49 protein-coding genes, 3 tRNA genes, 3 rRNA genes and 1 pseudogene (1 of these 56 cut by a window edge) are annotated in these 56,746 nt (G+C 64.3%); 25 read left to right on the top strand and 31 right to left on the bottom strand.

All coding sequences use genetic code 11. From position 1 onward, the window contains the following. Positions 1-958, top strand: the 3' portion of a protein-coding gene (locus U5914_RS15490) for a matrixin family metalloprotease (RefSeq protein WP_336136647.1). It extends 107 nt beyond the left edge of the window; 958 of the gene's 1,065 nt are visible here — the last part of the coding sequence; its start codon lies off the left edge, out of view; it ends in the stop codon at positions 956-958. A 36-nt stretch (positions 959-994) separates the two neighbouring features. On the opposite strand, the gene gdhB is transcribed toward U5914_RS15490, so the two are convergent. From gdhB to U5914_RS15470, 4 genes are all read right to left on the bottom strand, one after another. Next, on the bottom strand, positions 995-2,290 hold the full coding sequence (gene gdhB / locus U5914_RS15485; RefSeq protein ID WP_336136646.1) for a glutamate dehydrogenase GdhB: 1,296 nt from the start codon (positions 2,288-2,290) through the stop codon (positions 995-997). 1 nt (position 2,291) lies between these two features. After that, the gene (locus U5914_RS15480) at positions 2,292-2,435 is read right to left on the bottom strand and encodes a rubrerythrin-like domain-containing protein (protein WP_332312446.1); all 144 of its coding nucleotides are present in this window, start codon (positions 2,433-2,435) and stop codon (positions 2,292-2,294) included. A gap of 121 nt (positions 2,436-2,556) precedes the next feature. Further along, positions 2,557-5,421: a bacterio-opsin activator domain-containing protein gene (locus U5914_RS15475; RefSeq protein ID WP_336136645.1), complete on the bottom strand. Its 2,865-nt coding sequence runs from the start codon at positions 5,419-5,421 to the stop codon at positions 2,557-2,559. Between the two features lie 130 nt (positions 5,422-5,551). Further along, positions 5,552-5,624 (bottom strand) — tRNA-Asn (locus U5914_RS15470). Positions 5,625-5,718: 94 nt separating this feature from the next. Here U5914_RS15470 and cca point away from each other — a divergent pair. Further along, entirely contained in the window at positions 5,719-7,065 is a 1,347-nt protein-coding gene (cca, locus tag U5914_RS15465; protein WP_336136644.1) for a CCA tRNA nucleotidyltransferase, read from the top strand. Positions 7,066-7,688: 623 nt separating this feature from the next. Here cca and U5914_RS15460 read toward each other — a convergent pair. Then, positions 7,689-8,693 carry a histone deacetylase family protein gene (locus U5914_RS15460; protein WP_336136643.1) on the bottom strand — a complete coding sequence of 335 codons (1,005 nt, stop codon included), beginning with the start codon at positions 8,691-8,693 and terminating at the stop codon, positions 7,689-7,691. Next, positions 8,690-9,127 carry a histone family protein gene (locus U5914_RS15455; RefSeq protein ID WP_336136642.1) on the bottom strand — a complete coding sequence of 146 codons (438 nt, stop codon included), beginning with the start codon at positions 9,125-9,127 and terminating at the stop codon, positions 8,690-8,692. The genes U5914_RS15460 and U5914_RS15455 overlap by 4 nt, the downstream gene beginning before the upstream one ends. A 173-nt stretch (positions 9,128-9,300) precedes the next feature. Here U5914_RS15455 and U5914_RS15450 point away from each other — a divergent pair, with 173 nt between their 5' ends. After that, positions 9,301-10,290, top strand: coding sequence for a 5,10-methylenetetrahydromethanopterin reductase (locus U5914_RS15450; protein ID WP_336136641.1), 990 nt, complete (start codon positions 9,301-9,303; stop codon positions 10,288-10,290). Here the strand turns inward: U5914_RS15450 and U5914_RS15445 are convergent. After that, positions 10,241-10,468, bottom strand: a complete 228-nt coding sequence (locus U5914_RS15445; RefSeq protein WP_336136640.1) for a DUF8024 family protein — start codon at positions 10,466-10,468, stop codon at positions 10,241-10,243. The two genes, U5914_RS15450 and U5914_RS15445, sit on opposite strands and share 50 nt — an antisense overlap. Positions 10,469-10,547: 79 nt before the next feature. Here U5914_RS15445 and U5914_RS15440 point away from each other — a divergent pair, with 79 nt between their 5' ends. From U5914_RS15440 to U5914_RS15430, 3 genes are all read left to right on the top strand, one after another. Next, entirely contained in the window at positions 10,548-10,784 is a 237-nt protein-coding gene (locus tag U5914_RS15440) for a DUF7573 domain-containing protein (protein ID WP_336136639.1), read from the top strand. 57 nt (positions 10,785-10,841) lie between these two features. After that, complete coding sequence (locus tag U5914_RS15435) at positions 10,842-11,036, top strand: cold-shock protein (RefSeq protein ID WP_178289926.1); 195 nt, start codon at positions 10,842-10,844, stop codon at positions 11,034-11,036. 211 nt (positions 11,037-11,247) lie between these two features. After that, the gene (locus U5914_RS15430) at positions 11,248-11,442 is read left to right on the top strand and encodes a cold-shock protein (RefSeq protein WP_332323188.1); all 195 of its coding nucleotides are present in this window, start codon (positions 11,248-11,250) and stop codon (positions 11,440-11,442) included. 197 nt (positions 11,443-11,639) lie between these two features. Here the strand turns inward: U5914_RS15430 and U5914_RS15425 are convergent, their stop codons facing one another. From U5914_RS15425 to U5914_RS15415, 3 genes are all read right to left on the bottom strand, one after another. Further along, a complete protein-coding gene (locus U5914_RS15425) occupies positions 11,640-11,828 on the bottom strand; it encodes a DUF433 domain-containing protein (RefSeq protein ID WP_336136638.1) in 189 nt (62 codons plus the stop codon). A gap of 178 nt (positions 11,829-12,006) precedes the next feature. Beyond that, positions 12,007-12,687, bottom strand: a complete 681-nt coding sequence (locus U5914_RS15420; RefSeq protein ID WP_336136637.1) for an SLC5/6 family protein — start codon at positions 12,685-12,687, stop codon at positions 12,007-12,009. Position 12,688: 1 nt separating this feature from the next. After that, positions 12,689-16,879, bottom strand: a complete 4,191-nt coding sequence (locus U5914_RS15415; RefSeq protein WP_418766781.1) for an Eco57I restriction-modification methylase domain-containing protein — start codon at positions 16,877-16,879, stop codon at positions 12,689-12,691. Between the two features lie 170 nt (positions 16,880-17,049). Between U5914_RS15415 and U5914_RS15405 the strand changes: the two genes are divergently transcribed. From U5914_RS15405 to yciH, 4 genes are all read left to right on the top strand, one after another. Beyond that, positions 17,050-18,021 (top strand): AAA family ATPase, encoded by a 972-nt coding sequence (locus U5914_RS15405; RefSeq protein WP_336136634.1) that lies wholly within the window; start codon positions 17,050-17,052, stop codon positions 18,019-18,021. A gap of 1 nt (position 18,022) precedes the next feature. Beyond that, positions 18,023-19,018 (top strand): DUF58 domain-containing protein, encoded by a 996-nt coding sequence (locus U5914_RS15400; protein ID WP_336136633.1) that lies wholly within the window; start codon positions 18,023-18,025, stop codon positions 19,016-19,018. Then, the gene (locus tag U5914_RS15395; protein WP_336136632.1) at positions 19,015-21,222 is read left to right on the top strand and encodes a transglutaminase TgpA family protein; all 2,208 of its coding nucleotides are present in this window, start codon (positions 19,015-19,017) and stop codon (positions 21,220-21,222) included. The genes U5914_RS15400 and U5914_RS15395 overlap by 4 nt, the downstream gene beginning before the upstream one ends. A 259-nt stretch (positions 21,223-21,481) precedes the next feature. Continuing rightward, on the top strand, positions 21,482-21,775 hold the full coding sequence (yciH, locus tag U5914_RS15390) for a stress response translation initiation inhibitor YciH (protein WP_336136631.1): 294 nt from the start codon (positions 21,482-21,484) through the stop codon (positions 21,773-21,775). Positions 21,776-21,943: 168 nt separating this feature from the next. Here the strand turns inward: yciH and U5914_RS15385 are convergent, their stop codons facing one another. From U5914_RS15385 to U5914_RS15350, 8 genes are all read right to left on the bottom strand, one after another. Then, positions 21,944-22,318: a rhodanese-like domain-containing protein gene (locus U5914_RS15385; RefSeq protein ID WP_336136630.1), complete on the bottom strand. Its 375-nt coding sequence runs from the start codon at positions 22,316-22,318 to the stop codon at positions 21,944-21,946. Between the two features lie 53 nt (positions 22,319-22,371). Continuing rightward, positions 22,372-22,986 (bottom strand): NUDIX hydrolase, encoded by a 615-nt coding sequence (locus U5914_RS15380; RefSeq protein ID WP_336136629.1) that lies wholly within the window; start codon positions 22,984-22,986, stop codon positions 22,372-22,374. Next, a complete protein-coding gene (locus U5914_RS15375) occupies positions 22,983-23,423 on the bottom strand; it encodes a hypothetical protein (RefSeq protein ID WP_336136628.1) in 441 nt (146 codons plus the stop codon). The genes U5914_RS15380 and U5914_RS15375 overlap by 4 nt, the downstream gene beginning before the upstream one ends. Further along, positions 23,411-23,833 carry a DUF5809 family protein gene (locus U5914_RS15370; protein ID WP_336136627.1) on the bottom strand — a complete coding sequence of 141 codons (423 nt, stop codon included), beginning with the start codon at positions 23,831-23,833 and terminating at the stop codon, positions 23,411-23,413. Before U5914_RS15370 ends, U5914_RS15375 begins: the two co-directional genes overlap by 13 nt. A 17-nt stretch (positions 23,834-23,850) precedes the next feature. Then, positions 23,851-24,333, bottom strand: a complete 483-nt coding sequence (locus U5914_RS15365) for a DUF5810 domain-containing protein (RefSeq protein WP_336136626.1) — start codon at positions 24,331-24,333, stop codon at positions 23,851-23,853. A gap of 64 nt (positions 24,334-24,397) precedes the next feature. Beyond that, positions 24,398-24,862: a ribosomal protein S18-alanine N-acetyltransferase gene (gene rimI / locus U5914_RS15360; protein ID WP_336136625.1), complete on the bottom strand. Its 465-nt coding sequence runs from the start codon at positions 24,860-24,862 to the stop codon at positions 24,398-24,400. Positions 24,863-25,367: 505 nt separating this feature from the next. Continuing rightward, positions 25,368-27,353: an aconitate hydratase gene (locus tag U5914_RS15355; RefSeq protein ID WP_336136624.1), complete on the bottom strand. Its 1,986-nt coding sequence runs from the start codon at positions 27,351-27,353 to the stop codon at positions 25,368-25,370. A 234-nt stretch (positions 27,354-27,587) separates the two neighbouring features. Continuing rightward, positions 27,588-28,199, bottom strand: a complete 612-nt coding sequence (locus U5914_RS15350) for a translation initiation factor IF-2 subunit beta (protein WP_336136623.1) — start codon at positions 28,197-28,199, stop codon at positions 27,588-27,590. Positions 28,200-28,277: 78 nt separating this feature from the next. Here U5914_RS15350 and U5914_RS15345 point away from each other — a divergent pair, with 78 nt between their 5' ends. Together U5914_RS15345 and U5914_RS15340 are read left to right on the top strand one after the other, a co-directional pair. After that, the gene (locus U5914_RS15345) at positions 28,278-28,628 is read left to right on the top strand and encodes a dihydroneopterin aldolase family protein (RefSeq protein ID WP_336136622.1); all 351 of its coding nucleotides are present in this window, start codon (positions 28,278-28,280) and stop codon (positions 28,626-28,628) included. A gap of 99 nt (positions 28,629-28,727) precedes the next feature. Further along, the gene (locus U5914_RS15340) at positions 28,728-29,147 is read left to right on the top strand and encodes a DUF5790 family protein (protein ID WP_336136621.1); all 420 of its coding nucleotides are present in this window, start codon (positions 28,728-28,730) and stop codon (positions 29,145-29,147) included. Here U5914_RS15340 and U5914_RS15335 read toward each other — a convergent pair whose 3' ends face one another. From U5914_RS15335 to U5914_RS15325, 3 genes are all read right to left on the bottom strand, one after another. Then, on the bottom strand, positions 29,148-29,873 hold the full coding sequence (locus U5914_RS15335) for a creatininase family protein (protein WP_336136620.1): 726 nt from the start codon (positions 29,871-29,873) through the stop codon (positions 29,148-29,150). An 83-nt stretch (positions 29,874-29,956) separates the two neighbouring features. Next, positions 29,957-30,490, bottom strand: a complete 534-nt coding sequence (locus U5914_RS15330; RefSeq protein ID WP_336136619.1) for a 50S ribosomal protein L16 — start codon at positions 30,488-30,490, stop codon at positions 29,957-29,959. A 150-nt stretch (positions 30,491-30,640) separates the two neighbouring features. After that, positions 30,641-31,441, bottom strand: a complete 801-nt coding sequence (locus U5914_RS15325; RefSeq protein WP_336136618.1) for a hypothetical protein — start codon at positions 31,439-31,441, stop codon at positions 30,641-30,643. A 197-nt stretch (positions 31,442-31,638) separates the two neighbouring features. Here U5914_RS15325 and U5914_RS15320 point away from each other — a divergent pair, with 197 nt between their 5' ends. The 9 genes from U5914_RS15320 to U5914_RS15280 all read left to right on the top strand — a co-directional run bounded on the left by U5914_RS15320 (position 31,639) and on the right by U5914_RS15280 (position 41,288). Beyond that, positions 31,639-32,730, top strand: a complete 1,092-nt coding sequence (locus tag U5914_RS15320) for a PGF-CTERM sorting domain-containing protein (RefSeq protein ID WP_336136617.1) — start codon at positions 31,639-31,641, stop codon at positions 32,728-32,730. Positions 32,731-32,860: 130 nt separating this feature from the next. Continuing rightward, complete coding sequence (locus U5914_RS15315; protein ID WP_336136616.1) at positions 32,861-33,856, top strand: PGF-CTERM sorting domain-containing protein; 996 nt, start codon at positions 32,861-32,863, stop codon at positions 33,854-33,856. Between the two features lie 86 nt (positions 33,857-33,942). Beyond that, on the top strand, positions 33,943-35,001 hold the full coding sequence (locus U5914_RS15310; RefSeq protein ID WP_336136615.1) for a PGF-CTERM sorting domain-containing protein: 1,059 nt from the start codon (positions 33,943-33,945) through the stop codon (positions 34,999-35,001). Positions 35,002-35,145: 144 nt separating this feature from the next. After that, positions 35,146-36,585, top strand: coding sequence for an ABC transporter substrate-binding protein (locus U5914_RS15305; protein ID WP_336136614.1), 1,440 nt, complete (start codon positions 35,146-35,148; stop codon positions 36,583-36,585). Between the two features lie 3 nt (positions 36,586-36,588). Next, positions 36,589-37,500: a branched-chain amino acid ABC transporter permease gene (locus U5914_RS15300; protein ID WP_336136613.1), complete on the top strand. Its 912-nt coding sequence runs from the start codon at positions 36,589-36,591 to the stop codon at positions 37,498-37,500. Position 37,501: 1 nt separating this feature from the next. Beyond that, the gene (locus tag U5914_RS15295; protein ID WP_336136612.1) at positions 37,502-38,725 is read left to right on the top strand and encodes a branched-chain amino acid ABC transporter permease; all 1,224 of its coding nucleotides are present in this window, start codon (positions 37,502-37,504) and stop codon (positions 38,723-38,725) included. Further along, positions 38,722-39,513 (top strand): ABC transporter ATP-binding protein, encoded by a 792-nt coding sequence (locus U5914_RS15290; protein ID WP_336136611.1) that lies wholly within the window; start codon positions 38,722-38,724, stop codon positions 39,511-39,513. The genes U5914_RS15295 and U5914_RS15290 overlap by 4 nt, the downstream gene beginning before the upstream one ends. Beyond that, a complete protein-coding gene (locus U5914_RS15285; RefSeq protein WP_336136610.1) occupies positions 39,510-40,289 on the top strand; it encodes an ABC transporter ATP-binding protein in 780 nt (259 codons plus the stop codon). Before U5914_RS15290 ends, U5914_RS15285 begins: the two co-directional genes overlap by 4 nt. A 57-nt stretch (positions 40,290-40,346) precedes the next feature. Continuing rightward, on the top strand, positions 40,347-41,288 hold the full coding sequence (locus U5914_RS15280) for a hypothetical protein (RefSeq protein ID WP_336136609.1): 942 nt from the start codon (positions 40,347-40,349) through the stop codon (positions 41,286-41,288). 267 nt (positions 41,289-41,555) lie between these two features. Here U5914_RS15280 and U5914_RS15275 read toward each other — a convergent pair. The 7 genes from U5914_RS15275 to U5914_RS15245 all read right to left on the bottom strand — a co-directional run bounded on the left by U5914_RS15275 (position 41,556) and on the right by U5914_RS15245 (position 49,291). Then, a tRNA-Cys gene (locus U5914_RS15275) sits at positions 41,556-41,631 on the bottom strand. Positions 41,632-41,681: 50 nt separating this feature from the next. Continuing rightward, positions 41,682-42,866, bottom strand: coding sequence for an acyl-CoA dehydrogenase family protein (locus U5914_RS15270; RefSeq protein WP_336136608.1), 1,185 nt, complete (start codon positions 42,864-42,866; stop codon positions 41,682-41,684). A 165-nt stretch (positions 42,867-43,031) separates the two neighbouring features. Then, positions 43,032-43,153: ribosomal RNA gene (rrf, locus tag U5914_RS15265) — 5S ribosomal RNA — on the bottom strand. 109 nt (positions 43,154-43,262) lie between these two features. Then, positions 43,263-46,180 (bottom strand): 23S ribosomal RNA (locus tag U5914_RS15260). A 200-nt stretch (positions 46,181-46,380) separates the two neighbouring features. Continuing rightward, positions 46,381-46,452: transfer RNA gene (locus U5914_RS15255), tRNA-Ala, on the bottom strand. Between the two features lie 104 nt (positions 46,453-46,556). Next, positions 46,557-48,022: ribosomal RNA gene (locus U5914_RS15250) — 16S ribosomal RNA — on the bottom strand. Together the 16S, 23S and 5S rRNA genes with 1 tRNA gene alongside form the textbook arrangement of a ribosomal RNA operon. 948 nt (positions 48,023-48,970) lie before the next feature. Next, positions 48,971-49,291, bottom strand: a complete 321-nt coding sequence (locus tag U5914_RS15245; RefSeq protein ID WP_336136607.1) for a non-histone chromosomal MC1 family protein — start codon at positions 49,289-49,291, stop codon at positions 48,971-48,973. A 239-nt stretch (positions 49,292-49,530) separates the two neighbouring features. Here U5914_RS15245 and U5914_RS15240 point away from each other — a divergent pair, with 239 nt between their 5' ends. Both U5914_RS15240 and U5914_RS15235 read left to right on the top strand, forming a co-directional pair. Continuing rightward, positions 49,531-49,728, top strand: coding sequence for a hypothetical protein (locus U5914_RS15240; protein WP_178291632.1), 198 nt, complete (start codon positions 49,531-49,533; stop codon positions 49,726-49,728). Positions 49,729-49,776: 48 nt separating this feature from the next. Beyond that, positions 49,777-50,829, top strand: a complete 1,053-nt coding sequence (locus U5914_RS15235; protein ID WP_336136606.1) for a quinone-dependent dihydroorotate dehydrogenase — start codon at positions 49,777-49,779, stop codon at positions 50,827-50,829. Between the two features lie 146 nt (positions 50,830-50,975). Here the strand turns inward: U5914_RS15235 and gnd are convergent, their stop codons facing one another. Beyond that, positions 50,976-51,872, bottom strand: coding sequence for a phosphogluconate dehydrogenase (NAD(+)-dependent, decarboxylating) (gene gnd, locus U5914_RS15230; RefSeq protein WP_336136605.1), 897 nt, complete (start codon positions 51,870-51,872; stop codon positions 50,976-50,978). 321 nt (positions 51,873-52,193) lie between these two features. Here gnd and U5914_RS15225 point away from each other — a divergent pair, with 321 nt between their 5' ends. Continuing rightward, the gene (locus U5914_RS15225) at positions 52,194-54,812 is read left to right on the top strand and encodes a valine--tRNA ligase (RefSeq protein ID WP_336136604.1); all 2,619 of its coding nucleotides are present in this window, start codon (positions 52,194-52,196) and stop codon (positions 54,810-54,812) included. Between the two features lie 5 nt (positions 54,813-54,817). Here the strand turns inward: U5914_RS15225 and radA are convergent, their stop codons facing one another. After that, on the bottom strand, positions 54,818-55,849 hold the full coding sequence (gene radA / locus U5914_RS15220) for a DNA repair and recombination protein RadA (RefSeq protein ID WP_336136603.1): 1,032 nt from the start codon (positions 55,847-55,849) through the stop codon (positions 54,818-54,820). Between the two features lie 116 nt (positions 55,850-55,965). Next, complete coding sequence (pspAB, locus tag U5914_RS15215) at positions 55,966-56,568, bottom strand: PspA-associated protein PspAB (RefSeq protein ID WP_336136602.1); 603 nt, start codon at positions 56,566-56,568, stop codon at positions 55,966-55,968. Between the two features lie 97 nt (positions 56,569-56,665). Here pspAB and U5914_RS16920 point away from each other — a divergent pair. Further along, a pseudogene (locus tag U5914_RS16920) lies at positions 56,666-56,746 on the top strand (IS6 family transposase); the annotation flags it as partial.

The following is a 56,746-nucleotide window of genomic DNA, read 5'->3' as shown; positions in this document are numbered from 1 at the left end:
GGATGCGGACCCGCGTGGTCACCCGCTCGCGGGGACGACGACGGTCGCCATCGTCGACCGCAGCGACAGCAGCCACGACCTCGAAGCGCTCACCGACGCGTCGCTTTCCTTCTGGACCGAGAACGCCAACGAGTACGCCGGCTTCGAAGTCGAGTTCCGGCGCGTCGAGGGCGGGAGCGGCGACGCGGACCCCGACGTCGAAATCGAGTTCCTGGACGGTCGCGAGGAACTCGACGGGTGTCAGGACCACAGCACCGACAACGTCCTCGGCTGTGCGCCGCTCGTCCGGGAGACCAACCGCATCGACCGGCCCGTCGTCGCCGAGGTCGTCGCCACCGGCCGGCCATCCGGGGAGGTCGAAATCACGACCAAACACGAACTCGGCCACCTCCTCGGCTTGGGCCACGACGACGAACCGGCCTACATCATGTCGAACCGCATCGAGGACCGCCTGCCGGAGTACGAGGCCCGCGTCGACGTCCTCGATGCCTTCCGGGCGGGCTGGGCGGCGCGAAACGACGGGACGCGCGCCTACAACGAAGGTATCGGCTACTGGAACGACGAGGCCTACGAGCAGGCCACCGAGCCCTTCTCGCGCGCTCGCGAGCACTATCGGACGATATACGACCACATCGCGACCGCCGAGAACGCCGCGGCCGCCTTCGAGGGGATGCAGCGACCGGAGACGGTCGACCGCGAGCGCCTCCAGCGACACTTCGAGACGACGCACACGGTGGCCGACCTGTTGGTCGAGGCCGCCGAGAACATGCGGGCCGCGGCCGAAGCCATGGCGGACGGCGACCGAAACCGGGCGCGGGACCGACGGCAGGCCGCCACCGACGCGCTGGAGGAGTTCGACAGCATCGACGACCCGACGCCGGCCGACATCGGCCGGGCGCTCGGGCTGGTTCAGGGAGAAGAACTCGACGACGAAAGTGGGGACCCGAGCGGGAGTTGACCGGCGTCGAAGACCGCTCGATGCCGGCGTCGGCCGTCAGGGCCAGAGGCCCCGGGACTGGTGGGCCTCGGCGAGTCGCGAGAGGGCGACGATGTAGGCGGCGTTCCGCCACGTCACGTCTCTGGCTTCGTACTCCTCGCGGACGTCGTTCCACGCGTCGACCATCTCGGTTTCGAGTTCGTCGTTGACGCGTTCGAGCGACCACGGCCGGCGGTTGATGTCCTGGAGCCACTCGAAGTAGGAGACGGTGACGCCCCCGGCGTTGGCGAGAATGTCCGGAATCACGGGGAGATTCCGGTCGGCGAATATCTCGTCGGCGACGCTCGTCGTCGGGCCGTTGGCACCCTCGATTACCATGTCGGCCTCGATGTCGTGGGCGTTCGATTCGGTGAGGACGTTCCCGACGGCGGCGGGAATCAACACGTCGACGTCGAGTTCGAGCAGTCCCTCGTTGGTGACGGTCTCGGGGGCGTCGTGGCGCATGACGGCCTCCGGTTCCTCGTGGTGTGACGGGATGGAGTAGGTATCGAGGCCGTTGGGGTCGTAGATGCCGCCGTTGACGTCGCTGACGGCGACGACGTTCGCGCCCCAGTCGTCCAGCAGGCGGGCAGCGTTGGACCCGACGCTGCCGTAGCCCTGAATCGCGATGTCCGTCTCCCGGAGGTTCCACCCGTAGTAGTCGACGGCCTCGCGGGTGATGATGGCGACGCTGCGTCCCGGCGCGGCGTCCCGACCCTCGCTGCCGCCGATGACCGGGGGTTTACCGGTGACGACGCCGGGAGTGGTCTCGCCTTCCTGCATCGAATAGGCGTCCATCAGCCACGCCATCGTCTGGGGGTTCGTCCCCATGTCCGGCGCCGGGATGTCCCGGTTCGGGCCGATGATGTCGCGTATCTCCTCGGCGAAGCGGCGGGTGAGCCGTTCGGTCTCCTCGTCGCTGAGTTCCTTCGGGTTGACGGCGATACCGCCCTTCGCGCCGCCGAACGGGAGGTCCATGACCGCGCACTTCCAGGTCATCCACATTCCGAGGCCGACACACTCGTCGCGGGTGACCTCGGGGTGATAGCGCAGGCCGCCCTTATAGGGGCCGCGGACGCTGTCGTGTTGGGCGCGGTAGCCGGTGAACACCTCGACGGTCCCGTCGTCGCGCTTGATGGGGACGGTCACCTCCTGGACCTTCGCCGGGTGTTTGAGCCGCTCGACGGTGTTCGGGTCGATATCGAGGTACGCCGCGGCCAGTTGGAGCTGTCGACGAGCGGTCTCGACGGCCGATTCCGGTTCCGAGTCCGGCCCTGCCGCTGCCGCGTCGTCGTTCTGAGAAGGCGGCGACATGTTATTCGATGGGTGTCTGCCGGTTCCGCATCGCACCTCCGCATTCGGGGCAGGTTTCGGGGTTGCTCTCCGCGATAACGATGTTACCGCATTCGAAGCATTCGTAGGCGCTCTCCTCGCCGGGGATTTGCTCGATGTCTCTCATTGGATGTCACGAGTGGCCGCCGCCGTCAGGCAGCACTCAACTAAGGTCTACTATGTGTATAAGGTAATGCATAGCCGTTCGAGAACGAAGGGGTGCCGAATGGAGGGGTTCGTTATTGAACCTACTCGGGTGAGGCGAGCGGCACGTCGTTCTCCTCGAACAGCGTGGCGAAGACGTGGCGCTGGACCGCCCGGATGTGCTGATAGACGGCCGTCGGGGAGATTCCGAGCGTCTCGGCGACGTCCTCGCCGGTCGACTCCCGGGGGGTCTCGAAGAAGCCGCTGTAGTAGGCCGTCTGGAGGACCTCCAGTTGGCGGTCGGTGAGGTCGTCGAGGAACCGCGAGTAGAGGTCGCGGTCGGCGGTTCGGTCCAGCGTCTGCTTGCTGCGGAGTTCGACGCCCGCGAACGTCTCCCCGATCAGTCGCGTGATGTTCCGCACGTCGATGCGCTCGGGGATGTCGATGACGAGCGTCGTCTCGGTCGGCGAAGCCGTCGCCTCGCGGACGATGGCGCCGTGGTCGGCCAGTTCGGAGGCGAGGAACGGCCGGGTGAGCCGCAATCGGAGGACGCCGCCGTCGGCGTCGGCGCTTATGCGTCGAATCTCGTCGATGCCGACCAGTTCCGAGGCGGCCGCCTCGACGGCGTCCACGTCCGCCCCCTCGACGGTGACGAAGAGGTAGCTCCCCTCCGTCGTCCGCTGTAACACCCCCTGATAGGAGAGGGTACACGCCACGGTTTCGGCGAGTTGCGAGAGGACGAAGGTCGGGTCGTCGATCTCGAACTCGACGCGGGTCATCGACGTCGTGAGCAACGCGTTGGTCCGCTCGATGGCGCTGAGGGCCGCGGCGATGGTCTCGCCGAGTTCGGCCAGCACGGCCCGCGTCGTCTCGTCGAAGGCGTCCCGCGAGTCCGTATAGACCGTCAGGACGCCGTACGTGAGGTCGTTGTACACCAGCGGGAGGCTCAGTACCGACAGGAAATCCCGCGTGAGGGCATCCGAGCGCCACGACTCGTCCCGGAGGCCGTCGGCGACGTTCGGCACCAGCGTCAGTTCGCCCGTCGCCGCGGTGCGACCGGCCGGTTCCGCATCCGCCGGACCGACGGCGAAGGAGCGGCTATCGAGGTACCCCTGCTCGTCGCCGGCCCACGCCCGCGGTTCGAGCGTCTCCGTCGTCGAATCGACCGTCCCGATCCACGCGAACCGGAACCGGTCGTCGTCGGTCAGCAACTCACAGACGGCGTGGTCGATCTCCTCGCGGGTCTCGGCCCGCACGACCGCCTGGTCTATCTCCCGTATCGTCTCGTTGATGCGATTCAGGGCCGTGAGTTCCTCGTTTTTCCGCTGGAGCGTGAGGTCCTGCTCGCGGAGCCGCGATTCCCGTGCCACCCGGTCGAGGGCCGCCTCGGCGGTCGCCGCCAGCAGGTCGGCCAGTTCCCGCGTCACCTCGTCGAAGGCGCCGACCGAATCCGACCCGGCGACGAAGACGCCGTGGTCCCCCAGCGGGATGAAGGTCGTCCGCCTGAGCCGGGTCGCCCGGTTGTCGAGGCGGTCGGCCTCGTGGACGTCCTCGAAGAACAGCGACTCGTTGTCGACGAAACTCCGGCCGACGAGCGTCTCGCCGTCGGCGTGAACCGTCGGCAACGGCCCGTGAAACTCCGCCATCGCCGACGAGTGGGCCGCGGCCGCCAGTTCGTTTTCGTCCGCATCGAACAGGTAGACCGCACTCGCCTCCAAGTCGAGGACGCTGGCGGCATCCTCGACGACCTGCTGGGCGATTTCGCTGTGGGTTTCGGCGTAGAGGAACGCCCGCGCGGTCTCCTGGAGGGTCGCCAGCGCCTCCTCGCGCTGTTTGCGCTTCGTGATGTCCCGGCAGCTATACAAGAGCGTCCCGCCCTGAATCGAGACTTCCCGGACGTTGACCAGCAGGGTGTGCTCGCGGCCCGCCTTGTCGGTCGCCGTGCATTCGATGTTCTTGAGAACGCCCTTCTCGGCGAGTTCCTCGCGGTCGAAGAGGTCCTCGCCGAGCAGTTCGTCGATGGTCCCCTGCCGCCGAATCTCCTCGGCGGTGTAGCCGAAGATGAAGTGGACGTTCGGGCAGATATAGGTGTACTCGCCGCCCTCGTCGGTGATGAGGACGGTGTCGGTCATGTTGTTGAGCGTGACCCGGTGGAGTTCCTCCGAGCGCCGGAGGTCCCGTTCGAGTTCGACCCGGTCGGTGATGTCGACGCCCTCGACGACGATGGAGACGAGTCGGCCGCGTTCGTTCTCGACCGGTCGAACCGAGAGGTCGATGACCCGCTGGTCGTCGACGTGTGGCGGCTGGGAGACGACGGCGTTCCCGAACGACCCGTCGAGGGCCGTCTCGACGATTCGCCGCACGTCCCGCTGGGTCGCCTCCGCGTTGGCCCACCACGGGAGCCGCCAGAACGGCTCGCCGACGAGCGCGTCGACGTTCTCGTCGGTCATCTCGCGGGCCGTCCGGTTGGCCCGGACGAGCGTCCCCTCGGGGTCCAGCACCCACGTCGCCGTCCGCGCGTCGTCGAAGACCGCGTCGAACTGCCGGGCCCGCTCCTGTCGGACCGAGGCCTCGCGAGCGGTTCCCATCGCGCGTTCGGTCCGTGCCAGCAGGTCGTCGACCGCCGTCTCGACCGGCCCGTCCATCGGGACGTAGTCGGCCACACCGGCGCCGACCGCCTCGCTGGCGACGGCTTCGCTTCCGGCGTCGGTGGCGAGAACGACAGGCAGCGTCGTCGTCTCCTCTCGGATGGCCTCCAGGAGGTCGACGCCGGTCGACCCGTCGAGAACGTAGTCGGTGACGACGCAGTCGACGGTGCCGCGGTCGACGGCGTCGAGGACCGCCGTCGGCGCCTCGACCGTCCGGACGGACGCCCCGACGGCCTCGGCCCGCTCGGCGAACGGGGCGACCCACTCGGCCGTCCCGACGGCGAGGAGGCGCGTGGAGTCGAGCGCGGAACCCGCCGGCATCAGTCGACCGCCCCACTAACGCGGTCCGAAACGAGGCTCCTAGTCATGGTTCGTTATCAAACCCTCAGGCGATAAATGCGTTCGGCCGGCGGCCGAGGCGGTGCTCGAAATGCGGGAAGCGAAGGAAGTACGCCGCCGCCAGGTCTCGAACCTGGGACAACCTGGGTAACAACCAGGTGCTCTACCAACTGAGCTACGGCGGCACGACGCATCCGTGTATACTGCGATTCGACAAATAGGGCTTTCGCTTCCGCGCGGCATCGACACGCTTTACCACCCGACAGCGCAACGGCCGGTATGTCCTTCGAGTCGGTCCTCGCGGAGGTGCGGGACCGCGTCGTCCCCGACGACGACGAACGCGAGCAACTGGAGGCGGTCGTCGCGGAGCTTTCCGACCGCGCCGAGGCGGCCATCGAGGAGTTGCCCGTCGAGGCCGACACCCGGCTGGTCGGCTCGACCGCACGCGGGACGTGGCTCGCCGGCGACCGCGACGTCGACCTCTTCGTCCGCTTTCCGCCCGACCTCCCGCGGGAGGAACTGGAGGCCTACGGCCTCGAAGTCGGCCACGCGGTCCTGCCGGATGGCCACGAGGAGTACGCCGAACACCCCTACGTCAAGGGCGAGTACCGCGGCTTCGACGTCGACTGTGTCCCCTGCTACGACGTCGAGAGCGCGACGGACATCCGGTCGGCCGTCGACCGGACGCCGTTCCACACGCAGTATCTGGAGGGCCGAATCGAGCCGCTGGCCGACGACGTGCGGCTGGCGAAGGCCTTCCTCTCGGCTATCGGCGCCTACGGCAGCGATTTGCGGACCAGGGGCTTCTCGGGCTTTCTGACCGAACTGCTCGTTCTCGAATACGGGGGTTTCCGCGCGTTCGTCGAGGCTGCCGCCGACTGGCACCCACCCGTTGCGTTCGACCCCGCAGACCACGGCGCGAAATCGTTCGACGACCCGCTGGTGGTCATCGACCCGACCGACCCCGAGCGCAACGTGGCGGCCGTCTGTTCGGCCCGCAACGTCGCCCGCCTGATTCACTACGCCCGCGCGTTGCTCGACGAGCCGCGGGTCGAGCGCTTCGAGGCGAGCGAGCCGGACCCACTGTCGGCGGCGGCGGTCCGCGAACACGTCGCCGACCGCGGAACGACGCCCGTTGCCCTCCGCTTTTCGGCGCCGGATATCGTCGAGGACCAACTCTACCCGCAACTCGACAAGTCGCTGGCCGGTATCGAAGGCGCACTTGAGCGGGCTGGGTTCGCGCCCCTCCGGAGCGCACGCTTCGCCGACGAGTCGGCCGTCCTGCTCGTGGAGTGTTCCGTTTCCGAACTGCCCGCCGTCGCCCGCCACGACGGCCCGCCGGTCGGCGTCCGAAGCCACGCCGAGGGCTTTCATGCGGCCTACGCGGACGACGACGAGGCCGTCGGCCCCTTCATCGACGAGGAGGGCCGCTACGTCGTCGAGCGGCCGCGCGACGCGCGCACGCCCGCCGAACTGCTCGACGCGCGGCTCTTCGAGGTGTCGCTGGGACCGCACGTCGAATCGGCGCTGGCCGACGACTACGAGGCGTTGGTCGGCGAGGAACTCGGCGAGGTGGCCGAGGAGTTCGGCGTCGAGTTGGCGCGGTACTTCGAGCCGCGACCCTGACCGGTTCGACTTCGCGTCGGCCGCGTTCTTTTATAACACGAGCGGGGAGATTCTCTGACTACAAACAACTGGAAAGCCCCCAGTCAGAGGGGCGCCAAGGCAACCACTCGCTTCCGACTATTTAAGTTTGTAAACGGCGCGCGCTGGTCGACCGCCGCGAGGTTGCGAGGGTGACCGAAGGGAACCCTCGATGGCGAACGGGGAGCGAAGGGACCCGTGAGTCCGTGAGCGGCGGTCGGACGACACCGTGCGAGGGACGACTGACCGAACGTAGTGAGGGATTGCGAGGGTCGGAGCGACCGCAGGGAGCGAGACCCTCGAATACCCGAACGGGGAGCGAAGCGACCCGTGAGGGAAGGAGTCGGCTGGGGAGGTGTGTGGTGCGGTGCTGGGCCTGGCGTCCTCGTGAGCGACCGAAGGGAGCGAACGAGGGCTCGGAAGACGAGCGAAGCGAGTCTTCCGGTGGAATCGAAAGGCGAGGGGGGCGGCTGGCGCTTGCGTGGTCGTCTGAGCGGGCACTATTCGACGCAACTACGTCCGTCGAATATCCCGCTCAGCGACCGCCAGCCGACCGAGGGCTTCGCAAGCGACGAAAAGTCGCAGCACCACATACACACAAGCACCTACAGGTCGTGGGCGTCGCGCGCGTCGTCGATGACGCGCTTGGATTTCGAGAGCACTTCTCCGTCGGGGACGACGGGTTCGCGCCCGTCGAAAACCTCGTGGACCATGCCGACCGAATCCGCCAGCGGGTCGAGGCCGTAGCCGCCTTCGAGGACGAACGCCAACTCCGCATCGAGGTCGTCGCACATCTCGCGGACCTGCTGGGTCAGGTAGCCGTACCCCTCCGTCGAGACGCGCATCCGGGAGATGGGGTCGTGTTCGTGGGCGTCGAAGCCCGCGCTGATGATGAGCAGGTCCGGGTCGAACCGCTCTAAGGCGGGCGCGAGCAACTGGTCGATGGCGGCCGCGTACTCGTCGTCGCCGCTGCCGCCGGGAAGCGGGAGGTTGAGGTTCGTCTTCCGCGCGTCGGGGCCGCCGGTCTCCAGCACGTCGCCGGTCCCGGGGAAGAGGCCCCGCTCGTGGATGGACATGTAGAAGAGTTCGGGGCGCTCGTAGAAGATGTCCTGCGTGCCGTTGCCGTGGTGGACGTCCCAGTCGAAGACCGCGACCCGGTCGACGTCGTCGTGTTCGAGGGCCTGCTGGGAGGCGACGGCGACGTTGTTGAAGAAACAGAAGCCCATCGCCTCGTCGTACTCGGCGTGGTGGCCCGGCGGGCGGCCGATGGCGAAGGGCGTCTGTCGACCGTCGGCGCCGCCGAGGGTCTCCTCGACGGCCCAGCAGGCCAAGCCGGCGGACGCGCGGGCGGCCTCCCACGTCTCCTCGACGGCGACGGTGTCGGCGTCCCACGTGCCGCCGCCGTCGGCACAGAACTTCTCGACCTCGGCGACGTAGTCGGGGTCGTGGACGGCTTCGAGCGCCGAGCGGTCCGCGAGGCTGCCCTCCCGATAGGCGACCCCGTGGCGCTTCGACAGCGCGCGACGAATCGCCCGCAGGCGGTCCGCCGTCTCGGGGTGCCGGGAACCGGTATCGTGCTCGAGACAAACCTCGCGGTAGCCGAACCTCATTCGAAGTACGGTTCGAGTTCGTAGTATGCCTCGATATCCTCCGCTTTGATCGTTCGCCGGTCGGCGTGGCGCGCGAGAATCGCGGCCGCCGCGGCGACGGTGTCCGCGTAGGATTCGAGTTCGCCCGCGAGCGCGATGCGGGCGTCCATCGAGACCCGATAGCGGTCACCGATATCGAGGCGAGCGATACGGTCGATGGGCGCGACCGGCAGTTCGAGCAGGTCCTTGTCGACGACCGGAGCGTCGAAATCCTCGGCCATCAGCGTCTTGCGGCCGTCCTCGGTGGCGCGTTCGGCCGCGTCGGTGGCCAACTCGGCCCCGCGGGTCTGAATCCGACGGGCGAGCTCTTCCGCAGCCTCGGCACTGACGCGCAACTGCCCCGCGTTCCGACGGATTATCGTGTCCACCGGGGCGAACGGTAACTCGACGCTCATACCCAACACCCGGGCCGAATTCGCCTTAATCTTTGCGAGGCAACGGCATGCTTGCCGCCTGTTGAACTCGGTTGACACGACGGGGTGGTCGGGACCCATCGGTCCGGGAGCCTTTTGCCTGTACTGCCCGCCCTAAAGAGCGGCCGGCACCAACGAACGGCAACGAGGCCTCTATGCACGGAATCGAACTCACGCCGGAACACCCGGTCGACCGCATCGGCCAGTTGGGCGAAGCCGCCGAAGCCGCCGGCTTCGACACCGTCTTCGCGTCGTGCCATTACAACAACCGCGACCCCTTCCTCGCGCTGGACCGGGTCGCCCGCCGCACCGACGACGTCCGGGTCGGTCCCGGCGTCGCCAACCCCTACGAGACCCACCCAGTCACGCTGGCCTCCCGCGTCGCGACGCTGGACGAGGCCTCCGGCGGCCGCGCGGTCTTCGGCGTCGGCGCCGGCGACGCCTCCACGCTGAACAACCTCGGCTACGAACGCGACCGCCCGCTGCGGCGCGTGCTGGAGACGTTCAAGGTCGCCGAGGACCTCTTTGCGGGCGAGCGCGTCGACCACGACGGCACGTTCCTCGCCCGCGATGCCGGCCTCAACTACGACGAGGCGGTCGGCGAGATTCCGACCTACGTCGGCGCACAGGGCCCGCACATGATTCGAATGGCCGCCAAACACGCCGACGGCGTCCTCCTGAACGGCTCCCACCCGCGCGATTTCGAGTGGGCCGCCGAGCAGGTCCAGCAGGGCCTCGACGACCGACCGGACCACCGCGGCGCGTTCGATTTCGCCGCCTACGCCTCCGTGTCGGTCGCCGAGGACGCTGCCGCGGCGCGCGCGGCCGCCCGCCCGCCGGTGGCCTTCATCGCCGGGGGTGCCGCCCCGCCGGTTCTCGACCGCCACGACATCGACCGCGAGCGCGCGTCGGCTATCGGCGACCACATCTCCGCCGGCGCGTTCGACGAGGCCTTCGAGGCCGTCACCGAGGAGATGATAGACGCCTTCTGTATCGCCGGCACGCCGGAAACGGTGGAGGAAAAGATGCGGAACGTACTCGAATACGCGGATAGTTTCGTCGTCGGGTCGCCGCTGGGGCCCGACCTCGATGCGGCTATCGAGTTTGCTGGGGCGGCCCTTGACTCGGCAGCAGACGCCCGATAGACGACAGCACCGCGCCGATAGTCAGCACGCCGAAGCCGCCGGCGGAGACAGCGACGAGCAGGCCGCCGATAGCGATCAGAATCGCCGACAGGGGGTCGGCCGACGCGATCTCGATGAACTGCTCGATTATCCCGATCGTGTTCTCCCGGAGGCCGTCCTGAATCTCGACTTCTACCATACCAAACCCTTCGAGGCCTCCTACTTGTGTGTGTCCGTCTGCCGCGGGGCTTAAGCCGCCGCGGCCACCAGTACCCCCCATGCGCGACCGCTCGCTCGAGGAGTTCGCCAGCGATTCCGAGGACGCCGACGACGCGGCCGAGGCGGCCGACGACGCCACCGCGGCCGCATCGGAGCCCGACCCGGCGCTGTCGACCTACGAGTGGACCTCCGGGGGCGTCGCCTGCGAGGAGTGCGGCACCGTCGTCGAGAAGCGCTGGCGAAACGGCGACGGAACCGGCGAAGCGCTCGTCTGTGCGGACTGCAAGGAGTGGTAGACACCGGCGTTCGGGGTCGGAAGGCTTATACGTGTAACTCGTCTCCCTACATCCGCAATGGCGACTGGAACCGTTGATTTCTTCAACGACACTGGCGGCTACGGATTTATCGAAACTGAGGACGCGGACGAGGACGTTTTCTTCCACATGGAGGACGTTGGCGGTCCGGACCTCGAAGAAGGACAAGAAGTCGAATTCGACATCGAAGAGGCCGAGAAGGGCCCGCGCGCGACTAACGTCACGCGCCTTTAAATCCAGGTCACACTCGCCTCACGGCGACTGAACTATCCTATTTACGCGGTTATTTTACACGACACAGCGACAGCGCCCGTCCAGTCGTTCGATTCGCCCGCTTCGAGCCCTGACGCTCGAAATCGTGGGGCGCTTTCTCGTGGGTCGGACATATCATGACAACGATACCCTCGGAACCCTTATCCGTGTACCGGCCATCTCTCTATTCGCAATGGCAAACGGTACTGTTGATTTCTTCAACGACACGGGCGGTTACGGGTTTATCGAGACTGAGGACGCGGACGAGGACGTTTTCTTCCACATGGAGGACGTTGGCGGTCCGGACCTCGAGGAAGGACAGGAAGTCGAATTCGACATCGAAGAGGCCGAGAAGGGCCCGCGCGCGACCAACGTCACGCGCCTTTAAATCCAAGCTCACACTCGCCTCACGGCGACTGAAATGACACTTCTTTCGACGAACTGCACCCGATAGCGGCGGCGCTGGTCGTTAGTACGATACAAACGAACGGGCGTCAAGCCCCGAACACGACACGGTGATCACGCGAGAAGTATCCCACTTTCGAGGTCGCGGTCGGTATTATCCCCGGAAACGCGGGTTTCGTGTTACTTTTTATAATACGCCAGCGCCGTATGAACGTCTTCGAGGGTCAGCGCTGGATATAGCTCGACGATCTCGTCCGGCGAGTAGCCGCTGTGCTCGTAGGCACTCGCGATATTCCAGACCCGGATGCCCGTCCCCTCGATGGTCGGCGCACCATCGCTGTGGTCGGGGTCACGGACGATTTTGGTCATACTGCCCGTAAATGGTTATAAAACTTAGTTATCCTCGTCATCGCGCTGACGGCCCTTGGCGACACGTTCGCCACCACTAAGGAGGCTAGCACGTGCCCGTTCCCGGTCAGACCGCTCCTCCTCCTCTTCCTGATTACTCATACTCGAATGTAGCTTCTCTATACGCATAATCCTTCGGTCAATACCATTCATAGAGGTCGCGAACGGCCCGCCAGATCTGGGTGAGCACTCCAGAAACCAGTACTACAAAGAGGATCAACAGGAATGCCGCACCGAGCAGCCATATTGGAACCGCACCAGTAATACCCCGATAGACGCCCAGTACGAAGGAGATAATGGCAAAAACGACGAAGGCGATAGTCAGTTGTATTAACGGGATATTTCGGACGTTCGTGCTTCTGTTGAAGTTGATCCGCATAATGTAGTTCTTGACCAGCAATTCTTCGGCTTCGGTCTCGGAGAAGTCGGCTTCCAGCAAGGCGGCCAGGTTCTCCGAACTCACCCCGACATCGAGCTCGGAAGCGGTGTACGTAATCGCTGCGAACGCCGTCGACAGAACCAATGCTGCTATCCCAATCTGGGTGTAGATGTTCACGAAGAGTTCGAGAGCATCTATTCCCGACGGCGGGTCGGGCCCGAACTGCGTAACAATCGATAGAATCGAAACGAGAAGGCCGATCAAGACGAGATTGAGACGGAATATCTTGCTGGCCTTCGTATCGATATCGTTGAGCGTTTGACGCTGGGCGTCAACCGTTTTGCGGGCCTCCTCCCGCAACTCGGTTAGCTGATCTGCGTCCCCGGAGAACTGGATGTCTCGGAGTTCTTCACGCAATTCGGACGGATCGCGACTCGACATTCTAGTCCCTCACCGACTCCTCGACGATCTCGATTTCCTCCTCTGTCAGCCCGTACAACTCGTAGACGATTTCGTCGATTAGCTGGTCGGTTTTCTCGATTTTCGCGTCGAGTTCCTCGGCGCGTTCCTTCGTCTCGATGTAGCTTTCCAGTCCCTCGGCCACCTCGTCGACGGCCGGCAGCGTGAGCTTCCGCAGCCGGTCGACGAGCGAATTAGTCTTCGTCGCCGTCTCACGGAACTCCGCGAACCCACCGGCCTCGTCGACGGCGACGGGGACGAAGTGCTCTATCAGGTCGGCCTCGGTTTCGCTGAGGTCAGCGATCTCCAGCGCGGGCAGGAGTTCGGTTTCGGTATACCCCCACTGGTCGGTTTCGTGGACGCTCTCACGGGCTTCGCCCGTTCGAGCAGTCCGAGACCCTCCCTTCGGTCGCGTCTCGCCGTCCTCGTCGTCGGGCTTGTACCGCGCTGTCAGCCGGATTTCGACGCTCGTGGGCGACTCCCGAACCACCTCGCAGGTGCCGACGCGGAGATTGGGGTGGTCCTCCGTCGTTTTCTGGAGGATGGAGTCGGCCGCGCCTTCCGGGGGTTGGGTGAGGCCGATGTCGGAGAGGGTCTGGCCGTCGGAGTAGGAGCCGAGGTGGTCAAGTAAAGCAAGGTTGAGCCTTTTCAAGTCCCTATTGAGGGACAAAATCTCCTCGGCTTTTTCTGCGACATGGTCAAGGCTACTCGACGGGACTTTTAGCTGTGATAAAAATCCGGGTTTATACGACCTGAATCCACCCTTCTTAGGTGGAGCAATACCTCGATAGATATGTTCAATCAGCTTAGAATTCAACAAACCAAGAAGCCCGAGATAATCATTTATTGAATTCGTATCCAACTTTATGCTTTTTATTTTAGTGTTGAAATAATTATTAACACCACGGTAATCCAAGGTGAATTTGTTTTTCTCGGCTATATCGGGAGTCAATATCTTAGGATTGGAGAATATCCCCGGGGTCCTCTCGCACCAGATCTCGTACCAATATTTCCCAGAGTCTAAAACATACGTTCTATTCTCCAAGTCATCACGATGAGAACACAAATGCTCCCAAACATTGGGGAATTCAGATTGGAGTTGGGAGGGAGGGATTACTTCTCCAGATTCATCATAAGGATATACACATTGGAGACTGGTATCAGGCTCTATATATTTTTCAATATCTTTACCTTTGAGCATCGGACGCAATAGCTCATCTTCTAACCCCTTTTCAACTGCTTTGGATTTTTTAATAAAAAATGCTTCATTGTAACCAGTATGGATCCCTTCCGAGATCGACTCAGTAAACTCCCCGAGTTCTAAGAAGTTAGAAGGGATTGATTCTATGATTTTAACAACACTTGGAGGAATCACCGGCCAGGGATCGCTATTAAGGTCAGAATTATGGAGAGAATACACCTCCATATCATCAGTTTGGATTTCAACAAGATGGTTTTCAAAAGGAGTGTATACGGAAAATTCGTCACTATCTCCAAGGTTTTTCGGTGAAGCAGTAAAGATACAAGTATAATTTATCGCACCATCAAATACATCTACCTCTGACAAATCCACAATATTTCGTATTGCCGCATTTCGAGAGACATACTCCCTGAGACCTTGACCATAGGACCGCCGCATAAACATAGTGGGCTGAATAAATGACAAAGTATCAGCAGAAATTTTCAGGCCTATCTCTGTGAAGACGGTGTACAAGTCCCAGCGCCCAGTTGTGGATGTATAAGAAGATTCTAGATATCGTTGTAAATCGTCCTCGATATTTTTAGTCCCAACGTACGGAGGATTACCGATAACTGCATCAAACCCAGATCCAGTCAGTTTTCGGCCATCATCTCCAAAGAACGCCGCAGGATACTCCAACTCCCAGTGGAAGAAGCCCTCTTCCTCCGCGGTCGCCTGCGCACTTTTAAACCAATCTGCCTCCTGAATCTCGGCCCACTCGCTTTCGCTCTCGATCGCACCGGCCATCTCCTCGTAGGCCCCTTCGGGAATGTCCAGTCCGAATCGCTCCGCAGTGTGGACGTTCGTCAACTCGAACAACCGCTGATACAGCGGGTCGGCCCGGATTTCTTTATAAATCTCCTCCATCGACTGCACGTCTTCGAGCGTTTCGTTGTCGATGGCCAGCAACTCCTCCATCAGGTCCATAACGTGCTCCAGCGTGTCCTGTCGGACGCGCGCCAGCGCCTGCGTGAGGGTCAACTGGCCGCCGTCGTCGCCCGCGTCCTCCGAGAGGACTTCGGTCACGTCCGAACCGACAAGCGAGTTGCCCGTTTTTAAGTGGTGGTCGAGGAAGGCCAGCGGGCGGTCCGCCGCGAGGGTTTCCAGCCACATCGAGAGTTTGGCGAGTTCGACCGCCATGCCGTTGATGTCGACGCCGTAGATGCACTCCTTGGCTATCTCGCGGCGGACGTGCTGTTCGTCGAAGGCCGCGCCCATCTCCGATTCCACCTCGCGGATCTCGTCCATCACGCGCTCGGTGAGAAAGCCGGTCGCGCGGGTGAGGAAGTGGCCCGACCCCATCGCCGGGTCGAGGATTTTTAAGTCGGTGACCCGCCGGAGGAACGGCCCGAGGTACTCCTGTGTGCCGGGTTCGAAGCCCTGCTCGACGAGGTCCTCGCGTATCTCCTCAACCAGCGGCCCGACCGTCTCCTCGACGATGTAGGTGACGACGTAATCCGGGGTGTAGTACGCGCCCGTCGCCTTTCGCTCGCCCTCGTCGTTGACGACGTAGAGGCCACCCTCGGGGACCGTCTCGACGGCGTCGGCGACGGTGACCTCGGTGGCGGGTTTCCAGACCTGCCCGCCGTCCTCGGCGACGGCTGCGTAGTCCTCCGAAGCGATTTCGAACTGGTGTTCGAGCAGGCCCTCATACACCGAGCCGAGATGACGGGTATCGAGGTCGGCGTAATCCGCGAGGACGTAGCGGCCGTTCTCGTTTTCGGTGGTCGACAGCCGGTAGATGACCTCCGCGAGATGGCGGTTGCTTACCTCGTTTTCCGCGAGGAACTCGTGTTTCTCGTGGTCGAAGAGCCCGCCGTTGTACGGCGGGATTCCGAGCGACTCCTCGCCCTCGTCGATGAGGCTGAACAGGTCCTCCAACCGACTCCAGTAGGTCGTCGAATACTCGCTGAAGGCAGCGTCGAAGCCCTCGTCAACCTCACCGATCTCCTCGTGAATCTGGAGGCGGAGCGCATCGAGACTGAAGTTCTCCTCGTATTCGGAGACGGCCGCCGGGTCCTCGGGATGGATGAGCCCCCGCGACTCCGCATAGAGGATGAACATGAGCCGATAGAGGAGTACGAGCGATTGTTCTTTGAGTTCGTCCAGCGACTCTTGGTCGTCCGGGTTGATATCGAGGTCGTTGGATTCTAGGAAGCCACGCCCGAGTACCCGAAGCGCGGTGAAGACGTTGTCCTGCAGGTCCTCGCCGAGTTCCTGTGCGGCGGTTTCGCTTTCCGACCAGACGCTATCGAGAAACGTCTCCCCGCCGACCTCGCGGAAGGCCTCGGGCCGGAAGAAGACGTAGAAGTACTTGAACGCTTCAATCCCCCCGTGTTCGAGCAGTTCCGGCAGGTCGACCTCGTAGTAGGTCTGGGTCTCGTAGTCCTTCGTCCCGTAGAGCCGCCACTTCCGGCCGTTCGTCAGGATACCCCACTGGATGTTCTCCGGCGTCTTGCTCAGATATCGCTTGATCTGCTGGGAGGCGTTGTGGTAGGGCCGGTGTTCGCTGAACCGCGCCTCGAAATCCGCGTCCCACTGTTTGGCTTCGACGAGGCCCAGCCCTCGCTCGAAGAGGTCCGTCGTCTCCTCGGTGTCGAGATACACGCTCGCCGCTTCCCGACGACGGCTCTCGTCCTCGAACAGCAACACGTCGACGTACCCATCACCCTCCGGGAGCGTCGTCTCGACTTGCGTCCCGAACCCGAGTATCTTGAGGACTTCGCTGATCCAGTTGTCGATGAGTGGGTCCTCGTTGTACCCGTTGACGAGACCCCGTTCGTCGTCGTAGAGCTGCTGAAGTTCCTCGAAGACGGATTCGGCTTCAGCATCGCAGTCCCACTCCTCCCGGTCGGTGACCCGCTCGTTCAAATAGTAGCCGGCAAAGAGGTTCGAATTACGATAGGGGAGTTCCCCGAGGGTCGCCTGACTCATCGTTGCTATCCTTCACCCCGGCCTCCCCCGATAAGAAAGTACCTCCCTCACTCCTGTCCTGCCGTTCCCCACAGCCCTTAGGTCCCTGCACCCCTTGTGGCAGGTAATGACAACCGCGTATCGACCACAAGACGTATGCGATGCTCTGCCGCGTTTCCGATAAGCCCTCCATGACCGACACGACAGATACGCAGGCGCCCGCCCCGGGCCTCGATTCGTCGGACGTCGAGACGGCCGGCGGGACCGCCCGTCGCGTCATCGAGAACGTACAGGACGTCATCGTCGGCAACGACGAGGCCATCGAGCACCTCGTCACCGCCCTGCTCGGGGGCGGCCACGTCCTTTTAGAGGACGTCCCCGGCGTCGGCAAGACGATGCTCGCGCGGGCGGTGGCGGCCTCCTTCGACTGCTCGTTCAAGCGCGTACAGTTCACGCCGGACCTGCTGCCGACCGACATCACCGGCGCGAACGTCTACAACCGGAAGGAAAACGAATTCGAGTTCCGCCCCGGTCCCGTCTTCGCCAACGTGGTGCTGGCCGACGAAATCAATCGCGCGCCGCCCAAAACGCAGGCCGCCCTCCTCGAGGCGATGGAAGAAGAGCAGGCCACCGTCGACGGGACGACCCATCCGATGCCGGACCCCTTCGTCGTCATCGCCACCCAGAACGCCGTCGAGCGGGAGCGCACCTACGAGTTGCCCGCCGCCGAACTCGACCGCTTCATGCTGAAGCTCCGGCTCGGCTACCCCGACGAGCGCGAGGAGGCGGAGGTCATCGACCGCGCGGTCGGCAGCCACGCCATCGACGACATCGCCGCCGTCGCCGACATCGAGGCGCTGCGGACCGCCCGCGAGATTACGGGCGGCATCGAGGTCCGCGAACCGCTGCGGGAGTACGTCACCCGACTTGCGGCCTACACGCGCGAGCACGCCCGCCTCGGCGCGAGCCCGCGGGGCTCCATCGCCCTCGTTCGCGCCGCACAGGGGCGGGCCGTCCTCGATTCGCGGGAGTACGTCATTCCCGACGACGTGCAGGCCGCGGCGCCGGTCGTCTTCCCCCACCGGATGCGCACCGAACCCGGCGCCACCGACCCCGAGACGGTCGTCGCGGAGGCACTGGAGACGGTTCCCGTCGAGGAGTAAGATGGCGCCTTCGGTCCCCGCCGTCCGGCCGACCCGACGCGGCCTCGCGGTCTTCGCCGTGGCAGTCGGTGCCTTTCTCCTCGGCGCGACCGGCGGCGCCCGCTCGCTGAACGCCGTCGTCGTGCCTGCCCTCGTCGCGCTCGCGGCCAGCGCCGTCCAGTTGTATCGCGCCGACCCGCCGACCGTCGAGCGGTCGGTTCCCGAACCCGGCTTCGCCGGCGAGCGCCGCCGCGTGACCGCCACCGTCGACAGCGGCGTGCCGTGTACGGTCCACGAGAACGCCGACCCGGGCCTCCACGCCGAGTCGCTGACGGCGACGGTCGGCCACGGCGGCCGCTTTACCTACGATATCGGCTATCGACGCCGCGGCGAGTACACCCTCGGGCCGGCCGACTGCGTTCAGACGGATTCGCTGGGGCTGTTCCGTCGGACTGTCGCCAGCGCCGAACGCGACCCCGCGACCCCCTTGGTGTATCCCGACATCTACGACCTCGATACCGACCTCGCGCGACTGGTCGGCACGTTCGTCGACGACGACCGGTCGTCGTTCGACCGCCTCCGGGAGTACGTTCCCGACGACTCGATGCGCGACATCCACTGGCGTGCGAGCGCGAAGCGCCCCGACGACGACTTTCTCGTCGCCGAATACGGCTCCCGTGGCGCGACCGACGAGGTGACCGTCGTCGGCGAGGCCGCCACCGACCGCGACAGCGCCGACGCGATGGCCGCGACCGTCGCCAGCGTCGCGGCCCATTTCCACGATTTCGGCGTCACCGTCGCCGTGCGCGTCCCCGGCGGCGACCGTATCGCCCCGCCCGGGAGCGTCGAGGGACTGCTCGAACTGCTGGCCACTACCGGGGGCGGTCGCGTCGAAACCGACGGCCAACCCGAGGTCCACGTCGTCGCCGAGAACGGGACCGCGAGGGTCACCCTCGACGACCGCGACGTGGCCTTCGAGGCCGGCGGCGAAACCCGCGGCCGGGAGGTGGTCGCGTGAGCACCGCGCCGACGGCGGTCCGGGAGGCCGTCGACGACGCCCTGCCGGCGGTGACCGACCGGGTCTCCGTCTCCCGACTCGTCGCGCTGGCCGGCGTCGTCGTCACGCTGTGGGCGTTCCTGTCGGTCCTCCACGAGATTCTCGTCGTCACCGGCGAGCCGGAACAGCTCTACTACGTCATCGCGGGCGCCGGCCTCGCGGGGACCGTCCTCGCGCGCGTCATCCGGCCGCGGACGGCCCTCGGTCTCGGCGCCGCGGCGGTCGTCGGCGGGACCTATCTTTACGTCCAGTCGCTGCCCGGCGGGGTGCAGTTCCTCGCGGTGGCCGCGCCGATGCTCACCGACGCGTGGGAACTGCTGGCCGGCCTCTCGGTGCTCCGCATCGTCAACGCCGACGTCTGGGCGCTGACCGCGGCCCCCGGCCCGGTCTTTCTGGCGTGGTATCTCGGCTTGCGCCGCCACTACGCCGCGGCCTCGGCGGTCGCCGGCGGCGCCCTCGGCGTGCTGGTGTTGACCGGCGATGCGACGACGACGGCCACGCTCGTCGGCGTCGTCGGCGTCACCGTCGCCGTCGCGTTCGGCGACTGCGACCGTCGAAACGAGCCCCTGCGTAACGCCGACGCACTCGTCGTCCTGTTGGCGACGATGGTCGTGTTGACCCTCTTCGTCGGCATCGTCCCCGGCGCCGCCGACTCGCTCATCTCGACGGAGGGCATCGGCACCGAGGAGACGACGATGGAATCCAGTCTCGTCTACGCCGGCGACGAGGTCTCGGTGACCGGCCCCGTCGAACTCTCCCCGGAGGTCCGCTACACCGTCGAGGCCGACCGCGGGACCTACTGGCGGGCCGGCACCTACGACCGCTACACCGGCGGCGGCTGGGTCCGAAGCGGCGGCCTCCGCTCGTATCAGGGCCCCCTTCAGAGCCCGCCGGGCGATAGCCGAACCCTCGAACAGGAGTACACCGCCGAGACGGAGATCGCCACGCTCCCGGCGGCCAACAAGCCCGTCAGCGTCAGCGGGGTGCCCGTCCCCGTGCAGGTGACCGACGCCGGCGGCTTCCAGCCCGCCAGCCCCCTGCAGGCCGGCGAATCCTACCGGGCCACCAGTGAGGTACCGACCGCCAACAGCCGACAGCTACAGGCCGCCGGGACCGACTACCCCGAGGGCATCGAGACCCGCTATACGGAACTGCCCGACAGCACGCCCGCTCGCGTGGCCGAACGCACCGACCGGCTGACCGCCAACGCCGACAACCCCTACGACACTGCCCGCGTCATCGAACAGTGGCTGGAGAACAGCCGCGAGTACTCGCTGGACGTCGAGCGGCCGCGCGGCGACATCGCCGACTCGTTCCTCTTCGAGATGGAGGCCGGCTACTGTACCCACTACGCGACGACGATGGTGACGATGCTCCGCACACAGGACATCCCCGCGCGGTTCGTCGTCGGCTACACGCCCGGCCAGCAGGTCACCGACGACGAGTGGGTCGTCCGCGGCTACAACTCCCACGCGTGGGTCGAGGTCTACTTCCCCGAACACGGCTGGGTCACCTTCGACCCGACGCCGTCGACCCCCCGAGAGAGCGCCGAACTGGAGACGCTCGAAGACGCCCGCACCGACGACGCCGACGGCGTCGACACCAACGAGAGCCGCCAGTCGCCCGTCGACCCCGCGACCCCGACCACCCCCAACGGGACGCTCGGCGACGGCCCCAACGGAAGCGAGACGACGCCCGGCGGCGGCGGTACCGACAGCGGCGACGGCGGGCTTTCGATTCCCGAGATTCCGCTACCGACCCCCCAGCAAGTCGGCGTCACCCTGCTCGTCCTCGCCGGCATCCTCGCCGCCGGCAAGCGGACGGGGCTGAACCGACGGCTCTACCGCGCGGTGTGGCTCCGGCGGGCACCGACCGGCGACCCCGAGGACGTGGTCTCGGGCGCCTACCACCGCGTCGTCTACCTCCGGGAGCTAGCTGGCCGCGAGAAGGCGCCGGGCGAGACCCCGCGAGAGTTCCTCGCCGACGCCGACGACCGCGCCAAACGGGTCGGCGCGCTCTACGAGCGGGCGACGTACGGCCCCGGCATCGACCGCGAGGGGGCCGCCGAGGCGACCCAGCTACTGGCCGAACTGCTCGACGAGCGGTCGCGACTCCCCCATCGGTTGGAAAAGCGTGATACGAAGTCCGAGAGTGATAGTATTTAAAGGTTGCAGTCGAATTCTCGTTTTCGAGGACGGCGGGTGAGCGTTGTTGCGCTCGGAGGGGGTCGTTGCGGAAATCCGCCGATTCGGATTTGCCGGTGAGATGGATTGCTCGGGCGATTTTGCAAGCTGAGGAGTAATCTGACCCGTTCATTTTTTAGTCGTGCTCCTGTTAGGGATAGTTGGTAATGCGAAGCAACCGGATTTCGGTTGATAGGAGTGCGGCGTTCATGACCACCGCTGTAACACTTGCGGGGGTATCATGAGCGAAGTCTGCTCGACGTGCGGTCTCCCCGAGGAACTCTGCGTCTGCGAGGACGTCGCCAAGGAGTCCCAGGAGATCAATATCCGCATCGACGAGCGCCGATACGGTAAAGAGGTAACGGTCATCGAAGGATTCGACCCCCGCGACGTCGATCTCGACTCGCTTTCGTCGGACCTGAAATCGAAGTTCGCCTGCGGCGGCACCGTCGAGGACGGTGTCATCGAACTCCAAGGCAACCACCTCGGGCGCATCGAGGAGTTCCTCCGCGAGAAGGGGTTCAATGTCGCCTAGCGCGCTCTAACCGTACGTCGAGCCACCGCGTTCTTTCGGAGCCAGCGTAAGACGAGCAGCAACAGCGCCGTTTTTCGTACGGGTCGGCTTCGCCCACTCGCGAGCCGTCGGCCCGGCCGGCCGATTGATGGCGGGCGCCGCCGACGGCGTCGCTCCGCTACGGCCCATTTAAAAGGGCGCTTCGGGGCCTTCCTCGGTCGTCTCGTCGGCGCGCTCGTCCGCATCCGCGCCGTCGGTTTCGAGGTCGTAGGGCCACCCCTCGATGCCCGGTTCCAGCGAGTCGACGCGGCCCGAAAAGCCCTCGAAGGAGCCGATGAGGCGTGCGGCCTGCTGGCTGGCCTGCCCGTGCGGACAGACCGTCACGACGCGTTCGGCGTCCGCGATGTCCTCGATGCGGGCGGTCAGTTCGCCGAACGGGACGTTCTCGCTCGTCGGGATGTGGCCGCGGCGGAACGCCGCCGGCGACCGGATATCGACGATTCGAACGTCGCCGTTCGACTCCAGCAACTCCCGTAGTTCCTCGGCGGAAATCTCGCCGTCCATACACGCCGCTAGGTGAGCAGGCGCTTAAACGACAGGGCTGCGGTACGGCGTCGCTACAGGAGGCCGTCCGCTTCGGCTAGCAACAGCCCCTCGATGGTGGCGTCGTTGGCCGGGTCACTGCGGGCCACGTCGAGGGCATCTTCGACGGGAACGGTCCGCACGTCGATGAACTCGCTGCCGTCGAGTTTCCGCTCGCCGGACTCGAAGCCCTCGGCCCAGACGATGCCGCGGGAGTGTCGCAACACGCCCGTCGAACACCAGAAGTCCTCCAGCAACTCGACGGAATCGGCGACGATGCCCACCTCCTCTTCGAGTTCGCGGGCGCCCGCCTCGGCGTACGTCTCGCCGTCCTCGACGATGCCCGCCGGCAGTTCGTAGCAGAGTTCCCGAATCGTCGGCCGGAACTGCTCGACCATCACGACCGAGCGGGCGTCGTCGGGCGGTGACCCTTCCCCGGGCGACTCCGGCGCCGGTAAGCCGAGCGACGGCGGGTCGTCGACGACCGCGACGATGACGACCGCCGCCGGGAGTTCCGCCCAGTAGTACTGCTTTTCGCGACCGTCCGGCAACTCCACGCGGTCGTAGCCGCCGGTGTACCAGCCGGTCTCGTATTCGGTCGCCGATTCGAGAACGGTCCAGTCGTGGTCGGTCGGACTCCGGTCGGTCATGGTTCCTCCGAGACGCGCACGATCTCCAGTCGGTACCGCTGGCCCTCGTAGTCGACGAACACGGCGTCGCCGACCGGCGAATCGGCCCCTCGCTGGACGGCCGCCGCGTTCCGGGACTCGAACTCGTCGAACTCCTCGAAGGGCGTGTGGGTGAAGGCTTCCTTGAACCCGCCGACGCCGCCCGGTCCCGTGTAGTAGGCCTCCGAGCGGGCCGGGTCCGCACCCGTCGCGGCGGCGGCCAGCGCGTCGAACGCGTAGGGGAACCGCCGTTCGGAGAAGTTGTCGGCCGTTATCGCCGGCCCCGACCCCTCGACGGGAGTCGCCTCCACGTAGTACGGGTCACCCGTCTCGATGAGACTCGGAACCGCGCCGAGGGCGAGCAGGACGACGACGACCCCGAGGATGGCCAAAACCAGGTTCCGCGCTACGGGTCGCATAGCTCCTCGCGGTAGATGCGATTGAAGGCCATCCGACGGAGAGTCGCGACGGCCGCCTCGGGTTCGTTCTGGAAGGTGGCCGCGACCGCGCGGTCAGCGAATGGCGCCGCGTGCCACGCGACTCGGTCGACGTTGTCGCTTCCCGCGACGCGGACTTCGCCGTCGAAGTCCTCGCGCCACTCGTCGAACTCCGCCTTCGTGCCGACCTGCACCGTGAGTTGCTCGGCGAACAGCGTCTGTCGGGCGGTCTCGACCACGTCGCTCGTCACGCGTTCGCCGTACTCCTCGCGGCCGAATTCCATCGCCTTTGCGACCTCGCGGACGACGGTCTGTGCGACCGACCCCAGCGATTCGTAGCGCTGTTCGGCTTCGTCCCACGATTCGGGCGACAGGGTCCCCTCGGTGCGCATATCGGTCGACTCGCCCGTCACTCGCTTTCGTCTTCCGCTTCGTCCTCGTTCTCGGTCAGCATCTCCCGCGTCATCTCGCGGGCCTCCTCGAGGACGGCCTCCGCCTCGGCGTCCATCGGCCCCGAGGTATCGACGATACCGTCCGCCGCGTGGGCATCGTCGGCGTGGTCGTGCCCGTGGTCGTGTTCATGACCGTGATTGTGGCCGGCGTGGTCCTGACCCTCGTCGAACAGCGCTCCCGAGCGTTCGTCGAGGGGGTCGCCGGTCGAATCCGGCTTCCCGGTCGTGTCCTCGAAGACCTGCGGGAACTCCGTTTCCTCGACGTCGTCGGCGACGACATCGGCGAGTTCCGACTCGCCCATCTCCTCCCACGCGGGGGCGTGTTCGTCAAGCCACGTCTCGTGGTCGGCGTTGCCGAGCAGCGCCGAGAAGGCGAGGTGGTTGGCGAGATGGCCCGCGTCGGCTTGCGGGTCCGCACAGACGGGGCAGGCGTATCCCATACTGGTGGGTGGGGACGCCAGCGGCAAAACGCCTGCGTCTGCCAGCCTCGAGCAGGGCCGTCGGCTACGCCTGCCGAACCATCACCAGCGCGTCCTCGCCGTCGTCGTAGTAGCCCGGCGAGACGTGGTGGAGTTCGAAGCCGAAGCTCTCGTAGAGCGACCGGGCGGCGTGGTTGCCCCGCCGGACTTCGAGTTTGACGCGGGCGACGCCGTCGACGAACAGTCGGGAAAGCGCCTCCGAGAGGACGAGTCGGCCGATGCCCTCGCCGCGGTGTTCGGGGTCGACCGCGAGGTCCTTGAGGTGGCCCATCGGTGCCCCACGATTGGGGACGCTGTCGGCGACCGCATAACCGACGACTCGGTCGTCTCGTTCGGCGACCAGAAAGCCGGGGTCGCCGAGGAACCGCTCGAAGGCCGCGTAGGGCCACGGCTGGTCGAAGGACCGCTTTTCGATGCGGAACACCGACAACAGGTCCGCTCGCGTGGCCTCGCGAACGGCCACCTCCCCACGCGGCGAGGTCGTGGTCACACTAGGACTTGCGGAGTGGGATTGATAGATGTACCGGCCAGTTCGAGCCGATGAAACACGAAAAACCGCAACAAGACAGCCTAATACCATCGGTGTGGCCAGAAGGTTCATGTACCTGCAACGTAAAGAATCGGATGCACCCGTTTGGGTGCATCCCCACCCCCCACCCCGCTTTGAGACGCCAGATAGCGACCGCGATATTCCCCCCATCATCTCCCCCGGTCGCGCTGGCGTTTCTGACCGCCCACTCCCCGCTTTTCCATCGCCTTTCGATACCCCAGAGTCGGGACACTGTACCGACGAACGGGCAGAATAGCACCGTCGCTACACGCGATTTAAAATAAAACGGAAGTTAGCATCCGCGAGCGAACGAAGTGAGCGAGCGGTTCAGCCGCGCCGACCGCAGGGAGGCGCGGGACCAAGGGCCGACCGTAGGGAGGCCCGCCGTGTCTTTTTCATCGAAGTTTTTGCCGGGGCGCCGCAGGCGCCCCGTGCAAAAAGTTCGTTAGTCGTCAGCAGGCGCGGCGCCGCTGTCCTGGTCGTGCTGCTTCTTGACGTGGGAGAGCTTCCCGCCGTCGGCGAGGATGCGACGTTCGCGCTCGGAGGCGTCCAGCGTGGCAGTGAGTTCCCACTCGTCGTTGACGCGGACGGTGAACTCTTCCTGCCCGGTGCGGACGGCCTCTGCGACGTCGTCGACGACTTCGATGTCGTCGCCCTGCTCGATCTTCTGGTAGTCCTCGTCGTCGATCTCCAGCGGAAGGAGACCGAAGTTGAAGAGGTTCGCCTTGTGGATGCGGGCGAAGCTCTGTGCGAGGACGCCCTCGACGCCGAGGTACATCGGACAGAGGGCCGCGTGCTCACGCGAGGAGCCCTGCCCGTAGTTCTCGCCGGCGACGAGGAAGCCGCCGTCGCTGTCGAGTGCGCGCTGTGCGAAGGAGTCGTCGACACGCGAGAGGGTGAACTCCGAGAGCTTCGGGATGTTCGACCGGTACATCAGGATGTCCTGCGTCGCAGGGATGATGTGGTCGGTCGTGATGTTGTCCTCCATCTTGAGGAGGGCCGGACCCTCGAGTTCGGCGTCGAGTTCGTCCTTCAGCGGGACGTCGCCGATGTTCGGGCCCTTGATGAGCTCGTCGTCGACGGCCTCGTCGGGCGCGATGAGGTCGGGGTCGTCCTGCGCCATGCCGTCGCCGTACTTGTCGCCCATCTCGAATTCGGGCGCCTCGAGGTCGCCGAGTTCGTCGGCGAGGTCTCGGGGGTCGACGATTTCGCCTTTGAGCGCCGCCGCGGTGGCGACTTCCGGCGAACAGAGGTAGACGTTGTCGTCCTCGATGCCGGAGCGACCCTCGAAGTTGCGGTTGAAGGTCCGCAGCGAAACGGAGTCGGAGGCGGGGACGTGACCGATGCCGATACAGGCACCACACGTCGCCTCGGAGAAGTTGACGCCAGCCGCCATCATCTCGGCGGTCCAGCCCTCACGGGCGAGCATCTCGGAGGCCTGCTTCGAACCGGGCGCGACGATCATCTCGGTCTTCTTGTCCGTCGTGCGGCCTTCGAGCATCTTCGCGCCGGGGAGGATGTCCTCGTAGGCGCCGTTCGTACAGGAGCCGATCATGACCTGCTCGACGTCCGTGCCGGCGACTTCGCTGACGGGCACGACCTTGTCGGGCATCGACGGGCAGGCGATGAGCGGTTCGAGGTCCGAGAGGTCGACGACGATCTGGTCGTCGTACTCGGCGTCCTCGTCGGGGCCGAGGTCGACGTACTCGTCCTCGCGGCCGATCCGGGAGAGCCAGTCCTTGGTCTTCTCGTCGGTCGGGAAGATGGAGGACGTGGCGCCCAGTTCCGTACCCATGTTGGTGATGGTCGTCCGCTCGGGGACGGTCAGCGTCTCGACACCGGGGCCGGTGTATTCGAGAATCTTGCCGACGCCGCCCTTGACGGACAGTTCGTCGAGCAGGTGCAGGATGACGTCCTTGGCGGTCGCCCACTCGGGCAGTTCGCCTTCGAGGCGGACGTTGACGACTTCCGGCATCTCGATGTAGTAGGCGCCGCCACCCATCGCGACGGCGACGTCGAGGCCACCGGAACCGATGGCGAGTTGACCGAGGCCACCGGGCGTCGGCGTGTGGCTGTCCGAACCCAGCAGCGTCTTGCCGGGCGCGGCGAAGTTCTCCTTGTGGACGTTGTGGCAGATGCCGTTGCCGGGTCGGCTATAGTAGGCGCCGAACGTGCCGGCCGCCGAGCGCAGGAAGCGGTGGTCGTCCGTGTTCTTGAAGTCGAACTGATACGTCTGGTGGTCGCAGTACTGCGCGGCCAGTTCCGTCTGCACCTCGTCGAGGCCCAGCGCCTCGAACTGCAGCCAAACGAGCGTCCCCGTCGTGTCCTGTGTAAGTACCTGGTCGATCTCGATCCCGATCTCCTCGCCGGTCTCGAGTTCGCCCTCGACGAGATGGTCGTCGAGGATTTTCTCCGTAAGCGTCTGTCCCATAACGTCCGTCAATCTACCGTCCACGGATATAAATCCGGCGTGTTTCCGCCGTATTGCGCTCCCCTCGGCCGATTTTGGCAATATTCGCACCAAACAGTTGTAGGACTAGTATATAAACGAACGCAACATCATGAACGAACATCCAATTATTGCCGAATCGCTTCGACCCCGACGGCCCACGCGCGCATGCGAACACCCGTAACGATTGGCCGACGAAAAACCACGGCCGCCGTATCAGGCGAGCCGCGAGAACGCGAGGTTGCCGCTGATGTTCTTGATGTAGATGTCGACCACGTCGCCCTCGCTGGCGCCGGGGACGAAGATGGTGTAGTCGCCGCGGTGGGCGACGCCGTCGCCCTTCCGGCCCGTGTCGGTCACCTTGACCGTGTAGGTCTCGCCGGCCTCGACGTCGTCCTGCTGGGTCTTGGTGGTCGTCGTCGAACGGCTCTTCTCGACGGGGCGGAACGCACCACAGGCGTCACAGCGCAGCATCGTCGTCCCGGACTCCTGGACGAGGCGGGTGTCGGGGAGGCCACACTCCGAACAGCGGACGTACTCGGCGGTGTACTCCTCGATGGCCGCATCGAAATCCCGGGACTCGAAGTTCCCGTTGTACCGGCCGACGCCCTCCTCGAGTTTACCGGAGGTCGCAAGCGACCGCTGGATGAACCGGTGGACGTGGTCGGTCGCCCGGTTGAGCGCCTCGGCGACGTCGTCGAGGTTGTTGAATCGCGTGAACGCACCGTCGTCCTGCGCCGCGGCGTCCGGGACCGAAAGTCGGTCGCTGCCCGACCCGATGTCGGGAACCGCATCCAGCGCCCGGTCGAGGCTGGCTTCGTATTCCATACGGACGGGAGGCGATGGGCACGTAAAGCGGTTCCGAGACAGGGGAACCCACATGGTGGCGGGGGCCGATGCGGCGGTATGGACCCGACGACGCCACAGGAGGCCTGCTTCGAGGCCGGTATCAAGTTCGGTACGCTGTATCACCAGTTCGCCGGCACGCCCGTCTCGCCGAACAGTAGCGACAGCCTCGCGCGCGCGATGGAGGAAGCGATAGAGAACCAGCCGTTCTGTGCGGCCGTCACCGTCGACATCCGCGAGGAGGCACTCGCCGAGGAGTTGGCCGGCCAGTCCGCCGACTACACCGAACTGACGGGACGGTTCATGGAGGTCGAAATCGTCGTCGACTACGAGGACACCCACGTCGTCGCCGCCATGGAGATGGAGGGCGATTACCCCCGAATGCGAGTCGAGCGCGTCGAAACGGCTTGAGACGCTCGGAGCGTCACCAGTCACCCACCGTTTCAGTCGTCGACTTTCACTTTCGCTTTGCGGCGTGTTTTTAACCCACACGGCACGAAACTGGATAGTATGAGTCAGGCGACGCTCGACGACGACGAACTGTTCGACGAGGCCGCAAGCGAGATGCGCGAGGACGTCGAGGCCAGCCTCGCGGAAGCAAAAGCCGCCCTCCCTGAGGCCGACGCCGTCTGGGACGTCGAGGCCGACAACACCCTCGGCGTGCTCAACGCCCTGAAGGGCGCGCTGGATACCGGCGACGCCGAGGAACACCTCCGGGACGCCAAGAAGTGGTTCGCGATGGGCAAGAAGGCCGACGCCTTCGAGGACGCCGAGGACCTCGAAGCCGACATCACCGAACTGGAGGAGTTGTTCGACGACATCGTCGAGGCCCACGAGCAGGTCGGCGAACTCACCGCGACGATTCCGGAACTCCGCGGCGCGCTCGAAGACGCCGCCGAGGAAAGCGAGGACGACGAAGACGACGAGTGATCAGACCGCGCGGGTTTCGACCGCGTCCAGCAACGCCGCCAGCGCGTCGGCCGATTCCTCGAACAGTTCCTCGCCGAGTTCCGCGTCCCCGTTCCGCGGGTCCCCGACCGCGCCGCTATCGGTGAACTCCGAGGAGTCGTAGGTCAGGTTCGTCCCGTGGAGCCACTCGCCCCACGAGTCCGCGCCGTCCTCGGCGGCCGCCTCGGTCCGGTCCTCGTGGACCAGTTCGGGGTGTAGATGTCGCATGAAGGAGGTTTCAGCGGGGCCGCCGTGGCCCAGTTCTTCGGTCGCAACCGCGTCGAACCACGTAAACGGCACCGCGTAGGCCGTCCCATCGCGGGTGACCCGCCCGCAGAGTTCCCGAAGCGCGTCGACGTTGCCCCCGTGACCGTTGGCGACGACGACGCGGTCGAGGCCGTGGTGGGCCAGACTCTCGATGGTCTCCCGGACATAGGACCGGAAGGTGTCCTCCGAGACCCACAGCGTCCCCTCGAAATCGCGGTGTTCCTCGGCGATGCCGACCGGAATCGTCGGGGCGACGACCGCCTCCGTTTCGTGTCCGGCCGAATAGCGGGCCGCCCCCTCCTCGGCGATGGCTTCGGCGGTCATGTAATCGACCCCGAGCGGCGCGTGGGGGCCGTGCTGTTCGGTGCTGCCGACCGGGAGCACGACGAGGTCGGTATCGGTATCGCGGATATCCGTCCACGTGGATTCGGCGAGGTGCATGCCGAAGGAAGACGGCCCGGCCGCTTGTAAGCGATGGTCGAAAGCCCGCGGCTATCGGGAAAAAGGCGTAAGAAGAGCCCGCCTTACGCGATCAGTTCTTCCTCGCCGCGTTCGACCTTGATGGTACACGGCGGGGTAATCTTGTTGTACGCACGGCGGAAGGCGTCCTTCGCGACGTCGGCGTCCTCGGGGTTACACCAGACGGTGAAGAGACGCTCGCCCTTCTGGATTCGGGCGGCGGTGCCGACAATCTTCCCGAAGGCCTGCCGCATCCCGTCGGAGACACGGTCCGCACCCGCACCGGTCGCCTGCTTGTTCTCACGGAGGACCTGGTGGGGGAACTTCCGGAGGATCATCTTGTAGTCGCCCTCTTCGCCGAGTTCCTTGAGCATCCGGCGGTTCGCCGAGAGGCGTGCGGCCTCCAGCGAACCGTGGCGGATCTGGACTTCCTCGTCGACGATGAGGCTGATCTGGATCGGGTAATCCTCGGTATCGGCGTCGATGCGGCCCATCTTGTACTGGGCAACCTTCGAGCCGGGGATGCCCGTGATGTACTCCCGTCGCGTGTACGAGGGCTTATCCAGCTCTCGGTACATAGAGGCGGGCTTGTCACTCATAGTACCTCAGATGAGGTCGAGTCGGCGGATAAAGCCTTCGAAGCGCGCCGTTCGTGTTGGAGAATGCCACGCGGGGTTCGGGAGCGGCGAGAGAGCACGGGGCTACACGCGGATGGGCTCGCGTCGAGAACGAAAGGTGTCGGCGGCGGGTTACTCGCGGCGCGGCATGAACGCCGCCGCGGCTAGAATGAAGCCGGCAGCGAGACTGAAGATGATGACGTAGTTGAGGCCGGACAACCGCTGGTGGAAGTACTCGCGGTCGTCGACGGTCTGTTGATACCCTTCGATGTCGGTCGACAGCATCACGGTTCCGTTCTCGGGGAACGTCGCCACGTACTGGGTCCCGCCGACCGTGGCGTTTTCGCCCTCCTCGGCGCCGATGGATTCGGTGGTCGTCTCCTCCCACGTCAGGACGGCCTCGCTCGAGGAGACCGAATCGACCGTCTTCGTGATGTTGGCGTGATCGATGCTGTCACCGGTCGAGAACTGCTCTCGGTCCGGTTCGGGGAGGTACTCGTCGAGCGGTTGGGTCGTGCCGTCCTCGTAGCGGACGAACTCGGTCCCGTCCTCGCGCTCGTAGGTCTGGTTGTCGACCCGCGAGTCGTTCTGGAGGATGGACTCGACGTCTAGCTCCTCGGTCAGCGTGAAGGAGTCCGGCTCCCCCGCGGACTCTATGGTGACGTTGTACTCGTCGCCCCCGTACTCGACGACCGAGTTGTTAGCGAAGGTTGTCTGCTGCTGTTGGGTCGTGTCGTACTCGAAGGTCGCCTCGCTACCGCCGACCTCGGTAGCCGTATAGGTCGTGCCGTTGGCTTCGAGCGTGTCCCCTTGCTGGTAGGTGTCACCCTCGATGTCTATCGCCGGTTCCTCCGCGACCGCCATCACCGAATAGGCGCTGGCAGCCATGACGAGGAAGAAGGCGAGATAGATCGCCGCCCATCGTCGTTGCATACGCGTTGAAATGTAAGGCCGGCGTATAGTCGTTACTAACTCACGCGAAGGGGACACATGGCTCTCGCGCACGCGTGTTATTTCAAGAATATGCTCGACGGTCTCGGGGACGCTGCGAGGGTCGTGTGAACAGTAGTCATAAACCACCCCACATATCCAGCAGTAGCCTTAGCCCCTCGGTTTTCCTTGTGCCGGACATGCGTAGAGTCCATCAAGTCAGCGTAACCCTCATGACGACCCTGCTGGTTACGTCCCTCGTCGCGGCCGGCGCCGCGCCGGCCTCGGCCGCACACCCCGAGGGCGTCGACGACGTCACGGATAGTTCGAACTTCACCGTGAACCTCCCGAGCGCTACGGACCACTATCCCGGCGACCAGAACCAACAGAACGGAAGCATCGAGTACTTCGTCATCGGACAGGATGCCTTCGCGGAGCAAGGCGCGGACGACGGCCTCTACTTCAACTGGATTATCGTCCACGCCGAGTACGAGGGCGTCGACTGGATCGACTACTCGGCGTGTACCACGGACAACACCGAGGCCTTCGGCATCGACCGCGGCAACAACGACTCCGGAACCCAGTACGACGTCGACCTCGTCGCCAGACAGAAGCAGGTCCAGTTCCGGGACAACGGCATCGTCATCGAGTTCCTCAACTGGGAGGACATCTCGAACGACCCGCCGTACATGGCCGCCGAGGACGCCGTCGTCGCCGCACAGGGTGCCGGCTCCGCCGCCGGTCCCTGCCTGACGATGACCGACGAACCCGGCTGGTACCAGATCACCGCCTTCGCCAACGGGACGGTCAACGACAACGCGCGGGACGAACAGCCGAGCGAAAGCGCCGAGGAGATATCCTTCGAGTTGAGTTCGAACTACATCTACGTCTGTGAGTGCGACAGCCGACAGGAGGCCGAAGAGGAACTCGGGCCGCCGCCGGGAAGCGGGGAAACGCCGACGCCCTCGTCCGGCGACGATACGCCGACGCCAACGCCGACACGGACCGCAACACCGAACGACGACACGCCCACCCCAACCCGGACCGAAGTACCCGAGGAGGAGACGACAACGCCGACTCGAACACAGGCAGCCAACGACGACACGCCGACGGCGACGGCACAGCCACAGAACAATCAGGGCGGCGGTGGGAACGGCGGTAATGGCGGCGGTGGCGGTGGTGGTGCCGCCGTCAACGACACGCCCACGCCCGGTGAGGGGCCCGGCTTCGGCGCCGTCGCCGCACTCGTCGCACTGCTTGCAAGCGGCCTCCTCTCCCTCCGTCGCCGTTAGCTCCCCGTAATTTCATCGCCGTTTCGTTTTCGCATCGTGTGCGAACGACAACCGTGGTACGATTCGACAATCAATGTCTAATGTTTACTAAAGGACTTTACAGGCCCCGCGGCTTGGCGTCGGTACTGAGATGGCCGAACGAAGACGCATATCGACGACGAAGATCGCGGTGCTTGCCGTGTTCTCGCTGGCGGCGACCGTTCTCCTTCTCGGCGCGCTGGCAGGCCCGGCCGCCGCAGCACACGACAGCCCCGGCAACTACACCGTCGTTCTCCCCGAGGAGTCCGACCACCAGACGGGCGACCAGAATCCACAGAACGCGAGCATCAACCACTTCGCGGAGACGGGGTCCAGTTTCGACGGCAAACCCGCCGACCGCCTCGAGGTGATGAAGTGGCTCGTCATCTCCAGCGACGAGGTCGACTTCAGCGGGTGTGGCTCCGCCGACACCGAAGCACTCGGCATCGACCGCGGGAGCAACAACTCCGGAACGCAGAACGACGACAGCATCCTGCAGAACATGCTGGATTCCGGCTTCCAGGAGGACAAGATCTGGGTCGAGTTCAACGGCGAGGAGGACTTCGGTGAGACGGTCTCCATCTCCCGTGAGGACTCCATCGTCGCCGTCCAGAGCGACTGTTATACGATGCCCGAAGAGCCCGGCTGGTACCAGATCAGCGGCAAAATCAACGGTACCGGCCCCGACGGGAACTCCTTCGAGGTGACGCTGGATTCCCACTACGTCCCCATCTGTGACGGCTGCCACGACGAGGAGACCGCTCGGGAGGAACTCGGCCCGCGCCCACCCGAACGGACCGGTGGCGAAACCCCGACGCCGACTGCGACGCCGACCGCGACGCCGACGCCGGCACAGACCGAAGCGGCGACCGAAACCGCGGCCCCCGAGACCGCAACGCCGACCGAAGCCGCAACTGCCACCGAAGCGCCACCGGAATCGACCGCCACCGCGACGCCGACGCCGGCACAGACCGAAGCGGCGACTGCAAACGGCGACACCGACGACGAACTTTCCGGCACGCCGACGCCCGGTGAAGGCCCCGGCTTCGGTGTGGTCGTCGCGCTGTTGGCGCTGCTCGCAAGCGGGTTCCTCGCCCGCCGCCGATAGGGCCGACGCGACCGGCCCCGACGTTTATAAACACCCTCCCATTGCCAGCGTCAGGGTTAGCACGGTCGTACCGCCGGATGTAGGTGATGCGTTACGAACGAAGCAGGCTGCCGCTCTGGGTGCTCGCCGTGGGGGTGGCACTCGTCGCCCTCGGTGCGGCGGCGGCCCCCGTCGCCGCCGACGACCACGACAAGGACAACGCGGTCGACGTCACCGACGAGGCCAACTTCACCTCGACGTTCCCCTTCCGGACGGACCACTATCCCGGCGACCAAAACGAGGAGAACGGGAGCATCCAGTACTTCTTTACGCCCGAGGAGTCCTTCACCACGCTCGGCATCGAGGACAAGGGCGCCTTCGGTGATTACCTCATCATCGACGCCACGTGGATAGACTACTCGGCCTGTGCGGTCGACAACACCGCGGCCTTCGGCATCGACCGCGGCAACAACGACTCCGGGACCAAGTACGACGTCGACCTCGTCGCCAAACAGAAGAACGCCGACTTCCGCGACGACGGCATCACCATCGAGTTCTACGACTGGGATGATATCACGAACAACCCCCCGTACCTGCGTGCACAGGACGCCATCGTCGCCGAACAGGGCGCTCGCTCGGGGGCCGGCGCGTGTCTGACCGTCACCAACGACCCCGGCTGGTACCGGATTCAGGGCTTCCTCAACGGGACCGCCGCCGACAACGGCCCCGACGAACGCCCCTCCGAGGACGCCGAAACCGTCGCCGGCATCGCCTTCTCGAACTACATCTACGTCTGTGAGTGCGACAGTCGACAGGAGGCCCGCGAGGAACTCGGCCCGCCGCCGAACGAGCAACGGACGGCCACACCGACGCCCGCCACGACGACGGCGACGGCCACACCGACCACGACGCCGACGGCCACCGCGACGACGACACCGACGCCCGCCGACAGCACCGAGACGGCGACACCGGCGCCGACGCCGACGCTGTCGGAACACGACCCACAGACCGGGACGGAGACGCCGACCGGTACCGATGCCAGCGGCGGGTCGGACGACCCCGACGACCTCGACGGGACCCCGACGCCCGCGGAGGCTCCGGGATTCGGCATCGCGGTCGCCCTGCTCGGATTGGTCGGTGGCGGCCTGCTCGCTCGCCGACGGTAGCCGACCCGCCCGACAGCCCCGTTTTCGCCGGCCGTCATCGCCCCTCACAGCGCATCAGCCCCCGAAACCCCGCGTATGGCCTTAAATGGCCGGACAACACCAGCAGAACACCCATTTGTTGAAGTCCGAAAGTGAGGCACACACATGGCTGACGTGCCAGCGAACGAACAGCAAGACGAAAACGAGGGCCGGCTCCGCCGGCGCTCGGTCCTGAAATACGGCGGGACCGGCGCGCTGGCGGCCGGCCTCGCGGGGTGTCAGACCGCCGAGAACCCGGTGCCGGGCTCCAACCTGCGCGTCGAACAGGAGAACGCCGGCACCGAGGTCGACGAGGGCGACGGCGACGCTCCGCTCTCCGGTGAGACGGTGAAGATCGGTGTGCTCGCGCCGATGAACCTCCCGCTGGGGGTTTCGATGTGGAAAGCCGCACAGATGCGGCGCGATATCATCAACGACAATGGCGGCATCCTCGGCGCGCAAGTCGAGGTCGCACTCGGCAACACGGAGGTGTCGCCGGGGACCGCCCAGAGCGAACACCAGCGGCTTACCGTCCAGGAGGGCTGTGACTTCACGGTCGGTATCTTCCTCGGGTCGGCGCTCCTGCAGACGATGCCGTCGATCGCCAATCAGGAGGCCATCCACCTGACGACGGGGTCGGCCGACCCGCGGGCCGGCCAACTCGTCTCCAAATCGGACCCCTTCGGCGACACCGACGAGCAGAGCAGCTACGAGCGGTTCAAGTACCACTTCCGCGTCGGCCCCATCCACCTGCTGGACCTCGCCGACGCGATGCTGGAGTTCATCGAGAACAACAAAGACGAGTACGGCTGGGAGAAGGCCGCCCTCCTGACCGAGAACCTCGGTGAGTTCACGCCCTACGCCGAACGGCTCTCCGAGCGGCTCTCGGAGGTCATCGACGTGCCCGTCGAACAGCGACCCGGTGGCGTCAGCGACTGGTCGCCCCTCTACAACGAGATCGAGGACACGGGCTGTGACCTCGCCATCATCGGGATGGCACTCGGCGGCACGACGGCTGTCAACCAGTGGGCCCAACAGCAGCGGGACTTCGAGTTCGGCGGCATCCACGTCCCCGCACAGGCCTACAGCTACTGGGAGAGCACCGGCGGCAACGTCGAACACGTCTTCACGATGAACGCGATGACGCCGCAGACGTCGAACACGCCACAGACCCAGCCCTTCGTGGAAGACTACATCGAGCGCTTCGACGAGGTACCCATCTACACCGGACCGCTGACCTACGACGCGATGAGCGTCATCAAGCAGGGCATCGAGGACACCGTCGATGGCGAAGGCATGGAGACACTGCCCGACTCAGACACCATCATCCCCTATCTGGAGGAGGGCACCTTCACCGGCGGGACGGTACTGCCGGAAGCGCAGTTCACGCCGCCGGACGCCAAGTACGCCCACGAACCCCAGTGGACCTCGATGGCCGAAACCGGCGTTCCCGTCTTCCAGCAGTGGCAGATGGACCCCGAAGTCCGCGAGGATTACGGAACCATGCACTCGGTCGCACCGTCTCAGAACAAAACCTCGGACAAGACCGTCCCGGAGTGGCTCTAACCCATGTCAGAGATCGTAACCGCACTCCTGGCTGCGACGTTCATCAGCGCGCTATATGCCATCATCGCCATCGGCTTCACGCTGATTTTCGGTGTCGGTGGCATCCTGAACTTCGCACACGGCGCCTTCATCACCGTCGGCGCCTTCGCCGCCTTCATCGTCTCCAGCAGCGCCGGACTGGGCTGGCCCATCGTCTTCGGGCTGTTGGCGGGGACCCTCGCCGGCGCCGCCGTCGGCGGCGTGACCTATCTCGGAATCATCAGGTACGTCAGAACCCGACCGGTGACCGTCCTGATTCTCACGCTGGTCATCGGCTTCTTCATCATGTACGCCCTCAACATCTTCACCGACGAGATAATGGGCGTCGACCCGCTGCAGATTCCGGTCCCACCGGTCATCGGGACCGAAAGCGCCCTCGCGTCCATCCCCTTCGTCGGCGCCTCGACGCTCAACTCGCTTTTCATCTTCGTGACGTCGTGGCTCCTCATCGGCGCGCTCTACTACTTCGTCAATCACACGCGCACGGGCCGGGCCATCATCGCGGTCAGCATGAGCGACAAGGGCGCGGCACTGGTCGGCGTCGACGCCGAGAAGATCAACCTCATCACGTGGATCCTCGCGGGCGCGTTCGCCGGCTACGCTGGCGTCTTGCTCGCGGGCGACCTCGGCGGCGGCAGTTGGCTGATGGCCATCGAGCCGCCCGCACCGCTGGTGCTGTCCTTCGCCATCGTCATTCTGGGCGGGCTCGGCTCCATCAAGGGCAGCGTCGTCGGTGCCTACATCATCGGCTTCTTCGAGACCTTCACGGTGACGTTCGTCAGTTCGCAACTGGCGGGAATCTCCTCGCTGGCCCTGCTTTTGGCGTTCCTGCTCGTGAAGCCCGAAGGACTCTACGGACGGGAGGCAGCAGAATAACATGGCAACGAAAACCCCCTTCGAAGGCGACGTCCAACAGCGTCGCCGCGAGGCAGTCAAGGAAAAGCTCCAGTTCAGCGAGATGGCGCTGCGGCACAAGCTCGGCGTGTTCGGGCTGGTGGCCCTCGGGCTTTTGCCCACCGTGCTCAAGCCGCTGGAGCTGAGCGAGTTCACGTACGTCCTGTTCCTGATGATGTTCGCGATGAGCTGGGACGTCGTCTCCGGCTACACCGGCCAGCTCAGCTTCGGCCACGCGTTCTTCTTCGCCCTCGGCGGCTACGGAACGTCCGTGCTGACCTCACAGCACGGCCTGCCGGTCCTGCTCGGTATCGTCCTCGCGACGGTACTGGCCGCCATCGGCGGCGTCCTCATCGGCGTCCCCGCACTCCGGCTCTCCGGGCCGTACCTCTCGCTGGTGACGCTTATCGCGCCGCTGTTGCTCTATCAGTCCTTCATCCTCTTCAGCGAGGAGACGTTCTTAGCGCCGGGCGGGCTGGGCGGCACCAGCGGCCTGACCGAACAGCCGCCACAACTCGTCGGGCTCAGTAGCGACGCGGTGATTCAGGTCGGCCAGTTCTGGATGAAGGAGGTCGGCAAGTACTACGTGGCCTTCATCGCCCTCCTCATCGTGCTGGGCGTCTGTTATGCGGTCACCCGCTCGTCGGCCGGGAGCGTCTTCACCGCGATTCGCGAGGACGAAGACGCCGTCCGCGCCTCGGGGCTCAACCCCGCGAAGTTCAAGATGTTCGCCTTCGTCCTGTCGGCGGCCGTCGGCGGGTTCGCCGGCGCCGTCTGGATGCACACCGGCGGCTTCCCCAACACGGAGAACCTCTTCGGCCCCGGCCGCATCGACGTGAGCATCAACGTCATCGTGATGGCGATTATCGGCGGCATGGGCACTATCGTCGGCGCCGTCGTGGGCGCGACGCTGTTCGCGTTCGCGGAGGTGTTCGTCAACGCGTTGACCTTCGAGGTGCCCGGACTCGGCATCCAGTTCGCCGACCTCTCGCCGCTGCCGACGTTCTTCTTCGCCATGCTCATCCTCGTGTTCATGCCCCGCGGGGTCGTCCCCGAGGGCATCGACCGCGGACGCCGGTACCTCGCTCGCTACCGTGGCGAGGAACCGCCCGAACCCCCCGGCAGCGAGGACAATACCGCCGGCGAAAGCATCGTCCAGAAGTACCGAAGCGAAATCGAGGACATCCTCGGACGTGATAGCCAATGAGCACCGACCAGGACCACCCATCCGACTTCGAGGAGAAACAGTACGGCCCCGACGACGGAATCCTCGTCGCGAACGACCTTCGCAAGGAGTTCGGCGGCCTCGTGGCCGTCGACGACCTCTCCTTTGCGGTCCAGGAGGGCGAAATCCTCGGCTTTATCGGCCCGAACGGCGCCGGCAAATCGACGACGTTCAACTGCGTCACCGGCACCTACCCGCCGACCGGCGGTACCGTCTACTTCAAGGGCCGGGACGTCACCGGCATCCCCGCCCACGACATGGTCAAAGAGGGGATGGCCCGGACCTTCCAGGACTTCGCGCCGCTGGAAGACCGGACTGTCGTCAAGAACGTCGAAATCGCGCTGGCGCCCGACAAACTCTTCACCCTCGCCGGCGTCGGCGGCGAAACCGAGGCGCTGGCCGAGGAGATCTGTCGCCGGGTCGGCCTCGGGGCGGAACTCGACCAGACGCCATCCGAGTTGCCCCACGCCGGCATGCTGAAACTGGAAATCGCACGCGCTATCGCGACCCAGCCGGACGTGATGCTCGTCGACGAACCCTTTGCCGGCCTCTCCGGACCGGAGGTCGAGGAGCTCTCGGCGGTCCTCGAATCCCTCCGGCAACACGGCATGACGCTCATCGTCGTCGACCACAACATGCACGGCCTGCTCAATCTCATCGACCGCGCCTTCGTCATCCAGTTCGGCGCGAAGATCGCCGAGGGTGAACCCGACGAAATCAAGAACGACCCGAAGGTGCAGGAAGCCTACCTCGGAGGTGACGAGATATGAGCGCCGACGAATTCGAGTTCGAGACCAGCGACGCCGGGACGGATACCGGCAGCACGGGCGCGAAGTCGCGCCAGACCGTCCTCGAAACCGAGGACCTAGCCGTCTCCTACGGCAAAGTTCAGGCGCTTCGCGGCATCGACGTCACGATTCGGGAAGGCGAGATCGTCTCGCTTATCGGCCCGAACGGCGCCGGAAAGACCACCTTCGCCAACACCATCTCCGGGTTCCTCGAGTACGAGGGCAGCGCCCGCTACCGCGACCGGGAGGTCGCCCGAGTCGGGCAGAAGGGCCTCGTCGAACAGGGCATGATTCACTGCACCGAGGAACGGGACCTCTTCGGCTACATGGACGTCGAGGACAACCTCGAGTTGGGCGGCTACCTGCAGGACGACGCCATCATCGAGGAGCGCAAGGAGTTCGTCTACGACCTGTTCCCCCGCCTCGACGAGCGCCGCGAGCAGAACGCCCGCTCGATGTCCGGCGGCGAACAGCAGATGCTCGCCATCGGCCGCGCGCTGATGGGCGACCCCGACCTGCTCATCCTCGACGAGCCGACCATCGGGCTGGCGCCCGTCATTCTCAAGGACATCGCACAGGCGCTTGACCCGATTCAGGAGCGCGGCGTCACCATCCTGCTGACCGAGCAGAACGTCACGTTCGCGCTGAAACACGCCGACCGGATGTACCTGCTCGAGAACGGCGAAGCCGTCCGCGAGGGCACGCCCGAGGAACTCAAAGGCGACGACTACATCCGCGAGTCCTACCTCGGCGGGTAACGCCCGAAAGCAACCACGACACGCCCAGTGTATCAGACCCACGAGAAGACCACCACGATGCGACTCACAACCGCCGCCCTCCTGGTTGCCCTTTGCTGTCTCTCGGTTGCCGCCCTCGCCGGCGGCGCCAGCGCCGGCCACGGCAGCGACAACACCAACTTCACGGCGAGTCCGGAGGACCGCGACCCCGGCGCCAGCAACGTCAGCTACAGCTTCAACGTCGAGTTGACCGACACCATCGACCGCCATCCCGCCATCGCCCGTCCCGAACGCATGGTCTTCGCTCTCCCGGAAGCGACTCTCGAGACCTGTGAAGGCGAGGACGGCACGTTCACCTCGACGACACACTACGAACTGTACGTCAAGCAGGCCACCGAGGACGGCTACCAGCGGGTCGACTACGAGGTCGATGCCGTCGGCTGGGACGGGGACGCCGTCGAGTTCCGGTTCGATTACAGCGAAAACGACGACCCGCCCGAATACGCGATCGACGACGTCCTCGTTCTCGAACTCGACAGTTGTGTCGTCAATCCCGACACCGAAGACTGGTATCAGGCGGCCGTCTACGCCGAAGGCAAGTCCCGGACCGGTGACAACGTCACGTTCGGACCCACAGCCTCACACTACTTCGCCATCTGCGAGGGCTGTGAGAGCGATGCCGACGGCGAACGCCGACTCGGCCGGCCACCATCTGCGACGCCGACACCGACCGCGACGCCAACAGCAACACCGACGCTGACGCCATCTCCGTCGCCGACGGCCACCGAAACGGCCACCGCGACACCGGCGCCGACCGCGACGCCGACGGCCACTCCCACACCGACCGCTACTGCAACGCCGGCGGACCACAACGAGGAGCAGACTTCGACCGAAACCGACGACCGTGAGAACGAACCACCCATCGACCCCGACGTCTTCGGGATGGGCCCCTTCGCCGTCGTCGGAGCCGTGGCCGGCCTCTCCATCACGCTGGCCGCACTCGGCGCGAGGAAGCTCTAAGAGAAGCCGTCATCTGGAGAAGCATCTTCCGTGTTCGAATCAGGGGGTTATCGTCCAAGTTCTCCTTTGGACGCGGGTGGGTGCGTGTCGTCAACAGGGAACTCGCTGTGACAGTTGGTTGCCGGCGACGGCTATGATGCCTCCACGAAGATGCCGTCGGTTCACTGTGGTTCTCGTCGAGTGTGGGCCCGCCTCGGGGGACCAATCGGAGCATCTAGCTCTTGGGGTGAGTGCAGCGGCTCAGAACGGTAGAATATGAGAGAGATAAGCCAAGGGCCGGATTTGAACCGGCGTATAGCTGCTCTGCAGGCAACCGCGTAAGGCCAGACTCTGCCACCTTGGCGCAGTTCGGAATAGCGGTGTTGGCGGTTTAAGCGTAGCGGTCCCGCACAGTCAGTAACTCCGCGGGAGGCCGAGGGTGTGTTCGGCGACGTGGTTCCGCATCATCTCGGTCGAACCGGGGGCGACCTTGCCCAGTCGAGAGCCCTTCCACATCTCGATGACCGTGTACTCCCGGGAGAAGCCGTTCCCGCCGTGGGTCTGGACCGCGACGTCGGTCGCGTCGTGGCCGACCTCCGTCGCCCGAAGCTTCGCCATATTCGAGACTTCGGCGGTCCGCTTCGGGTCCGACTCGTTGTCGACCATCCACGCAGCCTTCCGAACGAGCAGGCCGGCCGACTGCAGTTTCGCCCACGAATCCGCGATGGGATGCTGGATGCCCTGATGAGCACCGATAGGCTGGTCGAAGACCTCCCGCTCGTTGGCGTACTCGACCGCACGGTCGATGGCGCACTTGCCGACGCCGATAGCACCCGAGGCACCGAGCAGTCGCTCGGGGTTGACCGTATCGAACAGCTGGTACAGCCCCATGCCCTTCGTCCCGATGATGTCGTCCTCGTGGGCGCGGTAGCCGTCGATGGAGAGTTCGAACTGCTTTTCGGGCGTCGGGATACCGACGTCGAGTTCGCGGCGCTCGATATTGGGGTCGTCCGGGTCGACGAGGAACAGGGTTATCCCCTGCATCTTCGCGGATTCGTCCTTCGGTGCAGTTCTGGCGACCAGCAGCATCCGGTCGGCCACGTCGACGCCGGAGATCCACTGTTTCGTTCCGTCGATGACGAACTCCTCGCCGTCTTGTTCCGCGAACGTATCCATGTTCGGCGCGTTGTGGCCCGCGTCGGGTTCGGTCAGCGCCATCGCGAAGTTCACGTCACCGTCACAGATACCCGGCAACCACTCCTCCTTCTGTTCTTCGCTGCCGTTCTCGGTCAGCGTGATGCCGCCGAAGCAGACGTTGACCACGAACAGCATCTCCGCGCCCAAACAGCCGTTCGCACACAACTCCTCGACGATCGCCGACAGCTCCCAGAAACCCATCCCCTCGCCGCCGTACTCCTGCGGGATGGCCGCACCGAGGAAGCCGGCCTCCGCACAGTCGTTCCAGAACTCGGTCGGCTCCTTGCCCTCCGAAACCTTGAGGAAGTACTCGTCGTCGTAATCCGAGGCGATATCCCGGGCCGTCTCCCGAATCATCTCCAGTTCCTGACTTTCTTCGAACCCTGCGGGGGCGTCCGTCATAGGCGTTCTCTAGCACTACGATTACTTAAACTATGCAACTAACCACACACGTAGAGTTTATCGGGGTGGCGAACGCGCTTCGACGAACGCGGATACAGCGCTGCCGCTCTTCAATAAATGACAAAAACCCACACCCAGCGGATGCTGAGTGTGGGTTGAATGAATGGTAGGCGGCGAACCGGTTTTCCCAGAGGCTCGCGCACTCCAGTACTCGTCGGAACGCTGGCGGGCTTATCTTCCGTGTTCGGGATGGGTACGGGAGTCGCCCCGCCGCTATGGCCGCCTTAACGCCGGCTCGTGGAATCGAACCACGATATGTGTCCAACACCGGTGGTCAATACCGTATGTACGTGCGATCCAGTTTGCGCCCGGACCCGTTTCAGCGGGCGGAGCAATGAATGGTGGCTTCGATCTGTTAGTTCTCGCGGACTAAACGCCTCGTTGCCTCGGCGCGTACATCCCGAGTCTATCGAACTCGTCTTCTACGAGTGATCTCGACGATGCTTCTTTTCCAGGTGGGTTTCCGGCTTAGATGCGTTCAGCCGTTACCCCGTGGTGCGTAGCCGCCCGGCAGCGCCCTCTCGGACGACCGGTAAACCAGTGGCACCCAACCGTAGTTCCTCTCGTACTATACGGTCGTTCCTGTCAAGCATCATGACACCCCCAATAGATAGCAGCCGACCTGTCTCACGACGGTCTAAACCCAGCTCACGACCTCCTTTAATAGGCGAACAACCTCACCCTTGCCCGCTTCTGCACGGGCAGGATGGAGGGAACCGACATCGAGGTAGCAAGCCACTCGGTCGATATGTGCTCTTGCGAGTGACGACTCTGTTATCCCTAGGGTAGCTTTTCTGTCATCAATGGCCCGCATCGGGCAGGCTCATTGGTTCGCTAGACCACGCTTTCGCGTCAGCGTTCCTCGTTGGGAAGAACACTGTCAATCCATCTTTTGCTCTTGCACTCTTCGTCGGATCTCCGTCCCGACTGAGATGGACTTAGGGCGCGCTCGATATCTTTTCGAGCGCGTACCGCCCCAGTCAAACTGCCCGGCTATCGGTGTCCTCCTCCCGGAGTGAGGGTCACAGTCACTGACGGGTAGTATTTCACGGTTGACTCGGCGACGTGCTGGCGCACGCACCTGTGTAACGTCTCCTACCTATCCTGCACATCAGCGACCATGTCCCAGCGACAGCCTGCAGTAAAGCTCCATAGGGTCTTCGCTTCCCCTTGGGGGTCTCCAGACTCCGCACTGGAACGTATAGTTCACCGGGCCCAACGTTGGGACAGCGACGCTCTCGTTAATCCATTCATGCAAGCCGCTACTGAAGCGGCAAGGTACTACGCTACCTTAAGAGGGTCATAGTTACCCCCGCCGTTAACGGGTCCTTCGTCCCATTGTACTGGGTGTTCAGATACCCGCACTGGGCAGGATTCAGTGACCGTACGAGTCCTTTCGGATTTGCGGTCACCTATGTTGTTACTAGACAGTCGGAGCGTCCTAGTCACTGCGACCTGCCTCTTTCCGAGGCAGGCACCCCTTATCGCGAACTTACGGGGCCAGATTGCCGAATTCCCTAACGTCGGTTGTTCCCGACAGGCCTTGCCTTTCGCCGGCATGAGCACCTGTGTCGGATCTCGGTACGGACGTCATACTTGCCTTTTCACGGGCCCTAGGTTGAACCGACTTGCGCTATCCTGCCGTTCGTCCGCTTCGTGCCATTACGGCTTCCACGGATTTTGACAGTTGGACCGGGCGAAAGCCCGGCTCGGTCGACCCCAAGGCGTTGGCGTTGAGTGTATGACGGCGCTGGAATATTAACCAGCTTCCCATTTGATCCGCTCGAATTGCGACGGATCTTAGGACCGGCTAACCCTCGGCTGACGAACATTGCCGAGGAACCCTTGCTCATTAGGCCGTCGGGATTCGCACCCGACTATCGCTGCTACTGTAACCAGGATTTTCTTCACCAATCGGTCCACTCGAACTCTCGTCCGAGCTTCCACCCAATCGGAGTGCCGACCTACGGAAACACGCGGTCAAGCGTGTCGCCGGGTCTCGGTGGTAGACTTGAGCCCCGATCATTTTGGGCGCCCCAAACCTCGGCCGGTAAGCTGTTACGCTTTTCTTAGAGGGTAGCTGCTTCTAAGCTCACCTCCCGGCTGTCTAAGGCTCGGGACCACCTTCAATCGCACTTAGTCTACACTTTGGGACCTTAACCCAGCTCTGGGTTGTCTCCCTCACGCTGCACAGGCTTACCCCGCACAGCGGACTCCCTGCGTCCACAGCGTCCGTGAGTTCGGAGTTTGACAGGAGGTCCGACCCCTCTCGGGGGCGGGGCCTCCAATCAGTCTCTCTACCCCACAGACTACCTCGGCAGAGGTCATGCTTCGACATGTTTCGGTCGGAACCAGCTGTTTCCGGGTTCGATGGGCCTTTCACCCCTAAACATGGATTACGAGAGGGTATTGTAGGACACCAACTCTAACAGGCCTCCACGTAGCTTTCGCCACGCTTCACCTTATCCACGCTTAGATCACCCGGTTTCGGGTCGTGTCAGTTTGACTCCCCGCGCTTGAACACGGCGGCCCTAGTGCAAAGCACTGCGGCCATGTCGGTTTCCCTACGCCTTCCCCGATAAACGGGTTAGACTCGCCAAACAAACACACTCCCTGGTTCGTTTTTCAAAACGTACGATGAGACACCGGCTTCCCTTAGGTCCTACTGGAGGTTCGCACCTCGGTCGTTTTCCAAGGGACCTTTTGTGCCCCATCGCTCTATCGCCACCTGATTTCAAGCCCTATTGCACCTCCCTTCTCGGGGTGCTTTTCAGCGTTCGCTCACGCTACTTGTTCACTATCGGTCTCAGGACGTATTTAGTCTTAGCAGACGATGTCTGCCATATTCACGAGGGATTTCCAACCCCCGATACTCTGGAGCTGACGCACGACGTACTAGTTCCTGATACGGGGTTATCACCCTGTATCACGCTCCGTTCCAGAAGACTTCTCAGAAACGTTCCGTCGATGAGAGTCAGTCCGAACACCACATTGCCCGAAGGCTTCGGTTTGGACTGGGTCGCGTTCACTCGCGGTTACTAACGACATCGCATTCGCTTTCTTTTCCTGCCCCTACTAAGATGTTTCAATCCGGGGCGTTCCCCATTGCGCAAAGCAATTGCTATGAGGATTCCTATTAGGAGATCCCAAGTTCTTCGCCTCCGTGCGGCTCCCTTGGGCTTATCGCAGCTTGGCACGTCCTTCGTCGGCGCCTGAGCCGAGCTATCCACCAGGTGGCACAGTAGCCACGATGATCGCTCCTGCAACCCGATGAAACGGGTCCAGTGAGCGCCTGGATCGCACGTACACACGGTCTCATACACAAGCCAGTCGACTGCTGGCTGTGTCCACCCTTCCCACTCACGCTTGCGCGGAGTGGTGCATCGGTTCTTCGTACCCAGACGAATCACCGTTTCCCACTTAAGGGACACGGTTCGAAGTCGGGTACGTGAGATGGACCCACTGGGATTCGAACCCAGGGCATCCTCCTTGCAAAGGAGGCACTCTACCACTGAGCTATGGGCCCGACCATTAGCCCTGGCAGTTCAAAGGTGCTCGGTCGGCCACGGTCGACGAACGACGATAGACACGCCAAAGGTGGGTTGGGGCTACGCCCCAATCCCGATCGTTAGGAGGTGATCCAGCCGCAGATTCCCCTACGGCTACCTTGTTACGACTTAAGCCCCCTTGCGGAGCCCAGATTCGACCTGGGAACCAGGCCTCATCCGGACCCCACTCGGGTGCTTTGACGGGCGGTGTGTGCAAGGAGCAGGGACGTATTCACCGCGCGCTTGTGACACGCGATTACTACCGAATCCAGCTTCATGTGGGCGAATTTCAGCCCACAATCCGAACTACGACCAAGTTTAGGAGATTAGCTCCACCTCTCGGTGTCGCATCCCATTGTCTTGGCCATTGTAGCCCGCGTGTAGCCCAGCTCATTCGGGGCATACTGACCTACCGTTGCCCGTTCCTTCCTCCGTCTTAGCGACGGCAGTCCCCCTAGTGTACCCAGCCATCGCGAGATGCTGCTGGCAACTAGAGGTGCGGGTCTCGCTCGTTGCCTGACTTAACAGGACGCCTCACGGTACGAGCTGACGGCGGCCATGCACCTCCTCTCAGCAGCTCGAATAAGGTCATCAACCTGATCGTCATTACTGCTGTCGGAGCTGGTGAGATGTCCGGCGTTGAGTCCAATTAAACCGCAGGCTCCTCCGGTTGTAGTGCTCCCCCGCCAATTCCTTTAAGTTTCATCCTTGCAGACGTACTTCCCAGGCGGCTCGCTTCACGGCTTCCCTACGGCACAGCACAGGCTCGTAGCCTGTGCCACACCTAGCGAGCATCGTTTACGGCTAGGACTACCCGGGTATCTAATCCGGTTCGAGACCCTAGCTTTCGTCCCTCACTGTCGGATCCGTCCTTCCGAGGTGCTTTCGCCATCGGTGGTCCGTCCAGGATTACGGGATTTCACTCCTACCCCAGACGTACCCCTCGGATCTTCCGGTCCCAAGCCGCACAGTTTTCGCCGGACGCCCACACGTTAAGCGCGTGGATTTCCCGACGAACTTGCGCGGCCAGCTACGGACGCTTTAGGCCCAATAATATCGGCCATCACTTGGGCTGCCGGTGTTACCGCGGCGGCTGGCACCGGTCTTGCCCAGCCCTTGTTCCTGAACCACCTTACGGTTCAGAAAAGCGAGGGCTCTATGCCCTCGCACTCGGTGTCCCCCTATCGCACTAGCGTGCAGTGTAAAGGTTTCGCGCCTGCTGCGCCCCGTAGGGCCCGGACTCGTGTCTCAGAGTCCGTCTCCGGGCTCTCACTCTCATGACCCGTACCGATTATCGGCACGGTGGGCCGTTACCCCACCGTCTACCTAATCGGCCGCAGCCACATCCTATGGCGCCGGAGCGTTTCGCACATCCGCCAGTTCCAGGCTGGATGTACTATCCAGGATTAGCCTCAGTTTCCCGAGGTTATCCCAGTCCATAGGGCAGTTTGGCCACGTGTTACTGAGCAGTTTGCTACGTTAGACGTACAACTCGCATGGCTAAATCGGACACCGATAGCAATGGCCTCCGGCAGGATCAACCGGAATGTGTTCCCCGAACCTGATTCCCGGCTCGGGGAGGGTTGGCGGGAACACACCCAGTGGGTGTGTTACCAATCAATTGTCTATCGGCGTTCGGCGACGCTCGGACCGACCGAGTGTCACCGAACTGCCAGGGCTAACATCAGATCCCATCTATACGGCGGACCGCAGGGGTGGAATCCTCATTTCCTTCGGACCTAATTGTCTTCCGCGATAGGTCATAAACCCACCGGATTTCGTTCGGTCCGTGAGTGAGTTCGGGTTCGAACCGAACTCAACCACATCGTATCTTTTCCAACCACCCTTATACACATAAGGGCGTCGGAACGGAGGCGGGTTCGGGCCGACCCCGAACCGCCCTTCACACTTCAACTCGAATGCCCTATCACACTTAAGGGCATCGGAGTTAGGTCGTCGCCGGAATGCGATTCCGCACCGACCTTCGTACTTCAATTCAAACACCCTGTTACACTTAAGGGCGTCGAATCGAAGGCCGCCCGACCCGTCGCCGAGTCGAGCTTCGTGCTCCGTTCCGAACACCCCCTTGCGGGGAAGGGCGTCGGAAACGAGACGACCCAGAGGGCCATCCCGTCCGGGGCGTCGCGCCCCGCGTTGATTGCATTCGTTCCGATGGGAGTGTTGCCCTTAAGCCCGTCGAAGTGAACCGCCTGCGTCACGCGATTTCATGCCGCTCGAACCGTGTGAGTACGAAACACGGAACTGAGTATCGTACCGGTTCATTCCGTGCTACTCGTTCGCGCGCGCCTATCAACTCTCCAACAGAAGTATCTATCAGGATACGTATGAGATGTTGCGCGGGTGGAAAACGACTCCTCATTCGTGCGCGCATACGCGTGGTCGGAGTCGGGTGAGAGCCGCGCGGATACTGGTAGCTACCGAGCGTTCAAAGCCGTTCGGAAAAACGAAGCGATGGGGAACCCAAGCGCGGGCCGGTCAGATCTCGTCGAGATGCTCGATGCCCTGCTTGGAGACGTTCGCCTCCGTGATGGTATCCTGTTCTTCGAGCCACTCCGGAGCGTCTTCGGGGGCGTCCTCCTCCCATGCCCACCCCTCATAGATGTGGACCTTCTTTGTGCCCTTCTCTCGGAGCCGCAGTTCCTTGTGTTCGGCGTGCTGTTCGGTGTCCGCGGGGTCGAGTCGACGAGCCGCTTTCAGCGCGGCTTGCCGCGGCGTTCGTCCCGAAAAGACGCTCGATTCGTTGCCGGTCTGGTCGCGGAGTGCGAAGTTCCGCGTGTCATCGTCGTCACGTGCCATGGTTTGTACTCCTCCGTGTGACGTCTGCACACACTCTGATATAAATATATCCCCCGTTCCGGCGGTTTCGGCCGTTTCTTTTATAAATGAAGAGTCTGCCGTCGGCGAAAAACCGGGCCCTAACGGCCGTCGAACCGCCGCTTTCACCCCGTTCGTCGCCTCGCGCGCACCGCGGAACGCCACATCGCGCGCACGGTACACTTATGTATCTCGTGTGGCGAACGACCCAACACAACGCGATGGTGCGAAAGAAGAAGCTCAGCCCGAGTGGCGCCAAAGACGAGGACGGCGAGTACCACAACGTACACGTCAACCTCCACGAGGACGAACTCGCCGTCGCGGGCATGGAGATCGGCGACGAGGTGTTCGTCCGCGTTCGCGACGGGAAGATCATCATCCAGAAGGCCGACCCGGAGGACGTCGAACACGAGTTTTAGAGCTATCAGACCGCGGTCCTTAAGCGCGCTCGAAAGCCCACTACGGTAATGAGACTCTACGACCTCGCCAAGCCGCTTTTGTTCCAACTCGACGCCGAAACCGCCCACCGGTCGGTCCACGAACTCCTCGGGGCCGTTCAGGATACCCCTCTCGAGCGAACCCTCGCGGACTACTACACCGTCGTCGACGCCCGCCTCCGCGTCGAGGCCTTCGACCAGACGTTCCCGAACCCCGTCGGCGTCGCCGCGGGGTTCGACAAGAACGCCGAGATTCCGAACGCGCTCGCGGCGCTGGGCTTCGGCCACGTCGAGGTCGGCGGCGTCACCGCCGAACCACAGGCCGGCAACCCCCGTCCCCGGATGTTCCGACTGCCGGAAGACCGCGCGCTCATCAACCGGATGGGCTTCAACAACGACGGTGCCGACGTCATCGGCGAACGCCTCGCGGCCACCGACTGCAAGGTCCCCCTCGGCGTCAACATCGGCAAGTCGAAATCCGCACCGAACGACGAGGCCGAGGACGACTACCGCTACACCTTCGAACGCGTGCGCGAGGGCGGCGACTACTTCGTCGTCAACGTCTCCTCGCCGAACACCCCCGGCCTCCGGGAACTCCAGCAGCGTGACCGACTCGAATCCATCCTCGGAACCCTTCAGGACGCCGGGGCCTCGCCCCTCCTCGTCAAACTCTCGCCGAACCTCACCGACGCCGCCATCGAGGACGCCCTCGAGGTCGTCGACGAACTCGGTCTGGACGGCGTCATCGCCACGAACACCTCTACCGACCGGCCGGCGAACCTGCAGGGCGAGGCGGCCGACGAGAAGGGTGGCCTCTCGGGCAAGCCCATCGAGCAGGAGGCGACGAGCATGGTCCGGTTCGTCGCCGAACGCACCGACAAGCCCGTCGTCGGTGTCGGCGGTATCTCCGACGCGGAGGGCGCCTACGAGAAGATCCGCAACGGCGCCAGCGTCGTCCAGCTCTACACCGGCCTCATTTACGAGGGGCCGTCGCTGGCCCGCGACATCAACGAGGGCCTCCTCGAACTGCTCGAACGCGACGGTTTCGACTCCATCGAAGACGCCATCGGCGCGGATCTCTAACGCGGCCGTCTACGCTCGACGACGGCCATACGAGCCGGCAAAACCGTCGTTCGAGTCGAAACGAAGGGCAGAATTCAATATGAGTGACTCGGCGATAGGAAAGCGGAAGTGAACGGTTTCTAACGGCGCTTCGGTCGATTTTCCGTCTACCGACGCTTTACTTCGTGTCGACCGAAGCCGTAGCGGAGTCGGTTGGCCAGTCGGCGGGAGAACTTGCCGTCCTCGACGCGGGAGTCGAACCGCTCGCCCAATGCCTCGTAGATGAGCGGCACCGACACCTCCTGTTCGAGGGCCTCCTGTACGGTCCACGTACCCGTCGACCCGCCAGCGATGTGGTCGTCGACGTCCCCGAGGTCGTTGCCCTCCTCGCGGAAGGCCTCCTCGCAGAGTTCGAGCAGCCACGACCGGATGACGGCGCCGTTGTTCCACGTGCGCGCGATGGACTCCATGTCGAGGTCGTAGCGGCCCTCCGAGAGGAGTTCGAAGCCCTCGCCGTAGGCCTGCATCAGCGCGTACTCGACGCCGTTGTGGACCATCTTCACGTAGTGGCCCGACCCCGAGGCACCCATGTGGTCGTGGCCCTGCGGCCCGGTCGCGACGGCATCGAAGACCGGCACCATCGCCTCGTAGGCCCATTCGGGCCCGCCGACCATCAGCGAGAAGCCGAGTTCGGCGCCGGCGGGGCCGCCCGAGGTCCCGCAGTCGAGGTAGGCCGCATCGAGGGCTTCGGCGCGTTCGACCGACCGCTCGAAGTGGGAGTTGCCGCCGTCGACGACGACGTCATCGGCGTCGAGCAGGGGGTCGAGGTCGTCCAGCGTCGCGTCGACGGCATCGCCAGCGGGGACCATCAACCAGATGCGCTTTTCGTCGGGGAGTCTGTCGACGAGGTCCTCGATGGAGTCGGCGGGAGTCGCGCCCGCCTCGGCCGCCTCGGCGACCGCTTCCGAATCGAGGTCGAAGGCAACGACCTCGTGGCCGTCTTCGAGCACGCGGTCGACGACGATACGCCCCATCCGGCCGAGTCCGATAACGCCGAGTTGCATGGTTGGTCATCTCGGTGCCCGCAAGTGAGGGTTGTGATTCGGCCGTCCCACCTGAGACGTGGACGGCTCATACATAGCCGGAGAGACCGCCAACAACTGCGATGACGCCCGGTCGGGCTGTGGGGCGGCGCTTCGGGGCGACCGACCCTGAACGCCCGGCGTCGGTCACGGGACACGCCCTGTAAGCGAACTTTTATACCGGCAACAGCCAACTCAACGAGTATGCGCGCGACTCAGTCGGTAGTACGTGGGCTGTAACCGCGCCTTCCCTTTTAGGCGCACGAGCGAATCGCCTACCGACTGGTATACGCGACACAAACTATGAGCGAAGTTCCAGACGACTACGACCCCGACGAGGCCGAACAGAAATGGCGCGACCAGTGGCGGGACTCGGACGTCTACAGCTACGACGACGACCCCGAACGCCCCGATTACATCATCGACACGCCGCCGCCGTACCCGACCGGCAACCTCCACATCGGGAACGCACTCGGCTGGTGCTACATGGATTATGCCGCCCGGTATCACCGCCTGCAGGGCGACGACGTGCTCTTCCCGCAGGGGTGGGACTGCCACGGCCTCCCGACCGAGGTGAAAGTCGAGGAGAACCGCGGCATCCACCGAACCGACGTCTCCCGCGAACAGTTCCGCGAGTGGTGTATCGAACACACCCACGAGCAGATCGACGCGATGAAGGAGACGATGCACACCCTCGGGTTCTCCCAGGACTGGGACCACGAGTACCGGACCATGGACCCCGAATACTGGGGGGAGACCCAGCGCTCGTTCCTCGAGATGGCCGAGGACGACTACGTCTATCAGGACGAACATCCCGTCAACTGGTGTCCCCGCTGTGAGACCGCCATCGCGGACGCCGAGGTCGAAAACGAGGACCACGAGGGGACCCTCTACTACGTCACCTTCGACGGCCTCGACAACGACGACATTGAAATCGCGACCACTCGACCCGAACTACTCCCGGCCTGTGTCGCGATGGCCGTCGACCCCGACGACGAACGGTACGCCGACCGCGTCGGCGACACCTTCGAGGTCCCGCTGTTCGGTCAGGAGATCGAACTCATCGCCGACGACGACGTCGACGGCGAGTTCGGCACGGGCGCCGTCATGATCTGTACCTTCGGGGACAAACAGGACGTCGACTGGTGGGCCGAACACGATCTGGACCTCCGGCCGGTCGTCACCGAGGACGGCCACCTCAACGACCTCGCCGGCGAGTTCGAGGGCCTGACCATCGACGAAGCGAAAGACGAAATCGCCACCGCACTCGGAAAGTCCGGCCACCTCAACGACGAGCAACCGACCGAGCAGTCGGTCGGCCAGTGCTGGCGGTGTGACACGCCCATCGAGATCCTCTCGAAGGAACAGTGGTTCGTCGAGGTCAATCAGGACGAGATCCTCGAGACCGCCCGGGACATCAAGTGGTTCCCGGAGCACATGTACGACCGCCTCGAGGAGTGGACCGAGGGGATGGAGTGGGACTGGGTCATCTCCCGCCAGCGCGTCTTCGCGACGCCCATCCCGGCGTGGGAATGCGACGACTGCGGCCACGTCGAGATGGCCAGCCCCGACGAGGTTCCCATCGACCCCACCACGGAAGACCCCGAAATCGACGCCTGCCCCGAGTGTGGCGCCGAGTCGTGGACCGGCGAGACCGACGTGATGGACACGTGGATGGATTCGTCGATCTCGCCGATGTTCGTCGCCGGCTGGCCCGACGAAGCCTTCGAACCCGTCCAGTTGCGCGAGCAGGGCCACGACATCATCCGGACGTGGGCCTTCTACACCATCCTCCGGACGACCGCCGTCACCGGCGAGATTCCGTGGGAGGAGGCGCTCATCAACGGGATGGTCTTCGGCGAGGACGGCAACAAGATGTCCAAATCCCGCGGCAACTTCGTCCAGCCCGAGGAGGTCGTGGAGGAACACTCCGCCGACGCCTTCCGACAGGCGATGGCGCTGGGCGGCCAGCCCGGCACCGACATCCAGTTCCAGTGGAAGGAGGTCACCTCGGCCTCGCGGTTCCAGACCAAGCTCTGGAACATCACGAAGTTCGCCAGCGGCCACCTCGACGAGTCGACGCCCGACATCCATGACCCCGGCTACCGCGACGCCGACGCGTGGATTCTCGCGGAATGCGCCCGCGTCGCCGACAGCGTCGCCGAGGACATGGACGAGTACCGCTTCGACAGCGCGCTCCGGGAGGTTCGGGACTTCGTCTGGCACGACCTCGCCGACGACTACCTCGAACTCGTCAAGGGCCGCCTCTACGAGGGCCGCCCCGGCGAGAAACACGCCGCACAGCACGCCCTCTATACGGCGCTGACCGCCTCCCTGCGGATGCTCTCGCCCTTCGCGCCCTTTATCACCGAGGAAGCGTGGGACCACCTGCCGACCGACGGCAGCGTCCACAACGCCGACTGGCCCGACCCACCCGAGGTCGACGCCGAGGACGCCGACCGCGGCGAACTCGTCGCCGACGTCGCCGCGACGGTTCGCGGCTGGAAGTCCGACGAGGGCAAGCCGCTGAACGCCGAACTCGACCGCGTCGAGGTCTACCTCGACGAGGCGGTTCCGCTGGACACCTACGACCTCTCGGATACCGTCAACGGGCCGGTCTACGTCGAGGAGGGCGCCCCGAGCGTCGAGTTGGTGCCCGTCGACATCGACATCGAACACAGCGAACTCGGCCCCGTCTTCCGCGACAAGGCCGGCGCCGTGGTCGGCAAGCTCGAAGCCGCCGACCCCGCCGAACTGCAGGCCGAACTCGAAACCGAGGGACACATCGAGTTCGATATCGACGGCGAGACGGTGACCGTCGAACCTGAGATGTTCGATATCGTGGAGGAACAGCGCGCCGAAAGCGGCGAAGAGGTCGTTGTGCTCGAGGCCGGCGACGCGACGGTGCTGGTCTTCGAGTAAGTCGTCTATTCGGGCTTCAGCCCGTCGTTTTCGACGCGCATGACGGCCTCGCCGTCCGGAAGGTTCGGCGCGTCGACCAGTTTGACGATGCGCTTGTTCTGCTTGGACTTCTTGAGGTACATCCGGAAGGTGGACTTGTGGCCGAGGATGTTCCCGCCGATGGGCTTCGTCGGGTCGCCGAAGAAGGCGTCGGGGTTCGACTGGACCTGGTTGGTGACGACGACCGCGGAGTTGTAGAGGTTGCCGACCCGGTCGATGTCGTGGAGGTGCTTGTTGAGTTTCTGCTGTCGGTCGGCGAGTTCGCCACGGCCGACGTACTCCGCACGGAAGTGGGCGGTCAGCGAGTCGACACAGAGCAGGCGAACCGGGTAGTCGTCTTCCTCGTGTTCGGCGGCGATCTCCTGTGCCTTCTCGGCCAGCAGGATCTGGTGGTTGGAGTTGAACGCCTTGGCGACGTGGATCTTGTCGAGGAAGGACTGGACGAGTTCCTCCATGGCCTCCTCGTCGTCGAGTCCGCCCTCGATTTCGCGGTGTTCCATCGTCGACTCGATGACGTCGTCCGGGAGGCCGCGAACCATCTCGTCGATACGCTCGGGGCGGAAGGTGTCCTCGCTGTCGACGAAGATACAGCGGCCGTGGAGTCCACCGTCATCCTTCGGGAGTTGGACGTTAACCGCTAGTTGGTGGGTTATCTGGGACTTGCCGGCACCGAACTCGCCGTAGACCTCGGTGATAGACTGGGTCTCGACGCCGCCGCCGAGCATCTCGTCGATCTCGGGGATGAGGAATTCGAGTTTGCCGATCTGCTCGCGGCGCTCGAGAACGTCCGAGCCGGTCTCGAAGCCGCCGATGTCGGCGGCCTCGCGGGCGGCCTGAATGATGTCGCCGGCGTTCGATTCTCCCACACCCGCCTGCGAAAGCTCCGCAGGGCTGGCGACGGCGACGCTCTGATAGGAATCGAAGCCGTTCTCGCGAAGCTTGTCTGCGGTCGCGGGACCGACACCCGGGAGTTCTTCGAGGTCTGCGGTTGCTGCCATGGACGTACCTGTGGCCGCCCACTACATAAAGCCTCGTTAACACCCGAGTGAAAGTGAAACCGGAGGACGTGGGACGGTCGAATCTGACGACCGGCCGAAGGTTTAGGAAGGAAGGGTCAGTCCCACGGGTGGGTGTCGCCCTCGGGCCACATCGGATACCAGTAGGCGGTGTCGTCCTCGACGTCGAGTTCCCCGTCGAGGACGCTCTGGAGTTTGAACTCGACCTGCTGGTCCCGCGTTCGGCCGCCCGTCGGCACGAACGGGTAGTAGGCCCCTCGGCGGAACGAGTAGACCCAGTAGGCTATCGTGTCGTCCCGCTCGAAGGCGAAAAGCGCCGCAAGGAGCCGCGAGCCAAAGCCCGACTCGATGAGCGTGTCGGCCGCGAAGTGGATGCTCGTCACGAGGTTCTCGAAGTCCGAATCGTGGAGGACGACCCACTGGTAGCCGTGGGCGTCCTCGACGAAGTCGGCCGTCGTCCCCGTTTCCTCCTCGCCCAGTTCCAGTACAGCCTCTACTTCTGCGCGCGCGTCGCGGAACGCGGTGCTGTCGACGTCGCCGAAACACAGGGCGGCGTCGCCGGTCGACACGAAATCGAGGTCGGCCTCCATCGTGACGTACGCCGTGGACATCCCGAAGAGGTCCTCCGGGTCCGCATCCCGTGTCGCGTCGGCCTCCGCCCCCCAACCCAGCACCTGCCGAATCGTATCGAAAACACCCATTATCGACACTCCGGGCGGATGAGACTTATATACGGCGTCCATCGAACCGCCGGCGCTGTTAAGTTAAGAGCGAGGCGGTCGGTGTTTCGAGTGGTCTATGGTCGAAATCGACCGCCTCGACGGTGATACCGGCTGGATCGACTTAGCGTTTGTTGAGCGCGAGCGGACACCCCGCCAG

This window comes from Natronomonas amylolytica (assembly GCF_037031205.1).
Taxonomy (GTDB): domain Archaea; phylum Halobacteriota; class Halobacteria; order Halobacteriales; family Haloarculaceae; genus Natronomonas; species Natronomonas amylolytica.
Note: the sequence above shows the minus strand (reverse complement) of the source record. Positions and strands in the feature narration are given on the sequence as shown.

Excerpts from the sequence above, each read along its gene's own strand:
- U5914_RS15310 (WP_336136615.1), top strand. The coding sequence starts at position 33,943 with ATGCGTTACGAACGAAGCAGGCTGCCGCTCTGGGTGCTCGCCGTGGGG.
- radA (WP_336136603.1), bottom strand. The coding sequence starts at position 55,849 with ATGGCAGCAACCGCAGACCTCGAAGAACTCCCGGGTGTCGGTCCCGCG.
- U5914_RS15225 (WP_336136604.1), top strand. The coding sequence starts at position 52,194 with ATGAGCGAAGTTCCAGACGACTACGACCCCGACGAGGCCGAACAGAAA.
- U5914_RS15325 (WP_336136618.1), bottom strand. The coding sequence starts at position 31,441 with ATGCAACGACGATGGGCGGCGATCTATCTCGCCTTCTTCCTCGTCATG.
- U5914_RS15405 (WP_336136634.1), top strand. The coding sequence starts at position 17,050 with ATGACCGACACGACAGATACGCAGGCGCCCGCCCCGGGCCTCGATTCG.
- U5914_RS15300 (WP_336136613.1), top strand. The coding sequence starts at position 36,589 with ATGTCAGAGATCGTAACCGCACTCCTGGCTGCGACGTTCATCAGCGCG.
- U5914_RS15380 (WP_336136629.1), bottom strand. The coding sequence starts at position 22,986 with ATGACCGACCGGAGTCCGACCGACCACGACTGGACCGTTCTCGAATCG.
- U5914_RS15245 (WP_336136607.1), bottom strand. The coding sequence starts at position 49,291 with ATGGCACGTGACGACGATGACACGCGGAACTTCGCACTCCGCGACCAG.
- U5914_RS15365 (WP_336136626.1), bottom strand. The coding sequence starts at position 24,333 with ATGGGATACGCCTGCCCCGTCTGTGCGGACCCGCAAGCCGACGCGGGC.
- U5914_RS15315 (WP_336136616.1), top strand. The coding sequence starts at position 32,861 with ATGGCCGAACGAAGACGCATATCGACGACGAAGATCGCGGTGCTTGCC.
- U5914_RS15455 (WP_336136642.1), bottom strand. The coding sequence starts at position 9,127 with ATGAGCGTCGAGTTACCGTTCGCCCCGGTGGACACGATAATCCGTCGG.
- gnd (WP_336136605.1), bottom strand. The coding sequence starts at position 51,872 with ATGCAACTCGGCGTTATCGGACTCGGCCGGATGGGGCGTATCGTCGTC.
- U5914_RS15285 (WP_336136610.1), top strand. The coding sequence starts at position 39,510 with ATGAGCGCCGACGAATTCGAGTTCGAGACCAGCGACGCCGGGACGGAT.
- U5914_RS15295 (WP_336136612.1), top strand. The coding sequence starts at position 37,502 with ATGGCAACGAAAACCCCCTTCGAAGGCGACGTCCAACAGCGTCGCCGC.
- U5914_RS15330 (WP_336136619.1), bottom strand. The coding sequence starts at position 30,490 with ATGAGTGACAAGCCCGCCTCTATGTACCGAGAGCTGGATAAGCCCTCG.
- U5914_RS15440 (WP_336136639.1), top strand. The coding sequence starts at position 10,548 with ATGCGCGACCGCTCGCTCGAGGAGTTCGCCAGCGATTCCGAGGACGCC.
- yciH (WP_336136631.1), top strand. The coding sequence starts at position 21,482 with ATGAGCGAAGTCTGCTCGACGTGCGGTCTCCCCGAGGAACTCTGCGTC.
- U5914_RS15415 (WP_418766781.1), bottom strand. The coding sequence starts at position 16,879 with ATGAGTCAGGCGACCCTCGGGGAACTCCCCTATCGTAATTCGAACCTC.
- U5914_RS15340 (WP_336136621.1), top strand. The coding sequence starts at position 28,728 with ATGAGTCAGGCGACGCTCGACGACGACGAACTGTTCGACGAGGCCGCA.
- U5914_RS15480 (WP_332312446.1), bottom strand. The coding sequence starts at position 2,435 with ATGAGAGACATCGAGCAAATCCCCGGCGAGGAGAGCGCCTACGAATGC.
- U5914_RS15400 (WP_336136633.1), top strand. The coding sequence starts at position 18,023 with ATGGCGCCTTCGGTCCCCGCCGTCCGGCCGACCCGACGCGGCCTCGCG.
- U5914_RS15240 (WP_178291632.1), top strand. The coding sequence starts at position 49,531 with ATGGTGCGAAAGAAGAAGCTCAGCCCGAGTGGCGCCAAAGACGAGGAC.
- gdhB (WP_336136646.1), bottom strand. The coding sequence starts at position 2,290 with ATGTCGCCGCCTTCTCAGAACGACGACGCGGCAGCGGCAGGGCCGGAC.
- U5914_RS15355 (WP_336136624.1), bottom strand. The coding sequence starts at position 27,353 with ATGGGACAGACGCTTACGGAGAAAATCCTCGACGACCATCTCGTCGAG.
- U5914_RS15425 (WP_336136638.1), bottom strand. The coding sequence starts at position 11,828 with ATGACCAAAATCGTCCGTGACCCCGACCACAGCGATGGTGCGCCGACC.
- U5914_RS15460 (WP_336136643.1), bottom strand. The coding sequence starts at position 8,693 with ATGAGGTTCGGCTACCGCGAGGTTTGTCTCGAGCACGATACCGGTTCC.
- U5914_RS15290 (WP_336136611.1), top strand. The coding sequence starts at position 38,722 with ATGAGCACCGACCAGGACCACCCATCCGACTTCGAGGAGAAACAGTAC.
- U5914_RS15335 (WP_336136620.1), bottom strand. The coding sequence starts at position 29,873 with ATGCACCTCGCCGAATCCACGTGGACGGATATCCGCGATACCGATACC.
- U5914_RS15435 (WP_178289926.1), top strand. The coding sequence starts at position 10,842 with ATGGCGACTGGAACCGTTGATTTCTTCAACGACACTGGCGGCTACGGA.
- U5914_RS15450 (WP_336136641.1), top strand. The coding sequence starts at position 9,301 with ATGCACGGAATCGAACTCACGCCGGAACACCCGGTCGACCGCATCGGC.
- U5914_RS15320 (WP_336136617.1), top strand. The coding sequence starts at position 31,639 with ATGCGTAGAGTCCATCAAGTCAGCGTAACCCTCATGACGACCCTGCTG.
- U5914_RS15475 (WP_336136645.1), bottom strand. The coding sequence starts at position 5,421 with ATGCCGGCGGGTTCCGCGCTCGACTCCACGCGCCTCCTCGCCGTCGGG.
- U5914_RS15345 (WP_336136622.1), top strand. The coding sequence starts at position 28,278 with ATGGACCCGACGACGCCACAGGAGGCCTGCTTCGAGGCCGGTATCAAG.
- U5914_RS15375 (WP_336136628.1), bottom strand. The coding sequence starts at position 23,423 with ATGCGACCCGTAGCGCGGAACCTGGTTTTGGCCATCCTCGGGGTCGTC.
- pspAB (WP_336136602.1), bottom strand. The coding sequence starts at position 56,568 with ATGGGTGTTTTCGATACGATTCGGCAGGTGCTGGGTTGGGGGGCGGAG.
- U5914_RS15430 (WP_332323188.1), top strand. The coding sequence starts at position 11,248 with ATGGCAAACGGTACTGTTGATTTCTTCAACGACACGGGCGGTTACGGG.
- U5914_RS15420 (WP_336136637.1), bottom strand. The coding sequence starts at position 12,687 with ATGTCGAGTCGCGATCCGTCCGAATTGCGTGAAGAACTCCGAGACATC.
- U5914_RS15370 (WP_336136627.1), bottom strand. The coding sequence starts at position 23,833 with ATGCGCACCGAGGGGACCCTGTCGCCCGAATCGTGGGACGAAGCCGAA.
- cca (WP_336136644.1), top strand. The coding sequence starts at position 5,719 with ATGTCCTTCGAGTCGGTCCTCGCGGAGGTGCGGGACCGCGTCGTCCCC.
- U5914_RS15385 (WP_336136630.1), bottom strand. The coding sequence starts at position 22,318 with ATGGACGGCGAGATTTCCGCCGAGGAACTACGGGAGTTGCTGGAGTCG.
- U5914_RS15270 (WP_336136608.1), bottom strand. The coding sequence starts at position 42,866 with ATGACGGACGCCCCCGCAGGGTTCGAAGAAAGTCAGGAACTGGAGATG.
- U5914_RS15350 (WP_336136623.1), bottom strand. The coding sequence starts at position 28,199 with ATGGAATACGAAGCCAGCCTCGACCGGGCGCTGGATGCGGTTCCCGAC.
- U5914_RS15235 (WP_336136606.1), top strand. The coding sequence starts at position 49,777 with ATGAGACTCTACGACCTCGCCAAGCCGCTTTTGTTCCAACTCGACGCC.
- U5914_RS15445 (WP_336136640.1), bottom strand. The coding sequence starts at position 10,468 with ATGGTAGAAGTCGAGATTCAGGACGGCCTCCGGGAGAACACGATCGGG.
- U5914_RS15305 (WP_336136614.1), top strand. The coding sequence starts at position 35,146 with ATGGCTGACGTGCCAGCGAACGAACAGCAAGACGAAAACGAGGGCCGG.
- U5914_RS15280 (WP_336136609.1), top strand. The coding sequence starts at position 40,347 with ATGCGACTCACAACCGCCGCCCTCCTGGTTGCCCTTTGCTGTCTCTCG.